56 protein-coding genes and 1 tRNA gene (1 of these 57 running past the window's edge) are annotated in these 56,198 nt (G+C 60.7%); 17 read left to right on the plus strand and 40 right to left on the minus strand.

The window, feature by feature from the left end:
* A partial coding sequence (locus ROG8370_RS11895; protein WP_306372372.1) for a hypothetical protein occupies positions 1-1,005 on the plus strand: 1,005 nt, incomplete at its 5' end.
* Between the two features lie 934 nt (positions 1,006-1,939).
* Here the strand turns inward: ROG8370_RS11895 and ROG8370_RS11900 are convergent.
* Complete coding sequence (locus ROG8370_RS11900) at positions 1,940-3,346, minus strand: hypothetical protein (RefSeq protein WP_085827364.1); 1,407 nt, start codon at positions 3,344-3,346, stop codon at positions 1,940-1,942.
* 578 nt (positions 3,347-3,924) lie between these two features.
* Between ROG8370_RS11900 and ROG8370_RS11905 the strand changes: the two genes are divergently transcribed.
* On the plus strand, positions 3,925-4,140 hold the full coding sequence (locus tag ROG8370_RS11905) for a hypothetical protein (protein WP_139838125.1): 216 nt from the start codon (positions 3,925-3,927) through the stop codon (positions 4,138-4,140).
* Positions 4,141-4,319: 179 nt separating this feature from the next.
* Here ROG8370_RS11905 and ROG8370_RS11910 read toward each other — a convergent pair whose 3' ends face one another.
* From ROG8370_RS11910 to ROG8370_RS11950, 10 genes are all read right to left on the minus strand, one after another.
* Positions 4,320-5,549 (minus strand): hypothetical protein, encoded by a 1,230-nt coding sequence (locus ROG8370_RS11910; RefSeq protein ID WP_085827368.1) that lies wholly within the window; start codon positions 5,547-5,549, stop codon positions 4,320-4,322.
* Between the two features lie 167 nt (positions 5,550-5,716).
* On the minus strand, positions 5,717-8,179 hold the full coding sequence (locus ROG8370_RS11915; RefSeq protein WP_085827370.1) for an outer membrane beta-barrel protein: 2,463 nt from the start codon (positions 8,177-8,179) through the stop codon (positions 5,717-5,719).
* A gap of 728 nt (positions 8,180-8,907) precedes the next feature.
* Positions 8,908-9,048, minus strand: coding sequence for a hypothetical protein (locus ROG8370_RS20575; protein WP_170925230.1), 141 nt, complete (start codon positions 9,046-9,048; stop codon positions 8,908-8,910).
* Positions 9,049-9,052: 4 nt separating this feature from the next.
* Positions 9,053-9,454: a helix-turn-helix domain-containing protein gene (locus tag ROG8370_RS11920; RefSeq protein WP_085827372.1), complete on the minus strand. Its 402-nt coding sequence runs from the start codon at positions 9,452-9,454 to the stop codon at positions 9,053-9,055.
* Positions 9,455-9,828: 374 nt separating this feature from the next.
* On the minus strand, positions 9,829-11,685 hold the full coding sequence (locus ROG8370_RS11925; RefSeq protein WP_139838126.1) for a DUF927 domain-containing protein: 1,857 nt from the start codon (positions 11,683-11,685) through the stop codon (positions 9,829-9,831).
* A gap of 59 nt (positions 11,686-11,744) precedes the next feature.
* Positions 11,745-11,981 carry a helix-turn-helix transcriptional regulator gene (locus tag ROG8370_RS11930; RefSeq protein ID WP_170925231.1) on the minus strand — a complete coding sequence of 79 codons (237 nt, stop codon included), beginning with the start codon at positions 11,979-11,981 and terminating at the stop codon, positions 11,745-11,747.
* A gap of 285 nt (positions 11,982-12,266) precedes the next feature.
* A tRNA-Ser gene (locus tag ROG8370_RS11935) sits at positions 12,267-12,356 on the minus strand.
* A gap of 88 nt (positions 12,357-12,444) precedes the next feature.
* Positions 12,445-13,950 (minus strand): hypothetical protein, encoded by a 1,506-nt coding sequence (locus ROG8370_RS11940; protein ID WP_085827375.1) that lies wholly within the window; start codon positions 13,948-13,950, stop codon positions 12,445-12,447.
* Between the two features lie 82 nt (positions 13,951-14,032).
* A complete protein-coding gene (ychF, locus tag ROG8370_RS11945; RefSeq protein WP_085827377.1) occupies positions 14,033-15,130 on the minus strand; it encodes a redox-regulated ATPase YchF in 1,098 nt (365 codons plus the stop codon).
* Positions 15,131-15,253: 123 nt separating this feature from the next.
* Positions 15,254-15,643, minus strand: coding sequence for a hypothetical protein (locus ROG8370_RS11950; protein ID WP_139838127.1), 390 nt, complete (start codon positions 15,641-15,643; stop codon positions 15,254-15,256).
* A 246-nt stretch (positions 15,644-15,889) separates the two neighbouring features.
* On the opposite strand from ROG8370_RS11950, the gene trpA reads away from it, so the two are divergent.
* From trpA to ROG8370_RS11965, 3 genes are all read left to right on the plus strand, one after another.
* Positions 15,890-16,681 (plus strand): tryptophan synthase subunit alpha, encoded by a 792-nt coding sequence (trpA, locus tag ROG8370_RS11955; RefSeq protein ID WP_085827381.1) that lies wholly within the window; start codon positions 15,890-15,892, stop codon positions 16,679-16,681.
* A gap of 89 nt (positions 16,682-16,770) precedes the next feature.
* Complete coding sequence (locus ROG8370_RS11960; RefSeq protein WP_085827382.1) at positions 16,771-17,934, plus strand: alpha-hydroxy acid oxidase; 1,164 nt, start codon at positions 16,771-16,773, stop codon at positions 17,932-17,934.
* A 129-nt stretch (positions 17,935-18,063) separates the two neighbouring features.
* Entirely contained in the window at positions 18,064-18,717 is a 654-nt protein-coding gene (locus ROG8370_RS11965) for a 50S ribosomal protein L25/general stress protein Ctc (RefSeq protein ID WP_085827384.1), read from the plus strand.
* A gap of 77 nt (positions 18,718-18,794) precedes the next feature.
* Here ROG8370_RS11965 and ROG8370_RS11970 read toward each other — a convergent pair whose 3' ends face one another.
* Positions 18,795-19,475 (minus strand): FkbM family methyltransferase, encoded by a 681-nt coding sequence (locus tag ROG8370_RS11970; RefSeq protein ID WP_085827386.1) that lies wholly within the window; start codon positions 19,473-19,475, stop codon positions 18,795-18,797.
* Between the two features lie 76 nt (positions 19,476-19,551).
* Here ROG8370_RS11970 and pth point away from each other — a divergent pair, with 76 nt between their 5' ends.
* From pth to ROG8370_RS11985, 3 genes are all read left to right on the plus strand, one after another.
* A complete protein-coding gene (gene pth, locus ROG8370_RS11975; protein ID WP_085827388.1) occupies positions 19,552-20,241 on the plus strand; it encodes an aminoacyl-tRNA hydrolase in 690 nt (229 codons plus the stop codon).
* 74 nt (positions 20,242-20,315) lie between these two features.
* Complete coding sequence (locus ROG8370_RS11980) at positions 20,316-21,479, plus strand: serine hydrolase domain-containing protein (protein ID WP_085827449.1); 1,164 nt, start codon at positions 20,316-20,318, stop codon at positions 21,477-21,479.
* A gap of 61 nt (positions 21,480-21,540) precedes the next feature.
* Positions 21,541-21,918: a DUF2237 family protein gene (locus ROG8370_RS11985; protein WP_085827390.1), complete on the plus strand. Its 378-nt coding sequence runs from the start codon at positions 21,541-21,543 to the stop codon at positions 21,916-21,918.
* 10 nt (positions 21,919-21,928) lie between these two features.
* Here the strand turns inward: ROG8370_RS11985 and ROG8370_RS11990 are convergent, their stop codons facing one another.
* The 9 genes from ROG8370_RS11990 to ihfB all read right to left on the minus strand — a co-directional run bounded on the left by ROG8370_RS11990 (position 21,929) and on the right by ihfB (position 27,493).
* Positions 21,929-22,447 carry a helix-turn-helix transcriptional regulator gene (locus ROG8370_RS11990; RefSeq protein ID WP_085827392.1) on the minus strand — a complete coding sequence of 173 codons (519 nt, stop codon included), beginning with the start codon at positions 22,445-22,447 and terminating at the stop codon, positions 21,929-21,931.
* A 30-nt stretch (positions 22,448-22,477) separates the two neighbouring features.
* A complete protein-coding gene (locus tag ROG8370_RS20580) occupies positions 22,478-22,942 on the minus strand; it encodes a hypothetical protein (RefSeq protein ID WP_170925232.1) in 465 nt (154 codons plus the stop codon).
* A gap of 100 nt (positions 22,943-23,042) precedes the next feature.
* On the minus strand, positions 23,043-23,465 hold the full coding sequence (locus ROG8370_RS20585) for a hypothetical protein (protein WP_170925233.1): 423 nt from the start codon (positions 23,463-23,465) through the stop codon (positions 23,043-23,045).
* Positions 23,466-23,722: 257 nt separating this feature from the next.
* Entirely contained in the window at positions 23,723-24,946 is a 1,224-nt protein-coding gene (gene trpB, locus ROG8370_RS12005; RefSeq protein WP_085827395.1) for a tryptophan synthase subunit beta, read from the minus strand.
* Between the two features lie 118 nt (positions 24,947-25,064).
* Positions 25,065-25,694, minus strand: a complete 630-nt coding sequence (locus tag ROG8370_RS12010; RefSeq protein ID WP_085827397.1) for a class I SAM-dependent DNA methyltransferase — start codon at positions 25,692-25,694, stop codon at positions 25,065-25,067.
* A 64-nt stretch (positions 25,695-25,758) separates the two neighbouring features.
* Entirely contained in the window at positions 25,759-26,211 is a 453-nt protein-coding gene (locus ROG8370_RS12015) for a GNAT family N-acetyltransferase (protein ID WP_085827399.1), read from the minus strand.
* Positions 26,202-26,849: a phosphoribosylanthranilate isomerase gene (locus ROG8370_RS12020; RefSeq protein WP_085827401.1), complete on the minus strand. Its 648-nt coding sequence runs from the start codon at positions 26,847-26,849 to the stop codon at positions 26,202-26,204. The genes ROG8370_RS12015 and ROG8370_RS12020 overlap by 10 nt, the downstream gene beginning before the upstream one ends.
* A gap of 8 nt (positions 26,850-26,857) precedes the next feature.
* Positions 26,858-27,208, minus strand: a complete 351-nt coding sequence (locus tag ROG8370_RS12025) for a lipopolysaccharide assembly protein LapA domain-containing protein (RefSeq protein ID WP_085827402.1) — start codon at positions 27,206-27,208, stop codon at positions 26,858-26,860.
* A 3-nt stretch (positions 27,209-27,211) separates the two neighbouring features.
* Positions 27,212-27,493 (minus strand): integration host factor subunit beta, encoded by a 282-nt coding sequence (gene ihfB / locus ROG8370_RS12030; protein WP_085827403.1) that lies wholly within the window; start codon positions 27,491-27,493, stop codon positions 27,212-27,214.
* 320 nt (positions 27,494-27,813) lie between these two features.
* On the opposite strand from ihfB, the gene ROG8370_RS12035 reads away from it, so the two are divergent.
* From ROG8370_RS12035 to ROG8370_RS12045, 3 genes are read left to right on the plus strand one after another with little or no spacing between them, the layout of a single operon-like run.
* The gene (locus ROG8370_RS12035) at positions 27,814-28,755 is read left to right on the plus strand and encodes a nucleoside hydrolase (RefSeq protein WP_085827451.1); all 942 of its coding nucleotides are present in this window, start codon (positions 27,814-27,816) and stop codon (positions 28,753-28,755) included.
* Positions 28,752-29,198 (plus strand): GNAT family N-acetyltransferase, encoded by a 447-nt coding sequence (locus ROG8370_RS12040; RefSeq protein ID WP_085827404.1) that lies wholly within the window; start codon positions 28,752-28,754, stop codon positions 29,196-29,198. The genes ROG8370_RS12035 and ROG8370_RS12040 overlap by 4 nt, the downstream gene beginning before the upstream one ends.
* Before the next feature lie 31 nt (positions 29,199-29,229).
* Positions 29,230-30,651, plus strand: a complete 1,422-nt coding sequence (locus ROG8370_RS12045; RefSeq protein WP_085827405.1) for a protein adenylyltransferase SelO — start codon at positions 29,230-29,232, stop codon at positions 30,649-30,651.
* Between the two features lie 49 nt (positions 30,652-30,700).
* Here the strand turns inward: ROG8370_RS12045 and ROG8370_RS12050 are convergent, their stop codons facing one another.
* The 5 genes from ROG8370_RS12050 to ROG8370_RS12070 form a co-directional block, all read right to left on the minus strand.
* A complete protein-coding gene (locus tag ROG8370_RS12050) occupies positions 30,701-32,020 on the minus strand; it encodes a DEAD/DEAH box helicase (RefSeq protein WP_170925234.1) in 1,320 nt (439 codons plus the stop codon).
* Between the two features lie 288 nt (positions 32,021-32,308).
* Positions 32,309-33,274, minus strand: a complete 966-nt coding sequence (locus ROG8370_RS12055) for a DUF3179 domain-containing protein (RefSeq protein WP_085827453.1) — start codon at positions 33,272-33,274, stop codon at positions 32,309-32,311.
* A gap of 84 nt (positions 33,275-33,358) precedes the next feature.
* Positions 33,359-34,162, minus strand: a complete 804-nt coding sequence (locus ROG8370_RS12060) for a DUF4336 domain-containing protein (protein ID WP_245827348.1) — start codon at positions 34,160-34,162, stop codon at positions 33,359-33,361.
* 4 nt (positions 34,163-34,166) lie between these two features.
* On the minus strand, positions 34,167-34,715 hold the full coding sequence (locus tag ROG8370_RS12065) for a peptidylprolyl isomerase (RefSeq protein WP_085827407.1): 549 nt from the start codon (positions 34,713-34,715) through the stop codon (positions 34,167-34,169).
* Entirely contained in the window at positions 34,708-35,214 is a 507-nt protein-coding gene (locus ROG8370_RS12070) for a peptidylprolyl isomerase (RefSeq protein WP_085827455.1), read from the minus strand. The genes ROG8370_RS12065 and ROG8370_RS12070 overlap by 8 nt, the downstream gene beginning before the upstream one ends.
* Before the next feature lie 128 nt (positions 35,215-35,342).
* On the opposite strand from ROG8370_RS12070, the gene ROG8370_RS12075 reads away from it, so the two are divergent.
* Positions 35,343-36,527: a phosphoglycerate kinase gene (locus tag ROG8370_RS12075; RefSeq protein WP_085827408.1), complete on the plus strand. Its 1,185-nt coding sequence runs from the start codon at positions 35,343-35,345 to the stop codon at positions 36,525-36,527.
* A 94-nt stretch (positions 36,528-36,621) separates the two neighbouring features.
* Entirely contained in the window at positions 36,622-37,515 is an 894-nt protein-coding gene (locus tag ROG8370_RS12080) for a fructose bisphosphate aldolase (RefSeq protein WP_085827410.1), read from the plus strand.
* Positions 37,516-37,692: 177 nt separating this feature from the next.
* On the opposite strand, the gene ROG8370_RS12085 is transcribed toward ROG8370_RS12080, so the two are convergent.
* The 13 genes from ROG8370_RS12085 to pyrH all read right to left on the minus strand — a co-directional run bounded on the left by ROG8370_RS12085 (position 37,693) and on the right by pyrH (position 51,192).
* Positions 37,693-38,532 carry an ATP-binding protein gene (locus tag ROG8370_RS12085; protein ID WP_085827411.1) on the minus strand — a complete coding sequence of 280 codons (840 nt, stop codon included), beginning with the start codon at positions 38,530-38,532 and terminating at the stop codon, positions 37,693-37,695.
* Positions 38,533-39,450 (minus strand): twin-arginine translocase subunit TatC, encoded by a 918-nt coding sequence (tatC, locus tag ROG8370_RS12090; RefSeq protein WP_085827413.1) that lies wholly within the window; start codon positions 39,448-39,450, stop codon positions 38,533-38,535.
* Complete coding sequence (gene tatB / locus ROG8370_RS12095) at positions 39,447-39,980, minus strand: Sec-independent protein translocase protein TatB (RefSeq protein WP_085827415.1); 534 nt, start codon at positions 39,978-39,980, stop codon at positions 39,447-39,449. The genes tatC and tatB overlap by 4 nt, the downstream gene beginning before the upstream one ends.
* A gap of 7 nt (positions 39,981-39,987) precedes the next feature.
* On the minus strand, positions 39,988-40,212 hold the full coding sequence (locus ROG8370_RS12100; RefSeq protein WP_085827417.1) for a twin-arginine translocase TatA/TatE family subunit: 225 nt from the start codon (positions 40,210-40,212) through the stop codon (positions 39,988-39,990).
* A 253-nt stretch (positions 40,213-40,465) separates the two neighbouring features.
* Positions 40,466-41,593: a peptide chain release factor 2 gene (gene prfB / locus ROG8370_RS12105; RefSeq protein ID WP_085827418.1), complete on the minus strand. Its 1,128-nt coding sequence runs from the start codon at positions 41,591-41,593 to the stop codon at positions 40,466-40,468.
* Between the two features lie 97 nt (positions 41,594-41,690).
* Positions 41,691-44,213: a penicillin-binding protein 1A gene (locus ROG8370_RS12110; RefSeq protein WP_085827459.1), complete on the minus strand. Its 2,523-nt coding sequence runs from the start codon at positions 44,211-44,213 to the stop codon at positions 41,691-41,693.
* 97 nt (positions 44,214-44,310) lie between these two features.
* Complete coding sequence (locus ROG8370_RS12115) at positions 44,311-45,534, minus strand: N-acetylmuramoyl-L-alanine amidase (RefSeq protein WP_245827350.1); 1,224 nt, start codon at positions 45,532-45,534, stop codon at positions 44,311-44,313.
* Positions 45,535-45,669: 135 nt separating this feature from the next.
* Positions 45,670-47,013, minus strand: a complete 1,344-nt coding sequence (rseP, locus tag ROG8370_RS12120) for an RIP metalloprotease RseP (RefSeq protein ID WP_085827419.1) — start codon at positions 47,011-47,013, stop codon at positions 45,670-45,672.
* A gap of 9 nt (positions 47,014-47,022) precedes the next feature.
* Positions 47,023-48,195 (minus strand): 1-deoxy-D-xylulose-5-phosphate reductoisomerase, encoded by a 1,173-nt coding sequence (dxr, locus tag ROG8370_RS12125; protein ID WP_085827420.1) that lies wholly within the window; start codon positions 48,193-48,195, stop codon positions 47,023-47,025.
* The gene (locus ROG8370_RS12130; RefSeq protein ID WP_085827421.1) at positions 48,192-48,971 is read right to left on the minus strand and encodes a phosphatidate cytidylyltransferase; all 780 of its coding nucleotides are present in this window, start codon (positions 48,969-48,971) and stop codon (positions 48,192-48,194) included. Before ROG8370_RS12130 ends, dxr begins: the two co-directional genes overlap by 4 nt.
* On the minus strand, positions 48,968-49,693 hold the full coding sequence (gene uppS, locus ROG8370_RS12135; protein WP_085827463.1) for an undecaprenyl pyrophosphate synthase: 726 nt from the start codon (positions 49,691-49,693) through the stop codon (positions 48,968-48,970). Before uppS ends, ROG8370_RS12130 begins: the two co-directional genes overlap by 4 nt.
* 18 nt (positions 49,694-49,711) lie before the next feature.
* Positions 49,712-50,275, minus strand: coding sequence for a ribosome recycling factor (gene frr / locus ROG8370_RS12140; RefSeq protein WP_085827423.1), 564 nt, complete (start codon positions 50,273-50,275; stop codon positions 49,712-49,714).
* 185 nt (positions 50,276-50,460) lie between these two features.
* Complete coding sequence (pyrH, locus tag ROG8370_RS12150; protein WP_073198190.1) at positions 50,461-51,192, minus strand: UMP kinase; 732 nt, start codon at positions 51,190-51,192, stop codon at positions 50,461-50,463.
* A 146-nt stretch (positions 51,193-51,338) separates the two neighbouring features.
* Between pyrH and miaA the strand changes: the two genes are divergently transcribed.
* The 3 genes from miaA (at position 51,339) to ROG8370_RS12165 (ending at position 54,912) form a co-directional block, all read left to right on the plus strand.
* Complete coding sequence (gene miaA / locus ROG8370_RS12155; RefSeq protein WP_370738337.1) at positions 51,339-52,214, plus strand: tRNA (adenosine(37)-N6)-dimethylallyltransferase MiaA; 876 nt, start codon at positions 51,339-51,341, stop codon at positions 52,212-52,214.
* 105 nt (positions 52,215-52,319) lie between these two features.
* Complete coding sequence (locus ROG8370_RS12160; RefSeq protein ID WP_085827429.1) at positions 52,320-53,126, plus strand: helix-turn-helix transcriptional regulator; 807 nt, start codon at positions 52,320-52,322, stop codon at positions 53,124-53,126.
* Positions 53,127-53,319: 193 nt separating this feature from the next.
* A complete protein-coding gene (locus ROG8370_RS12165; RefSeq protein ID WP_245827352.1) occupies positions 53,320-54,912 on the plus strand; it encodes an ABC transporter substrate-binding protein in 1,593 nt (530 codons plus the stop codon).
* A 10-nt stretch (positions 54,913-54,922) separates the two neighbouring features.
* Here ROG8370_RS12165 and ROG8370_RS12170 read toward each other — a convergent pair whose 3' ends face one another.
* On the minus strand, positions 54,923-55,522 hold the full coding sequence (locus ROG8370_RS12170) for a lytic transglycosylase domain-containing protein (RefSeq protein WP_085827432.1): 600 nt from the start codon (positions 55,520-55,522) through the stop codon (positions 54,923-54,925).
* A 189-nt stretch (positions 55,523-55,711) separates the two neighbouring features.
* On the opposite strand from ROG8370_RS12170, the gene ROG8370_RS12175 reads away from it, so the two are divergent.
* Positions 55,712-56,198, plus strand: partial view of a single-stranded DNA-binding protein gene (locus ROG8370_RS12175; RefSeq protein ID WP_085827434.1) — the 5' portion only. 41 nt of this gene lie beyond the right edge of the window; 487 of the gene's 528 nt are visible here — the first part of the coding sequence; the start codon lies at positions 55,712-55,714; its stop codon lies beyond the right edge, outside the window.

Below are 56,198 nucleotides of genomic sequence, written 5' to 3' on the forward strand. Positions count from 1 at the left end.
CCGAATAACCCTCAAAAATCCCATGTCTACCACTCCAATAGCCCCCAGCTGAATCAAGCAGGGGTAAGGTTGCACATGGGTCAATTCTCAATGACAATTTCTGCAGTTGCCGGGTCAGTTCTCAGTGACAATCAACAGCGGCCTGTTTGGTGGAGGACCACTCTGGAGCTTTCGGGGTTCACGTCTAATGTGGCATATGGCGGGCGCGCTCCCTGGAGGCTCTCAGCGGCTGTGGGGATAACGCGTCTGGCGTTTCGCGCGGTGGCGTGCCAACAAGTTCGTATGATTGAGTTCGCCCAGCTTCCCGATGACCATCCTGATCTGCCCTTTTCGCCGCTGCTGCGCGCGGCACGTCTGACTTTGACATATGCGGCTGACGAGGGGCCGATCGCGCTTACCAAGACAAAGGCGTTCAAGCGGTCTTTCGTCCACTGGGCAGCGGAGCATTTCGATTGGCCTGGCCGCAGCTATGAAGAGGTGTTCCGATACAATAAAGTCCTCAACGAGTATGACTTCCCGCCGCTTGAACTGCTTCATTTCCTTTTGGTCGCTCTAAAGCTCGGGCGCCATTACAAGGGCGAGTTCAGGCTGACCAAGAGGGGCAAGGAGTTCTCGCAGTCACCCGGTGCGCTCTTTCATGAACTGATCCCCTTCTACATTCTGAATGTTGACCACGCCTCCTATGGAAGATTCGATGATCGCCCGTTCGGCAATTGGGATGTCTGGCTCAACGTTATCAACGTCGAAGTCGAAAACGGTGCAAGCGAGCGCACCCTTTATGGTGTTTTTTATGGGGAAGGCGCTAACGGGGACAACGCCGGTTGGCGTGAAATCTCTGCATTCTCTCATTGCGTCCTGAAGCCTCTCGAATGGTCGGGCCTGATCTCCGTGCATGATGCGGATGAAGCGGGGCGGTCGGCAAGAATGTGCTTTAAGACACCCCTTTGGCGGTCGGCGCTAAAATTGGACACGGATGATATGCTGGCGCGCGCGACGCAACATTGAGTAGGTCTAAACCAATCGGCAGTGTGGTCGGCGCTATGATCATCTCTGGCAGCGACCACACACAAATTCGACACCATCCCGGCAGCGCACAACGCAAAGCGCTCGCCCCGGAGGCTCTCAGCGACTGTGGGGAACCTTGACGGCCAAGGGCCGCAAGGAGCCGACATTCGCTGCGATGGTCGCTTAGGTCAGCTCTGCAGGAATTTGCTGCCGCACGCGCAGTCTTGGGGACGGCTCCCAGCCAAAAGCGGACATGCGCTCGGATAGCAGCGGGCGGAAAGCGTGCTTTTCAAGGTCGCAGGATCGGCCGAACAAATAAGCAATAGGCCCGCCAGTCCTAGAACCGACGGGCCGAGAATGCTGAAATCGTCCACTCACGGACAATTCCTTAAAGCCAAGCAATGTGAAGCCAGCATGGCGGATTTGGGGTTATTTGGCGCTTGCTTGTCACACCACTGCTTCTACCAACACCGGACGTGTGCCGGAATCGGGGCTATGACCAAGATGCGGGACAAACTCGCCGTTACGGGAGGTTTGACTTCCCGGACAGCTGCGGCGCCAGAATGCATCCCCATCGCACCCCTGTAATTTCTCTAGGACTTCGTGCTGACTATGGAGATCTTCGTCGGTGGCTCCCGGGATGTTGAGCCATTCCTCACCCGGGATCAGAGCTTACCAACGTCCTGGTTGTTCCTGTATGGGATGCTAGCAGGTAGAACCTACAAGTTATCCCCGTGACATTGCCGAGATGGGGCTCGCACACACGGTGGGCGGCGACGTGGAGCGCGCGTATCGACGCAGTGACATGCTGGAGCGGCTGCGTGAGATGATGGACAGTTGGGCCGACTTCATGCTCGGTTGAGATGCTGAAAGCTGACGTAGGTCCATGTGGGAGGTTTCGAATGAAACGGTCGTGGCCCGCGTTCTCGGAATGTCACAAGGCGAAGGCGTAAATCACCACCCAGAGCGACAGCATGATCCCGCAGAGCATAGTGTAGACGCCGTTCCACGCCCAGCCGACACGCAGCGCGCTGATGCCTCCGAAGGACCCGATCAGCAGTGTAGTCGCCGTGAAGGGCGAACTGGCCCCGCTAAGCGCCCAGCCGGAGGTAAGTGCCACGACGATGGCGGTCGGCGTCACGCCAAGGCTCTCGGCACCGGGAATGAGCGGCGCGAGCAGCGTCACCGCGAGGATCGGGTTCATCCCGAGCTGCCCCGCCAGCGGAATGAGCCAGACGAAACTCACGAGGAGAAGCCAAGGCGGAAACACCGCCAGATCGAGCCCGGCGCGCTGCATCAGCGGCCCGAGCAGGGCCGAGCCGACGGTGCCGATATACCCGGCCATCATAAGCAGCGTGAGCTCTTCGCGGTAGCCCGGCAATTCCTTGGTCACGTAGTCGCCGAATCGCCGCGCGACAGACCGCACTGGCGCCTGTGTCCAATGCTGAATCAGCATCCACACCAGCGCAATCACCGGCACGATGACCACTACCAACCCGACGATCCGCACATCCGTGATAGCCGACAGGCTGATCACGCTGATCACCAACACCCCGAGCAGCGCCAGCAGCGGCAGCATGAGGGCCCAGGACCCTTCCGGCTCCTGGCGTCGAGGCGTCACGCTCAGCCGTGGTTTGAAGGCCGTGTCGAGCCCCCAGCCGATCCCGGCCAGCAGCGCCGAGGAGACCAGACCCGGCACCATCGCCTGTGCCCAGCTTGTCCCCGGTACGACACTGACCGAGATCGCCATGGCGAAGGACAGGGGCGACCATGGCAGCGTTGATACGAAGGCCCGCTGGATAGCCAGCAGCATCCGCCGGATACGGTGACCGCGCACCTCGGCGTCGGGCTCTGTCTCGGCATTGGCCAGCGCCAAGGCGCCCAGAAGCTGGATCGCCCCGTAATTGAGCAGCAGCGCAAAGCCCTGACCGCCTACCGTCAGCGCCGCATAGCGCCGACCGGGCCGCTGGCCCGAGAGAAACCCGCCCGCTGCCTGCACTGCCGCCGAGGTCTGCGCGACATTGCGCAGCGTCGAGAGCGCCGTGAAGAAGGCGGCGATGAAGGCCGCCGAGCGCAACCCGTCCAGGGTCACCACCCGCCAGCCCGGCGCGCTGCATGCAAGCGCCACTGTCAGGCCGAGCGCCACCGCGACAAAGGCCTTGCGCGAAACCCGGACCTGCGCCGCCAGAGTGGCCACGAGCAACAGCACGAGCACGGGTTTCGCCGGGGCCATCCACGCCGCAATGTGCCATTCGTGAAAAATGACAAGGCAGGTGATTGCGACCAGCAGCATGCCTGTCATGAGATCGACCCGATTGCGCATTTCGCTGAACAATTGCAAGCCCCCGCTGGTTGAAACGTTCTTATGCGTGCTGACGTGTCGGGCGGCAAGGGCTCACCCTGACGAAACTTCGAGGCGTGAATCGGCGGATCGGGGGCCGTTGCCGAAAGTGCAAATGCTTGTAGAATCTGCAGGGGAGGCGGCAGCTATTTAAGAGCCGCCTATATGGAGCCATACAAGTCATCTGCGTGATACGCCCCATGCGGTAGGCGTCATTGTAGCCTGCATAACGGCCGTTCGCTCCGTCCGCCGCAATACCCAACAGGGCCTACGTGCGGAAACCGGCGGACGGCAAAAGGGCAGGCTTGGAATTAAAAACTAGCTTTGAAGATTGAGATAATTTGATAGCTTATCTTTACTGATGCTTGGTGTGGGTTCGCTCTCACTCAAAAGGAGGGAGTTTTTAAGACCCTATCTTCCAGAGAGCGCCCGTGAGACACCCCAACACCCTCGCGTCCGCCGCGATATTTGGGCCCTTTCCCCTTGCCGCCGCTGGCATGATCGGAGTCGTCTCCATGGTCATCCCCACCGCTGGCGTGATCGGTGTCCCCCCCCTCGTGTGAGGTGTGGTCATCGCCATGATCATCCCCGTGGTTATCAGCATCACCGTCATCATCGTTGCGGCCACCTTTGTACTTGGGGCCTTTGCCTTTGCCGCCGCTGGCGTGATCATCACCATCACCATGATCATCAGCATCGCCGTGGTCATCACCATGATCATCTTCTCCGCCATGCGGATCCTCGGGCCGTCCATGCTGCGCCCCACCGACACCACGCCCCTTGCCCTTATTTGATCCGTGGGTGATGGTGTCCGCCCCATCAGTGTGCTGGGCAAAGCCCGCCGCGGCAAAAGCAATTGCACACAAGCTGGTCAGTACCAGGCGGCGGTTCATCCAGTTCGTATCCATCATCGTCATCCTTGCAAGTTAAAGCGTCAGGGGCAGCGGATACGCCGCCCCTGACTGACCCAGCATTAGAGCGCTTCAGGCACCGCATATTCGTGAATGAACTCGATGACAGCCCGGGAGTCATCCGCCGCCTGCGTGTAGGCGTCCAGAGATCCCGCCGCCGTGGCATCCACCGATCCAAAGACGGCATCGTAGATATCGACATCCACCTGATCAAAAGACCCATCGGCCTGTTCCACAAGAACCGTGGCCGTTACGCCCGAATAGGTATCGGACCGGTCGTATGAGAACGACGAATAGTCGACGAACGAATATGTCACATCACCCATGGTTGTCAGGTTGATCCCGAGAAACGCGTCGATATAGGCAATCTCGTCAGACGTGAATTCCCCGGTTTTGTCCGTAGCGGCGGCCAGGAACGCCGTCGATGCGTCCAGATCTGCCTGAGTATACTGACCATCGACAAGGAAGTCATAATCCGTACCAACCAAATCATCAGCCGTGAGACCAGGAATGCTGCCAGTCGTCAGAAGCGACACGTAAATCGCTAGATTCTCCAGCGGCGAGTCGATTGTTTTAGTTTCGTCATCCACCGTCAGCACAAGACGACCCGCTGCGTCGACCGACACAGCCGTGGCACTGGAAAGCATAGTGATCACTTCAGATGCCCGGTTATCAAGCACCGACGTCGGTGCGCGCCCGACATTCAAGCGGCCAAGCTCAACCTCAACTGTAAGTGTTTCATCTACCGGATGACCCTCTTCGTCGAGTTCAATCGGGTTGCCGTCCGCATCCAGAGGCTGCACGTAACCATCTGCGGTCAGGATGGGCACACCGTTGGCGTCTCGGTCAATGATCCACAAATCGCCGAAAAGATCACCTTTCTTTGAGCCCGAGGTTGCCGGTCGACCACCGCCAGCGCCGTCCTTGCCGCCGGGCTGTCCGGCCCATTCCGGACGATCAGACTCGTCGTCGCCCTCATCGGCCGCGTCTGCAGAGTCGCCCGAGCCTGCAGAACCGCCATGACCTTTCACCGGATCGTCCATACCGGTGATATCCCTGAAAATGCCGCCAAGACCTTTGCCTCCGCCGCCTTGCCCCATTTGGCCGCCTTGACCATGGCCACCACCGGCACCCTTGCCAGATCCTGCGCCCTGCCCCTGTTGACCTTTGCCCGAACCCTCCTGGGCAAAAGTCATGTCAGGTGCCACCGATGCGGCACCAAGGGCGATAACAGCGCAGCCTGCCGCGAGGATAAATTTCAGAGATTGTCTGCCTGACGTCAACTTAAGCATGATGCATCCTTCCTATTTGCATTTTCTTTTGTCAGTACCCTCAAGAGAGGATTTTGTGACAATGCACATAACAGTGCAGACCAAACGCATTCAGGAAGTGATATACATCAAGACAGCGGCAATTATTTTTGCGCCGCTGCCTTTATGACTTGAGGCACTCAGAGAGTTTAGAACTTACGCGTGAGACCGACCCGGAACAACCGTTCGGTTGTGTCGAATTGGTCCACGCCGAGATTATAGTTAATGGAGTTCGCGTCGTACTCAGTCTGCGTATAATCCAGCCGGGCATGCATCTTGTCACTAATCGCGAACTCGACACCGCCGCCAATCCGAACTCCATCAAAGGTCTTACTCTGATCGATAACATTTCCCGAGAAGGTGTAATCCAGGTCGAATTTCGAACGCACCAAACCCGCGCGCCCATATAGCAGAACGCTGTCGTTCAGCACATACCCGACCCGCAGGCCCGCGCCTATCGTTCCGACCTTTTCGATCGAGTAGACACGGCCTTCGGGGCTGCGCTCGATGTTCCAGTCGGCCGAGGACAGCTCGACTTCGGCTTCGCCGCCAATATAGAAATCGTTGGCCTGCACGCCGTAACCGGCAAAGAGACCCCCGGCAAACCCTTGTCCGGCGCGGGTTGCGTCAAGAGTGAAGGGCACCCCAGATCCTGACACACGCGGCCCGACATTGTCGCTCTGCAACGATCCGTGCCCAAGCTGCACGCCGCCATAGAAGCCCGAAAAGTCGGTCACGACCGCCGGTTCCGCCGAGCGGCTTTTCGACCCCAGGTCATAGACCAGGCCGAATTGTGCAAGGCTTTCGACATTGGCAAAATTGTCATCGGCGGCACCAAGAGGTGATCCGATCTGATAGTCCTCATAGGCGCGAAGCTGATATTCCATCCGCCCCGACAGGCCGTTGCCAAGCGGAATTTCGGCGCCCACCCCGAACAGCAGCCCCATTTCCCGTTTCGAAAGCTTCACCAGCGGATTGGTGCCGCGCTGATAGGTGCTGTCGAAGTCGGTCGAGACAAAGCCGAACCGTCCGTAAAGAAGATTGCCGCCCGGCGTGCGCAGGCCGGTGATCCCACTCAGAGAATAGGCATTGCCACGATCTACCGAGAAGGTGCGGTTGGCAAGGTGGTTCCAGGAGCTGTCATTCACCTCGGCCCCCGCCTCCAGACCCAGAACAAGCGCGCCGTATTCGCTGCGGTAGCCTGCAAAAATGCTGCCTATGGCACCATGATCGCCGAAATCCGCCGTCAGGTTGCCCCCGGCCCCGGGCGCCCCGCGCGGCCCGTCAACCTTGGTGTGCAGCGCGCTGTCGCCCGCTTGCAGGCCGACATAAAAACCGCCACCGCTTGCTCTGGCGAAATCGCTTTTATCCGCATCAAACCGCGGGTCCAGCGATGCACCCAAGCTTAGGGTAATCCTGTGCTCGTCAAAATCCGCACCTGCGACGTCGGACTGGCGCTGGCGGAAATCGTAATCCGCATCCAGATAAACGCGCGGATTGAACGCGTACCTCAGCGACATGCCGGTTTCTGCAAGCATGTCAGTGCGCGTCAAATTCTTATAGTCGTTCTGCGTCAGGAAGGCATAAGCCGCCAGCGACATGTCGGGCGCAACCCGGTGGCGCAGTCGCAAACCGCCGGTGGTCGAGACATAACCCGATGACCCGGCCAGTGTGGTTTCCTCAATGCTCCGTTCGACGATTGCATCAAGATCCGTGCGCTCTCCAAGGGGCATACTCAGATCTGCGCCAAAGTCGACTGCGGTTGTGGTTCCAAAGCGCGAGTCGTCGTAATCCTGGGTCATCACCCCCAGCAACACTTCACCGCTCATCGGACCGACCGAGCCGGTATAGCCGACGGCCCCCTGGAACCCATCAGAACTCCGCCGAAAGCCAAGGCCCGCGTTGTCGATGGGCTGGTCATAGTCGCGCTTGTCGTAGATGCCTTGCAGGAAGACTTCGCCATTTTCGGTGCGCGACAGACCAATGCGCCCGCCCAATTCGTACTGGGTGCGATCCCGGTCGTCATTGTCGATGGGCACGCCCACAGCCGTGGGGGTATCATCGTAATTCAGGTCCCTGATATTCACTCCAAGGCGAAAGGTGCGATCCGAAAGGCTGCCGCCAATACCGAAATACCCACTGATGTCGGTCGATTCGGTTGGGCGGAGACCGTTTACGTCATCGGGCGACTCGCGGCTTTCATGCCCAAGCTCGTAGTCCACACCGCCAAATGCAAAAACGCTATCGTTGATGCGGTATCTTGCTTCGGCCCCTAGGAAATAGTCTTCGTAATCCTCGCGCGAATTCCTCGAAAAGCGCGCCACTTCCGCACTCGCCTCAAGGTTCAGCCTGAAGTCCTCTGCACGGTAAGACAATCCGACCCAAGGCGCGAACAAGGTGACAAAATCAGACCCACGGTCATTGGCAGTCAGAAATACGTTGTCGGTGAAGTATTCCGAGACGGTTATTCCGGCGTCGAACTCGTAAGGAGTGTCACCCTGTGTGCCCACCGACAAAACCCCGTCATCCTGGGCTGCGGCCAGATGCGCGGACAACAGGGCAGAGCCGAAAATAGCCAGACCAAAACTCAGGTGGCTGCATTCATTTTTCATCTCCGACCCTTTCTGAGACTGTATTTATTAGCGAATAACTACTCTCTAACGGGAAATGCGAACACATTCAAAATGTCACATGCAGGGAAATTCCCAAACGTGTTGCAAAAAAAAAACTCAATTCACTTTGAAAATCATCGTGCTGTCGAGCAACTAGAGCGATCTACGCAACGAACGGTTGACGCAGTCCCCTGAATGAGAACGGGAGTGTTGGAACCCAGGCTCAAATGGCAAGGATCATAAAGTGGCGCGTCTGAATGCTCCTGCGGTGGATTGAAACGGGCAGCGCATCAGACCAAGTGGCGTGTTTCGTCCAGTCTGCTTCGACCTGTTCACTCTAGGCAAAGCAGCGCTCCCAACGCTCTAATTCAGAAAAACAGAGCTTCCCGCGCTGCCTTACACGCGATTTGAGCTTCCTTTTAACCTAGGCCTGACCCTCTGAACGTGCTGAATTGCCTTGTTTTACAGGGCAGCTTTGATCGCAGGTTTTACATACGCGCGACGAAAAACGCTTTTTGGGGCGAAATCTGTCAACATTAGGTAAACATTTGTCAACGCAGAAGGCCTGTTTTGGGGTCGTTTTGGCCGGTTTGGAGGGTGCGCATGTTACCTTTTGAGATGGGACCGACCGCAAAAGGTAACATTTGTCAACGCTATGCAACGTGTCCAGCCCTTGAACGGGATACGGGAAAGGTCGCGTCTGCAGCCATTCCCGCTCCGAAGGCTCATTACGCCCTTCTGGGCTCACAGAGCCGTCTCAACAGCTGCACACGGCGCAAGGTGATGCCGGGGTCAGTGTCGTTGCTGACGTCGCGCAGGAAGCGCAGCCAGGCGCGCTCGTTCGGTGTCAGACCGTTTGTGTCGTTCATGTGTCTACCTCCCGAAGATCGCCCTGATAGCCGTCTGTGACCTGCTGGTTATACGTGGATCACTATGTTCAGACGCTCCGCGAATTTCCTGAAGCCAGCCAAGTTCGTTCGCCGTGATGGGTGTGCCGAAAATCTCGATGATGGCCTGGGCAGCCGTGTCGCCAACCGCCTGCTCCAGGGCCAGGCCCATCAGGTATGCCGGATCGCACTCCAGAGAACGAGCCATGCTCGGCACCCGGTCCAGAGCAAGCTTGCTGGACCCGTTCTTGATCATCGTGATCATATTCGCGTTCGGGAAACCGGCCTCACTGGCAATCTGAAGCTGGGATTTTCTGGCTTTCAGTTCGAGCACCCTGCGCTCGATGTATTTTGCCAGCCGGGTCTCTTCATGTGGTTTCTTGCTCATCGCTAACCTCTCAGATGTGACGCAGCATTTGCTGCTTGTCTCTGATATAGCGACGGCGTGATTGGGGATGTGTGGCGGGAAGAGGCCGACACGCTTTTCTACATCGTTCTTTTTTGTAGAATATCGGCCTCACTGCTCGGAATTGATCTCGTCGTGCAGCAGCACGGTCGTGGTCTAATGCAGTGGTGTGGTCGTGCAGGTCGCTTTTTCGCAGCTCTCAGCCTTGTTGAATTTCAGTTGGACCGGCCGGACCGGTCGGACCACCTTGTAAATACAGCGTTTTCGCGGTCCCAGTGGTCCGGCCGGTCCAGGTGATCCGTTATGTGAAAGAGGCAGGCCGCCTCTCTCACATCGCTGTGCCGACGATGTGCTGATCAGGCCTCAGTAGATGCCAGGAGGGCAGACGCACGCACCGCATATACCCGCGGACGCTCTGGGATACCGCGTTCCATCCTGAACTGAAGACCCGTGCCCCTTTGGGTCTTGAGCAGGCCTCCCTCTCCGTGCAGGCGGGCCATTTCGATCGGATTGCCTTCATCATGGATGGCTTTCCAGCATTCGGGGCGAATGTAGAACCATGCCTGATCCCGCCAGCCGTCCAGAGGATTCCGGCCAATGGTTCCGAGTGTGAGGAACCGGTCGAGGTTCTTCGATACGTAATCCTGGGTGCGCTTCACCGCGATATTGATCTCCGTGCCCGTCGTGCCTTCGCGTGCTTCGAACCAATCCATAAAAAGCTCCATCGCCGCCGAGTGCGCGGCGCCAGGCTGCCAACCAGTGAGGTCGAACCTTGTTGCCATTTCTCCAGCGAGCGCCGCAATGCCAAACCGTGTAAGCACGCGATGCACCTGCCCATCGACCGAAAGATCCGCTTGCATGGTGCACAAACGGCAAAAGCGATCTATGAAGTTCTGGTAATTCTGCTTTTCATCCAAGTTTTTCATAAGCTTCTCAACGAAGAGCGGGCCGACATGGCCATAATTCTCAAGTGATGCCCTGTCGATGCGCTCGGCGAAGAGTTTTCCGTTAAGGTCTCCGTGCAAGTCATCAAACGCACCAAAGGTCCGGCCGTCTGCTTCGAGATTGATAAGCCGCACATCCTGCCCCTTGGTCATCTTCCGACCAGCGCTCGCCATGTGCTCTTCCAAAGAGATTTCACCGCTCGAAAGAACGGGCACGCGCCACCGCTGCGGCGTCTGAAGACCGCCATTCGACTTTGCCCTGAGCCGCCCCTCTCCATTGGCCAGCATGTAGATGTTCGCCCCGAGCGTCCGGGCGTCAGCCTTATGCAGCTCCTCAATGTTCAGGAAGGTGTCGTTGAAGGCTGCGGCAATTCCTTCGAAGCCACTCGGTGTGCCATCCCAGCTCTGCAACAGCGGACGGGCACCCCAGACAGAGGTTGCGACATACTGGATGGTCGACTTGCCGCGCGACGACAAACCGCGCAGATGGAATCCGCCACCGTTCATTCCAAGAACAGAAAGAAGCGGTCCAGTGAACGCGTGGGACACCGCCAGCATCATCAGAGAATTCCCGACGCAAGACATGCCTACCTCTTCCCGCCATGCCGCAAGCGTGCCTTTGCTGCTCATAGCCGCCATCAAATCTTCAGACACGCTGTCAGTCGCGACCAAGGCCTCGCCAAGCACGCGGCCTTCGCCGAGCACAAAGGCATCATGCGTCTTGCTGGTCCAGCCAAGCCGATCGAAGCGAAGATATGGAGTGTCCGGCTGCCACGAGCGCAGCAGGGTCATGACGCTGTCAGCTGCCTTGGTGACCGGGGCCAGTTCCAGGCCAAGGTCGAACAGAGGAGCCAAGACGGCATTTGATGATTTGGAGATCTCACGCGCATCGAGGATACACTCATGCCAGTTGCCATCGGGATCGCGCACGGCAACGACACGCCCCCACCCACGCCCAGACGCATTCCGGCAGCGGCGTTTCATGATCAGAGGGGAACAGATGCGCACGGGGACAAGATCACCGTCCTTATCAGCGCGTAATTCGTAGATCCCATCATCTTTGGATGCGTAGTCTGCGGGAATGTCATTAGAGCAGAACTCCTCATTCTGCGACATTGCTGCGGTAGCGGTAGATTTGGAGCCGTGAGGGAAAGCGAGCACGTTTTGGTTCGGAGAGTGGGATCCGGCGGGGGCTATGATATCAGTCATGGGGTGCTTTCGATTGAACATGAAAGGGGTGTTCGGCGCGATTGGGATCGCGTCGGGCAAGGTGTTCGTCCGCGTATGAGTGGGAACTTTGGTGGCGTGATGAAGGCTTGGCTGACGCGCTAATGCATGGTCAATCCATACGGCTCAAACCCGAGGCAGGTGATGAACCCACAGGCCAGCTGGTTCTCCCACTCTTCGATATCTGAAAGACGCCAACGGGTTGTCGTTCCACCCAGTTTAACCGGCGTCGGAAAGTCGCCATTCCGCTTCCAGCGCCAGATTGAATCTTTCGAGACGCTGAAGCGCTTTGCAACTTGATCGACTGACAGATAGAGGGTGTTCGAGGGTGTGGGCATTATGGGATCTCCTGTTTGAGCACACGACTTTTTACCCCGCATCCGGCGCTACTCTGAGCCAGGCGAGGTATTCTTATGTGGATGTTGACGTAAGAAGGAGTATAGCAGAATTTTTGTGGAACCGCATGAGAATTCGAGAGAATTCTGCACTTTCCATACTTGGCGATGCAGGAAATCCGATGCAGATCACTGCAATCAATAGAATTACCTTTGGTGGCAATATTGGTGGCATAAAAATCCAAACAAGCACTAATTACATTAAAATCAGTAGCTTGCTTGGATTTATGGCGGAGCCGAAGGGATTCGAACCCTCGAGACCCTTCCGGGCCTACTCCCTTAGCAGGGGAGCGCCTTCGACCACTCGGCCACAGCTCCGTCGACCCGTTTAATTGGACCTTGGGGCGGGAACAAGGGCAATTCTGAGATTTTTTCAATTGATCCGATGAATTTGCCACGCGCGGTTCTAGGGGGCCGCGTGCGGTGCATACCGCGAGATCAGCCGCGCCAGAAATGCGCCCATGGCCGGATCGAGGATATCGCCGTGATTGCTCACGAAGCCTGCGTTGACGAGCGTGACCTTGCCGCGCGGCAGAGTGTCGAGCGCCGCCATGCTCGCGGGATCATTGCGAATGCGATCCTTGAGCGCCGGACGCCCCGTGTTGCACGGCGCGGTCCCGCCCCAATCAAGCCGGTGAAAGATGTCGTCAAACGCCGCCCGCGCCGCCACCTTCCAGCCGCGCCGCCCGCCAAGATAGGGCGACCAGAGCGCGAAGGGATTGGCAAAATCACACAGCGAGGTGGTGACCACGACCTGCGTAGCGGCCAGGTCTTTATAGCTGTCATAGGGGTGCCCCTCGTTGCCGCGCGCGCCAGGGGTGTCGCCGCCATAGCGATAGGCGCTATGCGCAGGTTGCAGGAATACCGCGAGGTCGGCGGCGGGCCCCACCGGCCCCTGTTTCAAAAGCTCCCGCGAAAACAACGCCCGCCCGGCAAACCGCGCGCCCATACTATGGCCCAGAACCACGACCGGAAGGCCGCGGGCGTTCACCGCCGGAATGATCCGGTTCAGTATCAGGTTGCCATGCAGCACCCCGGCCTCGTCGCTGTCGGTGGCCTTGTTGAGCACGCTGCCGATATGGCCCGCCGCATGGCCGACCGCCGAGGTGCTGGCCGCATTCCACGACGACGACCAGGTCATGCCGATCACCAGCGGGCGGAACGCTTCGCCCCCGGCCTGCATGGCATGCCCTGTCACCTGCATGATCTGGCGATAGCGACAAACCGACACCCTTTGATCGTTGTTCCACCCCATCGAGGCAAAGACGATATGGGTGAAATTGCCCTCTTTGAGCCGCGCAGCGAGGTCGCGCTGAAACACCCCGAACATCGAGTCGATCCCGGACTTGAAGCTCCGGTTTTTTGGCGCCCTGCCGTTGTCGCAGGCAGGCATGGCACTTGCCGCCTGATAGCCGTTCATCAGCCCACAGGCGCGACGGTTCTCAAAGCGGGTGATATGGGTCACGACCTGCAACTTGGGGTCCGAAAACATCCCCGTCAGCCAGAAATCGCGCTGCGCCGCCACATCTTCGGGCGGGCCATCGGGCAAATCGGCGTAGCGATAGAGAATGTCTCTTTGATGCTGCGGCCCCGACAGGCGGTCACCGGCATAGAGCTTTTCCAGAGAGATCACATAGCCCTCTTCAAGCTGATCGCGCGGGCGATCCTGAAACACGCCATGCGCCAGCCAGTTGAAGATATGCGCGCCCTCGGGGGCCGCGTTCAACGCTTTGGTTTCAAAGGGTTTACCGGCATTTTCAACATCGGCCATGGTCGGGATGTGGCTTGCCTCGGGCACCACCGGCCCGTTCGAGCCGCAGATCGCATCGCCCTCGTCATGGGCCGCCTGCAACGGTGTAGAGGCCAAAAGGCTGGCGATAAGGGCAAAGCTGAAACGTCGGTTGCGCGACATGGGACATCCCCGCTAGCTGATCAAATCAAGATCAGCCTATGCGGGAAATGGCAAGCATGTCAAAACTTTGCCCCGACGGTCCTCAGGTGTTGAACAGGAAGTGCAGCACATCGCCATCCTTGACGATATATTGCTTGCCCTCGGCGCGCATCTTGCCGGCATCCTTGGCCTTTTGCTCGCCGCCAAGCGTGACGAAATCGTCATAGGCGATGGTTTCGGCGCGGATGAAGCCTTTTTCAAAGTCACCGTGAATGACCCCGGCCGCCTTGGGGGCGGGCGTGCCCGCCGGGATGGTCCAGGCGCGGGCCTCTTTCGGGCCGACGGTGAAATAGGTTTCAAGGTGCAAAAGCTCGTACCCGGCACGGATAAGGCGATCAAGACCGGCCTCGTCAAGCCCCATTTCGGTCAGGAACATCTCGGCCTCTTCGGCCTCAAGCTGGCTGATTTCCTCTTCGATCTGCGCCGAGATCACAACGCTGGCCGCGCCCTGTGCAGCCGCCATTTCGGCAACACGGGCCGAGAAGTCATTGCCCGAACCGGCGCTGCCCTCATCGACGTTACAAACGTAAAGGATCGGCTTGCTGGTCAGCAGTTGCAGCATCTTCCACGCCTTGAGGTCTTCGGCGTCCACCTCGACCGTGCGGGCGGGCTTGCCCTCTTCCAGAGCGGCCTGCGCTGCGGACAGAAGACGATCCTGCGTCACCGCCTCTTTGTCGCCGCCCTTGAGCTTGCGCACCAGACCGGCGCGGCGCTTTTCGATCGATTCCAGATCGGCCAGCATCAGCTCGGTTTCAATCGTGTCGGCATCGGCCACCGGATCGACGCGGTCTTCCACATGGGTCACGTCGTCGTCTTCAAAACAGCGTAGCACATGGGCGATGGCATCGACCTCGCGGATATTGGCCAGAAACTGGTTGCCCAGTCCCTCGCCCTTGCTCGCGCCCTTCACGAGGCCGGCGATATCGACGAATGTCATGCGCGTCGGGATGATCTGTTTCGAACCTGCGGTCGCGGCCAGCTTGTCGAGCCGCGCATCGGGCACGGCCACTTCGCCGACGTTCGGCTCAATGGTGCAGAACGGAAAATTCGCGGCCTGCGCGGCGGCCGTTTTGGTCAGCGCGTTAAAAAGCGTCGACTTCCCCACATTGGGCAGCCCCACGATCCCCATTTTAAAGCCCATGACGCCTCTCCTTATTCATGCAGCGCCGCTTCTATTTGCACTCAGGTCCAGACGCAAGCGCGCCTTTGGCAAAACGCGGGGGGTCTGGGGCTGGGCCTTTACGCCGGTCGATCGCCTCACAGGTCAGGCTTGCACCTCTTGCTGCGCCACTTGATGCCTTGGTCCAAAGAGAAAAACCATGAAACTTAGGGCTGCGGCGGCGCATACAACCGTCAGATACACTGGATTGAAGGTGCCGGGAAACAAGGCATAGGCCGTGCCAAGAATAAGCAACAGCGAAAGCGAGAGGGAAATTCCAGGACGAACAAAACACCCTAGTATAATGGTTGCGAAACCTTGTGAGCTGAGAAAAACCCACAAATAATAGAATAGAATTCCAAAGCTCACGCCGCGCGGTTTGCCCCAGGTATAGATGGAAACGTCGTTTATGACGGCGAGAATGAGGCTGTACAAAACCGCCAGTGCAATTCCCTTGAAGATACGCTTGCCCAAAATTTGATCCATCAAACCCAAAACCGAACCCTCGCTTTTGGCTGGGAATTTGTCAATTTAACCAGGCAAATAGTCGGAGAGGTGGCCGCCCGCCCCTCATTCGCCAAAAGTCATGCCCCGAGATTGGCGAAATAACCTCGCTCAAATTCTATCTTTTCGGCTCAATCCATTCCAAATCCCATGCCGGACATGCGAAAATCTTTCACTTGCCATTGATTTCCGCCGCGCGCTGCCGCAAACGGTATCCAACAATACGGGATAAAAAAAATGACTCGGATCGACGCCAAATTTGCTGACCTTCAAGCCGCAGGCAAGAAAGCCTTCGTGTCCTATATCATGGCGGGTGATCCCGACTATGACACCGCGCTTGAGATCATGCAGGGGCTGCCCGAGGCCGGCGTTGACATCATCGAGCTTGGCGTGCCCTTCACCGATCCGATGGCCGATGGCCCCACCATTCAGCTTGCCGGTCAGCGCGCCCTTGCGGCGGGCATGACCCTGAGCCGCACGCTTGAAATGGCAACCGAGTTCCGCAAGACCGACAACACCACGCCGATCGTTCTGATGGGCTATTACAACCCGATCTATAATCGCGGCGTTGATAAATTTCTGGATGATGCCAAGGCCGCCGGGATTGACGGTCTGATCGTGGTTGACCTGCCGCCCGAAGAAGACGACGAGCTTTGCATTCCCGCGCAAAAGGCCGGTCTCAACTTTATCCGCCTTGCCACGCCGACGACCGATGACAAGCGCCTGCCCAAGGTTCTTACGAACACCAGCGGCTTTGTTTATTATGTCTCGATCACCGGCATCACCGGCGCCGCCGCCGCCGAGGCGGTTGATGTCGCCCCCGAAGTTGCCCGCATCAAGGCGCAGACCGACCTGCCCGTGATCGTCGGCTTTGGCATCCGCACCCCCGAAACCGCAGAGAAAATCGCCAGCGTCGCCGATGGCGCGGTTGTCGGCTCGGCCATTGTCGGCAAGATCGCAGATGGCGACAGCGTGGCCGATGTGCTTGAGTTTGTGCGTGGCTTGGCCGCGGGCGCACATCGCGCTTAATGTACCCTGCCCTGCGACGACGGGAATGATTGCGCGATTGCCTTGGCGTTGGTAAAGGGTCTTTACCAATTTCCAAAAGGGAACGCCTGATGCCCGTGATCACCAATATCGACGACCTCAAAAAGATCTACGCGCGCCGCGCGCCGAAGATGTTTTATGATTACGCGGAATCCGGAAGCTGGAGCGAACAGACATTTCGCGAAAACACCAGCGATTTTGACCAGATTTACCTGCGCCAGCGGGTCGCCCTCGACATGACCGGGCGTACCACCGCCACCAAGATGATCGGCCAGGACGTGTCGATGCCGGTCGGCCTTGCGCCGGTGGGCCTTACCGGCATGCAATGCGCCGATGGCGAGATCAAGGCCGCCCGCGCCGCCGAGAAATTCGGCGTGCCCTTTACGCTCTCGACCATGTCGATCTGTAGCATCGAGGATGTCGCCGAAAACACCACCAAGCCATTCTGGATGCAGGTTTACACCCTGAAAGACGACGATTTCATGCAGCGCCTGTTTGATCGCGCCAAAGACGCCAAATGCTCGGCCGCGATGATCACGGTTGACCTACAACTGCTGGGGCAGCGCCACAAAGACCTGAAAAACGGCCTCTCGGCCCCGCCCAAGCTCACTGTGAAGTCGGTCGCCAACATGATGACCAAGGTGCAATGGGGCCTTGGCATGCTGGGTACCAGGCGCCGCTTCTTTGGCAATATCGTCGGCCATGCCAAGGGCGTGAGCGATCCGTCCTCGCTCAGCACCTGGACGTCCGAGGCGTTCGATCAGGCGCTCAACTGGGATCGCATCCGCGAGTTTCGCAAGATGTGGGATGGCCCGCTGATCATCAAGGGCATCATGGACCCGCGCGATGCGCGCGAGGCGCTGAACGTCGGGGCCGATGCGATTATCGTGTCGAACCACGGTGGGCGCCAACTTGACGGGGCGATTTCGGCCATTCGCGCCCTGCCCGCGATCATGGATGCGGTTGGCGACAAGATCGAGGTGCATCTCGACAGCGGCATCCGCTCGGGTCAGGACGTGCTCAAGGCGATGGCGATGGGCGCCAGCGGCACCTATATCGGGCGCGCCTTTGTCTATGGTCTTGGCGCCATGGGCGAAGAGGGCGTGACCCGCGCGCTTGAATGCATCCACAAGGAGCTTGATAGCAGCATGGGCCTGTGCGGGCGCACCGATGTGGGCAAGCTTGACCGTGATATCCTGATGATCCCCAACGGCTTTGCCGGCGACTGGGAATAACGCCCCTTCGCCGGGCCGAAATCGGCACAATTTGCCCTTTCCAAAGCGCGCCTCGTGGTCTATAGGCACAGGCCTTACCGCGGGGCTACAGCCTTGGAGGAGCCCCGCCCTTATTTATGGAGAATTATCATGGCTGGAGAAATTCCTGATCTTCAGGCCCAGGAACGTACGGGGACAGGCAAGGGCGCCGCTCGTCAGGCGCGTCGCGCCGGTATGGTTCCGGGTATCGTTTTTGGTGGCGACGTCGATCCGTTGCCGATCAACATCCCGTTCAACGTCCTGTTGAAGCGCCTCAAGAAAGGCCGTTTCAAGTCGACCCTGTTCAACCTTCAGGTTGAAGGTCAAGACGACGTTCGGGTGATCTGCCGCGACGTTCAGCGCGATGTGGTCAAAGACCTTCCGACGCATGTCGATTTCATGCGTCTGCGCCGCACCACCAAGATCAACCTGTTCATCCCGGTTGAATTCATCAACCTCGAAGACTGCCCGGCGATCCGCAAGGGTGGCTCGATGGCCGTCGTGCGTAACGAAGTCGAAATGATCGTGACCGCGGGCGAGATCCCCGATCACCTGACCGTCGACATGGGCAAGGTCGAGAATGTTGGCGACACTGTCACCATCTCTGACGTTGATATCCCCGAGGGCTGCAAGCTGGTCATCAGCGACCGCGACTTTGTGATCTGTAACGTTTCGGCGCCGTCGGCTCTGAAATCGAGCGGCGATGACGAAGACGAAGATGATGCTGTCGAAGCAACCGAAGTTGCCGAAGGCGAAGAGGCGTAAGACCGCCCTGCCCTCGCAGATTGAATGGTATGAAACGCGGCCCCCTGAACGGGGTCGCGTTTTTTAATGGCCTGCTGTTATCTGTCGCGGACCCGGCGAAACCCGAGGATACGCCCGCGCGACGATAACGGATCGTAGGTCAGCCCCGAGACCGACATGCAATCGACAATCCGCTTGATCACCACGTCGGAATAGCGCCTGGGGTGCAATTCCAGCATCACCGCACGCACGAAAGCAGGCCATGGCACGTCAAACAGGTGTTCTTCGGCGCCTTCGATATCCATGATCACAACATGCGGGCGATAGGTCTTGAGCAGATCGCCAAGCCCAAGATGCGGCACGCTCACCACCGAGTCAGGGGCGGTATCCATATCCGCGATCCGTGCCGCCCAAAATGTCTTTTTATTATCAAATTCAATCGGCTCTGCGGCACCCTTCATGCCACCAACCGCGCCGTGCAGCACGGTCGCCGCGCCAAAACCGTTGCGCTCGAGGTTGCCACGGATCACCGGCAGCATGTTGGGGTTGCCCTCGACCGTGGTCACATTCGCGGCGCCGGTGATGCTCGCGCAGACCGAGGCGATATAGCCGATCCCCGAGCCAAGCTCGAGCACCCGCTGCCCCTCGCGCAGGCGCATCCTTGCGGCATGCGCCTCATGCGCCTCGTAACCGCCAGTTGACAATTTGTCCGACAGCTTGGGGTTCAGCATCTCATCGGGCACCACAAGCTGAATACCGTCAATCTCGAACTCTGCCATCCTGCGCGCCCTCTGCCCGTTGATTCCCCGCGCATCGCGGCGTAGACCAGCATCACCAAATATGAGGGCATGGGCAATGCAGCTGTTTGTGGGTCTGGGCAATCCCGGCGCAAAATACGAAAAAAACCGCCATAATATCGGTTTCATGGCGCTCGACCGGATCGCCGAGGATCATGGCTTTGGCCCCTGGCGCGCCAAGTTCCAAGGGCATGTGTCCGAGGGCGTGCTTGGCGGCACCAAGGTAATCCTGCTCAAACCCGGCACCTTCATGAACCTGAGCGGGCAAGCGGTGGGCGAAGCGATCCGGTTTTACAAGCTGACACCTGGCGATGTGACCGTCTTTCACGACGAGCTTGATCTTGCCCCCGGCAAATTGCGGGTGAAACAGGGCGGTGGGCATGCGGGCCATAACGGGCTGCGCTCGATCCACCAGCACATCGGCGAGGCCTATCAGCGGGTGCGCCTTGGCATTGGCCATCCCGGCCACAAGGACCGCGTGGCGCAATTCGTGCTTCAGGATTTTGCAAAGGCCGACGCCGATTGGCTTGATGACCTGCTGCGCGGCATTTCGGATGGTGCGCCCTGGCTGGCCGGGGGTAAGCCGGATCGCTTTTTGAATGCCGTTGCGCAACGTCTCTCGCCACCGCGCCCGTCAAAGCCCAAGCCCGCAGCGCAAAGCCAAGCGAATCCGCCTGAAAAGGTCGAAGAGCCGCCCGCGTCAGACGACCGAAGCGCGATGCAAAAGCTGATGGATAAATTCCGCTAAACTGCGTCGCCGTCGCGTCAGCCTTGCAATCCCGCCACCTGACTGATTTCCTGCCGGTGAAATCGGGGGGTGATATGCGAGTATTCTTCAAATGGACAGCGCGGGTTTTGCTTTTACTAGCGCTTGCCGCCCTTGCTGTCGGCATCTGGAAACGGGAACAGATCACCCGGCTTATGGCGGTCAACAGCCTGTTTTCCGAAGATAAAATCGTTCACAACTTCTCTAACATGAACAGCGCCTTTCTCCATCGCCCCGTGTCGCGGGGCGATGGACCGGTCGCGCCCCTGCCCGTGGGTCCAACGGCCAGCTTGTCCGCAGAGGTCGCCGAGTGGGTCGGCGCGCGTGACGTCACTTCGCTTTTGGTGATCAAAGGCGGCAAAGTCGTCTATGAAGACTATTTTCTCGGCACCACCGCCGATGATCGCCGGATAAGCTGGTCAATGGCCAAAAGCTTTCTCTCGGCCCTGTTCGGTGTGATCGTGTCAGAGGGCAAGATCGCCTCGCTCGACGATCAGGTGACCACCTACGCCCCCCTTCTGAAAGGCAGCGCCTATGACGGCGCCACGATCCGTAATATCTTGCAAATGACCAGCGGCATCACCTTTGACGAGGAATATCTCGACTATAATTCCGATATCAACCGGATGGGCCGGGTGCTTGCGCTTGGGGGCACGATGGACGGCTTTGCCGCCGGGCTTAGCGCGCGCGACGCCGACCCGGGCAAGCGCTGGAAATATGTCTCGATCGACACCCATGTGCTTGCCATGGTGCTGCGCGGGGCGACCGGGCGCGGCCTAGCCGACCTTTTGTCGGAAAAGATCATCGCCCCGCTCGGGCTTGAGGCAGAGCCCTATTACCTGACCGATGGCATGGAGGTGGCCTTTGCGCTTGGTGGGCTGAACCTGACCACCCGTGATTACGCCCGCTTCGGCCTTATGATCGAACAGATGGGCCAGTGGCAGGGCCAACAGGTGGTGCCTGCGGATTGGCTGCGCGCCTCGACCGCGCCAAGCGCCCCAACCCTGCCCGGCAAGATCGGCTATGGCTATCAATGGTGGATTCCCAAGGGCGCCCCCGACGGCCAATTCATCGCGCGCGGGATCTATGGCCAGTATATTTTCATCGACCAGAACACCGATGTGGTGATCGTGGTCACCGCCGCTGACCGCAAGTTTCGCGAGCCCGGCGTGCATGACGCCAATATCGCCATGCTGCGCGCCATCAACGACGCCCTATGAACGGACCATTGACGGGGCCGCATTCCACGCTAGGCTCAGTCTCAAAGGAAAGGCCCGCGCGATGATCGAAAAAGACCCCGCCATCAATGTCATGGGCACGGATCTTGAGCCCTGTTCAAACGAGCCTGTCACCGGGTTCTTCCGGGATGGCCATTGCAACACCTGCGCGCAGGATCAGGGCAGCCACACGGTCTGTGCGCTGATGACCGCAGAGTTTCTGGCCTATTCGAAATATGTCGGCAATGACCTGAGCACGCCCAACCCCGAATTCGGTTTTGCCGGGCTCAAGCCGGGGGATCAATGGTGCCTCTGCGCCGCGCGCTTTCTTCAGGCCCATGACGAGGGCTGTGCGCCCAAGGTGCGCCTCGCGGCCACCCACATGCGCGCGCTTGATATCGTCCCGCTTGCGGTGCTCGAAGAGAACGCAAAAGCCCAGTAGGCCCAGTGGCTTAGCTTGCCTTTGTCAGGTCACCAACCACGCCGGGCAAGGCATCGCCGAGCAGGTCGTCGATAAACAGGCTCAGCAGTTGCGGCCGCCCGCTGACCCCGGCCTTGCGATAGATCGCATTGGTCTGGGCCTTGACGGTGCCTTCCGACGTGTTGCGTATGGCGGCAATGTCGGGCACCGACAGCCCCTTGATGGAAAACAGTGCCACATCGCGTTCGGCTGGCGTCAGGCCCCAGGCCTCGAAGTGATCGTGCATCAACTCCATGAAGGCCCCCGACGCGACCCGAAGCTTTTGTTGGGCCTGATGATATTGGCGTTGCGTGCGCCGATAGGCCAACCAGCCAAGGATCATCCCGAGCAAAAGCCCCAAAGCGGCGCCAACTTCCAGAAATTCGCGGATTTGCCAGCTTATTGGCTGGGCGCGCAGCCCGAAAACCGTCAACAGGATATCTGAGACGAAAAACACGGTGCAGGCGCCCTGAACGATCGCAATCAAAAGGATTGAGACGCGCCAGATCATGCGGCAGACCTAAATATGATGGCCAAGGCCTTAATCCCCGTCACCTCCACCGTCGCCACCACCATCGCCGCCGCCGTCACCTCCACCGTCGCCACCACCATCGCCGCCGTCATCACCACCGCCGTCGTCACCACCATCGCCGCCGTCGTCACCACCGCCGTCGTCACCCCCGCCGTCACCGGCACCGCCGCCGCCGTCTGCGTCACTGGGAGACGCGCCAAGACCAAATCCCAATAGTTGACCGGGGGCTTTGCCAACGCGCGAGAAATCCCGAAGGATTTCGCCAGTGCGCGGGTTAAAGATAATCTCGCGGCTCGCGTTCCTGCCCGTGGCAACAATCCGGGTGCGGCCTAAAAAGGTACGCGAGACCGTGACCTTGGAATACCCCTGAGCATGCAATTGTCGCTTGATCGAGTCCGTTTGATCCGCAGCCATGATCGGACCGGCGGCCATCAAGGCCACGGCGATAAGTCCAAGCAATGCTTGTCGTCTCATCTGGTCATTCCCAAATCATAAAGGTGCCGCACCGGTGACTCCGGCACGGCACCTGTAACTTTGAATGTCACGTCAGGCCATGCAAGGCCTTTTTAAAGGTTTAGTCGCCTTCTCCGCCGCCACCTTCTCCGCCTTCTCCGCCGCCGCCTTCGCCGCCGCCGCTGTCGTCGCCGCCGCCTTCACCGCCGCCGCTGTCATCGCCACCGCCGTGGTCACCGCCACCGTTATCATCGCCGCCGCTGTCATCGCCGCCACCGTTATCATCGCTGCCACCGTTGTCATCGCTGCCGTCGTCATCGCCACCGTTATCGTCACTTCCGCTGTCATCGCCGCCATTGCTGCCGCTGTTCCCACCAGAACCAGCCCCCGCGCCGGAGCTTGCGCCACCTGAATTGCTGCTGTCAGAAGATGAACTTACGTCGGCATCATCGTTTTGACCGGTTTCAGCAAGTGCTACGCCGACGTTGAAAAGCATTGTGGTGCCCAACAAGAGCGCCAGAGCTGTGTTTTTGGTATTAAGCATTTCAGACTCCTCGTGAAAATCAGCCGGGAGTGTCCCCCGGTCCCTTGACCAAACACCCATCTCACACCGGGGCGCTATCCACCTGAGGTTTAGTTGCACGCCCTTAGGCACAGGGTTTACGGGCATCAACCAAAGTTTATGGCCTGAACCAAAGGTGCAGATCAGGCCACAAAGGTAAAAAGGACTGCCTTAACAATCTGTTAGGGCAGTCCCATTTCAATAGGTCCGAGAAAAGATGTGTCAGGCGGAAACGCGCCTTACACCTTCATGTCAAAGCCAAGGTGCTTTGCGACCGTGAAGATATCCTTGTCGCCACGCCCACACATGTTCATGACCAGCAGGTGATCCTTGGGCAGATCGGGCGCGATCTTCATCACATGGGCAAGCGCATGGCTTGGTTCCAGCGCGGGAATGATGCCTTCCATTGCACAGCTCAGCTGAAACGCCTCAAGCGCCTCGGTGTCGGTGATCGAGACATATTGCGCGCGCTTGGTTTCATGCAGCCAGCTATGCTCGGGGCCGATGCCGGGGTAATCGAGGCCCGCCGAAATCGAGTGCCCCTCAAGGATCTGGCCATCGTCATCCTGCAAAAGATAGGTCCGGTTGCCGTGCAGCACGCCGGGCCGTCCGCCGGTCAGCGAGGCGCAATGCTCCATCTTTTCGTTAACGCCTTTGCCGCCGGCCTCAACGCCGATGATATTGACCTCTTTGTCGTCAAGGAACGGATAGAACAGCCCCATGGCGTTTGATCCGCCACCGATCGCCGCGATGAGCGTGTCGGGAAGACGGCCCTCGGCGGCCTGCATCTGTTCGCGCACTTCCTTGCCGATAATCGACTGGAAGTCGCGTACCATCGCCGGGTAAGGATGCGGGCCGGCAACCGTGCCGATGCAGTAAAAGGTGTCGCGCACATTGGTCACCCAATCGCGCAGCGCGTCGTTCATGGCATCCTTGAGCGTGCCGCGCCCGGAGGTGACCGGAACCACCTCGGCGCCCAAAAGCCGCATGCGGAACACGTTCGGCGCCTGACGCTCGACATCATGCGCGCCCATGTAGACCACGCATTGAAGCCCGAACTTGGCACAGACGGTGGCGGTGGCCACGCCGTGCTGCCCGGCGCCGGTCTCGGCGATGATGCGTTTCTTGCCCATGCGCCGCGCCAGAATGATCTGCCCCAGCACGTTGTTGATCTTATGCGCGCCGGTATGGTTCAACTCGTCGCGCTTGAGATAAATCTTGGCCCCGCCAAAATGCTGGGTCAGGCGGTCGGCATAATAAAGCGGGCTGGGGCGACCGACGTAGTGCGTCCAGAGATCATGCATCTCGGCCCAAAAGCTATCATCGGTCTTGGCGCGCTCGTATTGTTCTTCCAACTCCAGAATAAGCGGCATCAGCGTTTCAGACACGAACCGCCCGCCAAAATCGCCAAAGCGGCCCTTTTCGTCGGGGCCGGTCATGAAGCTGTTGAAAAGATCGTTCATTGCAAGGGCCTTCTCATCCTGGATGCGTTTAGGATGAATATGGGACGCGCTCAGGATTTTCCAGCGAAAAGCGGTGCTGCGACAGTCGAGATTTTTCGACGAAAAATCTAACTCGCGCCTAGCTGCGGCGGATCACGTAGAGCCGCGACCACAGATCAGGCTCGGCCAGCAGAAACGGCAGGAAAGGTTGCGAGCGCTGGATGATCTGAACCTGACCGCTATCAACCAGTGATTCCAGCACCGATTGAAACCCCTGCTCTTTCCAGGTGGCATCCAGAAGATTGAAAACCCCAATCCCGCCAGACCGCGTGACCCGGCTCAGGTGAATAAGGCTCTCGGGCGGGGCGTGACCGGGCCCGAACGCCCCGAGGCAGGTAAAGCCCGCGAAGGTCTCATCCTCGAACGGCAACCCCTCGCCCATGTCGGCCTCGACCAGATCGCCATAAGCACCGGTTTGGCGCGCCGCCGCCAGCATGCCGGGCGACAGATCACAGCCCAAGATCGCCCCATAGCCCATGATCGCAAGGCTTTCCCCAACAAGGCCGGTGCCACAGGCCGCATCAAGCACGGGCCCGTCTACAAGCCCCATGTGGCGCGCGAACATCCCCGCGCCAAGCGATGGCAGGCGAAAGCCGCGCCGGAGGTTGTCGGCATCATAGCTTTGCGCCCAATCGTTATAGAGCGCGCGCGACTGATCCGGCGTTTTGGCGCCATACACATCGCTCAAGTCTTCGGGATTGCGGATCATTCTGGCCTCCGATCGCTTTTGGCCAAAGCATCCTGCCTGTCTGCAGCGCTGTCAACCAAAGGTCCTAATCAAGCGCGCGCTTAAAGCCGAAATGTGAGGCCGTGAAGCCAAGGCTTTCGTAGAACCGGCGGCTATCGGTGCGGGTCTGGTTCATGGTGAGCTGGATGAGCGAGCACCCGGCGACGCGCGCGCGGGCCTCGACATCCGCGAACATCTGATGGCCAAGCCCTTGCCCCCGCAGAGCGCTTGCGATGCGCACGCTTTCCACCTGGGCGCGGCGCGACGCCGCAAGCGACAGCCCGCTGATAAAGGTCAGCTGATAGGTCGCCAGCACAGTCTCGGCCGCGTCGACCCCGACGATCAGATGGTTGTTGCCCTCGGCCTGCATCGCGTCAAAACCCGCGAGATAGATCGCAAGATCGCCCTTCTCACGCCCCTGCCCCAACTGGTCATCGGCGAGCAAGGCCACCACCGCCGCCACATCCTCGCGGCGCGCATGGCGAAACCTCAGCTGCATGTCGCCGCCTCGATAAAGGCGCGGATCAGGGCCGGATCCTTGACGCCCGGCGCGCTCTCGACCCCCGACGACACGTCAAGCTGTCGCGCGCCGGTCAGTTTGATCGCCTCTGCCACGTTCTCCGGGACAAGCCCGCCCGCCAAAAGCCAGGGCAGCGTCCAGCGACGCCCCGCAATCAGCGTCCAGTCAAAGGCAAGCGCATTGCCACCCGGACGCGTGGCGCCCTTGGGCGGCTTGGCGTCGATCAAAAGCTGATCTGCGACACGGGCATAAATAGCGATCTGGGCCAGGTCATCGGCCTCGGCCACGCCAATCGCCTTGATCACCGGCAGACCATAGCGTGCCTTGATCTCGCGCACGCGCTCGGGGGTCTCGTGGCCATGAAGCTGAAGAAAATCGAGCGGCACCGCAGCGGTCAGCGCATCAAGCGCGGCATCATCCGCATCGACCGTCAGCGCCACCTTGGCCACGCCGGGGGGCACAGGAAGCGCGAGCGCCGCGGCCTGCTCAAGCCCGAGATTGCGCGGCGATTTCTCAAAGAACACAAAGCCGACGTAAGACGCCCCCGCCGCAACAGCGGCAGAGACATCGCGGGCGGCCGTCAGACCGCAGATTTTGACACGGATATCTTTCGCCATGCGGCCTTTTAGCTGGCCTGTTCCAGAAGCGCCAGAACCTCATCCTTGCCCTGATGCTTTTCACCCTTGAGGCGCTTGACCTCGGCGCGCAGGCTTGCAAGTTCGCGCGCTTGGCGGGCGGCGGCGGCGCGTTCGCCTGCCTCGCGAATCCATTCCCAGATAAAGCCGACGATCAAACCGGCCAGAATGCCAAGGAAGATCACCAGAAACAGTGGCATTTCATAGGTCGGATTAAGCGCCGCCAATCCCGCCATTTCATCCGGCAGCACCCGCAAGGTCACGGGTGCGCGGTTGGCAAGGGCTATCAGAACAAGCGCAACGGCGAAAATCGCAATCGAGGCATAGCGGATATAACGCATGGATTATTTCCCGTTCAGCCGGTCACGCAAGAGCTTGCCGGTCTTGAAGAACGGCACATGCTTTTCCTCGACATGCACGCTTTCGCCGGTGCGCGGGTTGCGCCCGGTGCGGGCATCTCGCTGTTTCACCGAAAAGGCCCCAAAGCCGCGAAGCTCGACCCGGTTACCGCTGGCCATGGCATCGGTAATCTCGCTGAAAATGGTGTTAACAATTCGCTCGACGTCACGCTGATAGAGATGCGGGTTTTCATCGGCAATTTTCTGAATCAGTTCCGATCGGATCATCGGTGGTTTCTCCCCCGGCCATTATGCTTTTTTAGGTTGTGGCAGTTGGCATGACTATACGCACAATGGCGCGAAACCCAAACAGAAAGCCGGGCCCAAGAGGCGGAAATATATGAAATATTTGCCTCTTCGGTGTTGATTTGGCGGGCATTGCCCATCTCATGCAAGGGATCGGGCGCATGATGCGGGCCTTTCTGCGGCGCGGCATCAATTTTGATTCGCGCGGACGGGCATCGGCGGGCGCACGCGCAGGCAGGTGCCAGACCGGTGGACATTTGCCCGCGCCCGCCGCATGGTCTGCGCAATCAAAAGAGGGCATAATGACCGCACGCCAGATCATCATCGACACAGACCCCGGCCAGGATGACGCCGTGGCGATCTTGCTTGCCCTGGCCTGCCCCGATGCGCTTGAGGTGCTGGGCATTACCTGTGTCGCGGGCAATGTTCCGTTGGAAATGACCACAAGAAATGCGCGTATTATCTGTGAGTTGGCTGGTAAAGTTAATGTGCCCATCCATGCCGGATGCGACCGCCCCCTTGGCCGGGACCTTGTGACGGCCGAGCATGTGCATGGCCGCTCGGGGCTTGACGGGCCGAACCTTCCCGCACCGGTTATGCCGCTTCAGGACAAACACGGCGTCGATTTCATCATCGACACCCTGCGCGAACGCCCGGCCAAAAGCGTGACACTTGTGCCAATCGGGCCGCTTACCAATATTGCGAGTGCATTTAAGAACGCCCCGGATATCATTGAAAAGGTAGAGGAAATCATCCTCATGGGTGGCGCTCATTTTTCCCAGGGCAATGTCACCCCGGTGGCAGAGTTCAACATTCACGTCGATCCGCAAGCCGCCGAGATCGTCTTTGGCGCAGGGGTGCCGCTTGTGATGATGCCGCTTGATGTGACCCACAAGGCGCTTGTGACCCGCGCGCGCAATGCCGCCCTGCGCGCCATCGGCACGCCGGTTGGGCGCGCCGTGGCCGATCTGACCGGGTTCTTCGAGCGCTATAATCCCGAACGCTATGGCGAAGACGGCGCGCCACTGCATGATCCCTGCACCATCGGCTGGCTGCTCAAGCCTGAGCTGTTCAAGGGCCGCCGGGTCAATGTGATGATCGAAACCCAATCAGAGCTGACCATGGGCATGACCGTCACCGACTGGTGGGGCGCAACGGACCGCCCACCCAATGCAACCTTCATCCATAACATTGATGCAGAAGGTTTTTTTGACCTTCTGACAGAAAGGCTGGCCCGGTTATGACGGCGCTCAATCTTGCAAAACCCGAGGATTTTGACCGCCTCGCCCCCCTTGTGCGCGCTTTTCACGAAGAAGCTGGCATTGCACAGGATGAGACCAGACGCCACGCCGCGCTGATGCCGCTTCTGGAAGGCAGCCCGCATGGCGCGATCTATCTGATCGGGCCGGGGCGCGCGCCAATCGGCTATATCGTGATCAGCTTTGGCTGGTCAGTGGAATTTGCCGGCCTCGACGGCTTTGTCGACGAGCTTTATATCCGCCCCGGCGTGCGCGGGCGCGGGATCGGCACCGAAGTGATGGGTGCCCTGCCCAAGGCGCTTGCCGGGGCCGGATTGAAGGCGCTGCACCTGGAAGTGCGCCGTGACAACCCCCGAGCGCGCAAACTTTACGAAAAACTGCGGTTCTTACCGCGTGATGAGTACAGTTTATTGACCCGCGAGATGTAGCAATTTCCATCGAATGCCTTACTTTAGGTCAATGTCTATGAATATCCCCTTTCAAAACAGCTATGCGCGCTTGCCTGCGCGGTTCTTCACACGTCAAACCGCCGTGCCGGTGAAGGCCCCGAAAATGATCCGGTTCAACGACGCTTTGGCGCGCGCACTGGGCATCGTTCCGGGCGACGCCGACGAGATAGCCAAGGTGCTGGCGGGCAATCTTGTCGCCCCCGGTTCCGAGCCGCTGGCGCAGGTCTATGCCGGGCATCAGTTCGGCGGCTTTTCCCCGCAGCTTGGCGATGGTCGCGCGCTCTTGCTTGGCGAGGTGATTGATACCGCCGGGCAGCGCCGCGATATTCAGCTCAAGGGCTCGGGCCCCACGCCCTATAGCCGGATGGGCGACGGGCGCGCCTGGCTTGGGCCGGTCCTGCGCGAATACGTGGTCTCCGAGGCGATGCACGCCTTTGGCCTGCCGACGACACGCGCGCTTGCCGCCGTGGCCACGGGCGAAACCGTTTACCGCGAGGCGGGCGGTCTGCCCGGTGCGATCCTGACGCGGGTCGCGAGCAGTCACCTGCGCGTCGGCACCTTTCAATATTTCGCGGCGCGGCGTGACAAGGACGGCCTGAAAGCGCTCTATGATTATACGGTTTCGCGCCATTATCCGCATGTCGAAGGCCCGGCGCATTTGCTGGCCGAAGTGATCCGCCGTCAGGCAAAACTTGTCGCGGGCTGGATGGCGGTGGGCTTTATTCACGGCGTTATGAACACCGACAATACCGCGATCTCGGGCGAAACCATCGATTACGGCCCCTGTGCCTTTATGGATGTCTATCACCCTCAGACGTTGTTTAGCTCGATCGACGTGCAAGGGCGCTATGCCTATGACAATCAGGCGCATGTCATCGTCTGGAACATGGCGCAGTTTGCCACGGCGCTTGTGCCGCTCATGCCGGATCAGGATGAGGCGATTGACGAATTTACCGCACTGATCCACGCCATGCCCGATCAGATCGAAACCGAATGGCGCCGCGCCTTTGGACGCAAGATCGGGATCGCCAAGGCAGGTGTGGATGACGCCCCGCTGATCGGTGACCTTCTGGCGCGGATGGCCGAGAACCGCGCCGATTTCACCAATACCTTCCGCGCCCTGCTGACCGGCAAGGCCCGCGATCAGTTTCTTGACCCGAAAGCCTTTGACGATTGGGAAACGCAGTGGCGCGACCGGATCAAGGCCGAGGATGACCCAGAGGGCGTGATGGCCACGGCCAACCCCGCGTTTATCCCGCGAAATCATCGGGTTGAACAGATGATCGAGGCCGCAGTGTCAGGCGATTTCGCCCCGTTCGAGCGGCTTTTGAAGGCGCTTGCGCATCCCTATCTGGATCAGCAGGAGGCAAGCGACCTTGCCCGCCCGCCAGAGCCCGACGAAGTGGTGCAGAACACCTTTTGCGGCACCTGACCCCCAATTAAAAACGGCGCCGAGGATGTCCCCGGCGCCGTTTCAAATCTTAGGCCGCGTTGGCGCGCGGGCCACCGCCGGGCTTGCCCCGACGACGATTGCCGCCCGCCGGTTTGCCCTGTGCAAATCCGGGCTTGCCACCACCGGCACCGGCACCGGCACCACCGCCGCCGCCACTGCGACGACGCGGGCCACCCCGGCCAGAGGGTTGTTTCTTGGCCTTCGGATCGGGCAAAACCTCCCACGGGCGACCAGAGGCGACGGGGATCGAAATCCCCATAACCTTTTGAATATCCTTCAATTCACCCATTTCATCGGGGGCACAAAAGGCAATCGCACAGCCATCACGGCCCGCGCGTGCGGTACGCCCGATGCGGTGAATATAGTTGTCGGGAACATTCGGCAGCTCGAAGTTATAGACGTGCTTGACGTCCGGAATATCAAGCCCGCGCGCCGCCACATCGGTGGCGACAAGCACTTTGACCTGCCCGTCACGGAACGCTTTCAACGCGCGATCGCGCTGACCCTGGCTTTTGTTGCCATGGATCGCGGCCACCTTGAAACCGGCCTGCTCAAGCTTGCGCGCAAGCTTGTCCGAGCCGTGCTTGGTACGCCCGAACACAAGCGCCAGCTCGTCTTTGTGCTTGCCCAGCATTTCGACCAGAAGGTCGGGCTTGGCGGCCTTGGCGACAAAATGAAGCTCTTGCGTGACCTTGTCAGCAGCCTTGCCCGGCGGGCTGACCTGTACCCGCTTGGGGTGCTTGAGGTAGGTGCTTGCGATTTCTTCCATCTGCTTGGGCATGGTGGCCGAAAACAGCATCGTCTGACGCTCTGCCGGGATCAGGCTGGCGATCCGGCGCAGGGCGTGGATAAAGCCGAGGTCGAGCATCTGATCGGCCTCGTCGAGCACCAGAAAGCGGGTTTCGTCAAGACGAAGCGCGCGGCGATCCAGGAGGTCAAGCAAGCGACCGGGCGTCGCCACAAGAATGTCGGTGCCGCGATCAAGCCGCTTGATCTGGGCGCTGATCGAGGTGCCGCCAACCACGACACCGATCTTGATCGGCGTGTCCTTGACCAGCGGGAAAAGCGCGTCGCGGATCTGGCCGGCCAATTCACGGGTCGGCGCAAGGATCAGGCTGCGCACGGATTTCGGCGACGGCTTGCCGGGCATTTCAATAAGTTGCGCCAGAAGCGGCAGACCAAAGGCGGCCGTTTTGCCGGTGCCTGTCTGCGCAAGCCCCATCACGTCAAAGCCGTTGAGGGCATGCGGGATGGCATGTGTCTGGATCGGTGTCGGCTCGGTGATGCCCATGGCGCCAAGTTTGCGCACAAGCTCGGTCGGCAGACCCATTTCCTGAAAAAGGTTCAATTCATATCCTTTCGGGCCCGGGCAAATGCCACAGACCGTGACGGACAGGCCCCATGGCCGCCCGCTATCGTGGTTGCGTCTGCGCCAAAGCCCAAGGCCGATTGCCCCGCTGCCCAGCAGACGTTTGACCCCACGCGTGATTTTGGGATTAATCCGCGACATTTCATTACTAGGCGGCCAATTTTTGGCGGCACTGCTCACGCGGCAGGAAATGTCGGTTGACTGGCATATGAGGGCACGGCACCTCAAAGTCAAGCTTGGCGTTGAAAACCGGCGTGAAATAGCCGCTTAGCGGATCATCCAGCGGCCCTTGGGCCAAAAGGCGCGAAAGGCAAAGGCGAACATCACGTCATGGGCCACATCGCGCCCCTGCCCGTCGCGCACCCGCACCGTGCCCACGTCGCGCCCCTTGGCGATGGTCGCGTGATCAAGCGCCGAGGCCTGCCCCTTTTCCCAACTGATCGCGACTCCCGCCTCGCGCACGCCGCCCATCTCGCGAATGCGCGTGAGGGGCCAGGCGCGATCGCCAACCCGGACCACCCGTTCAAGCGGCGATATCCCATGCGGCGGGTTTTCCCCGCTATAGAGAAACGGACGTGATGAACTGTCGTAGTCGGCATAGGGATTGCGCCCATAGCTGCGGTCGTAATCGGGTTGCTCCATCACAAGGCCGCTTGGGTTGCGCGCCTTGAATTGCGCGAAACTTTCCATCCAGCTTGGCAGCGCCCTGAGTTTGGTGCCGGTCAGATCGCCGACAATCGCCTCGCCAATCGCCTGTTGCCACCAACTCTCGGTTTCGCGGTCAAACATCACCATGTCCGAATTGCGCAGCTTGCCCGTGACCCCGAAGCGCAGCGTGCCCCGCTTGATCCGCCGGTCAAAGGTGATGCCCGAATTGCACAGCGGACAGAAGGTCACCGCAATAGGAATGCCGCCAATGCTGTCGTTGACGATCTCGTGCCAGGTCAGATAGCGCAGCGGATAGGCGCGCGGCGTGGCACCACCGATCTCGACCGTGATCACCGGCTCTGTGCCGGAAATCCGCCGCTCGGAGCCTACCTTGCGAAACGTCGGATCGTCCAGCGCCGGAATGCCATCCCTGGGCGGCCCGCCCGACATGATTTCGGCCCAGTTCTTGACACTGGTCTTGTTGAAATTCGTATCGGGCCATTCATGGCGCCAAAAGGCGGGGTCGGCGTGGGCAAGCCCGGCCATCACGATAAGCGCGCTCAGGAACGACAGGAAACGGGTCATCGGCATCCTCCCTTGGATGCGCGAATGATGCCGGGGATCGGCCTGCATGCCTAGCCCCACCCACGCGATTGTGACGCCTGGCGATCAGCGCTTGGCGGCGTCGCGGGCCTTGCGCTCTTTGGCATCGCCCAGGATACGATCCCATTTGCGCACCCTGAGCAGCTTGCGAAAGGCGCGCTCAAGCTCGCCCACGCCGTCGCGCAGATAACAGCGCCCATGCGCCAGCACGATCCGCTCGGGCGCCCAGCCGATCACCGTCTCGACGCTATCGGCCATCGCCTCTTTGTTGCGAAAGGTCCACCGCAGGAGAGGCGGCGTCTTGCCATCGGTGTCGTCGATCCCGTTGAGCCAGACAAACGGGCGAAACCGCGCCGCAAGCTTTGCGGTCTCGATATTCTCGATCAGGTCGGTGAGGATAAGCGTCCGGCTCGCCTTGTGAAAAAACACCGCCTCGCGGTGGATCTTGCTGCCTGCCACGATCAATTGCTCAAGCTGGCCCTTCCACGGCGCCTCGGCGCGATCCGGCTTTAGGGTGCGGTCCACCGAAAGCGTGACGCCCTTCTTCGCGGCGCGTTCCATCACGCCGGGCGCGGCCCAGGCCCTAGCGCGCGGATAGGCCGCCTGCCAGTGCTTGAGGTGCGTGTAATGCGCCCAGTTCGGGGCAATCAGATGCGCCACCCGGCCAAGCGCATCCAATTCGGCGCGCAAGCCCTCGGTCATCTCGGTTGGGGAATGCACCCACAAATCCCCGTTTTCCAGCCGCACAACCGTGGCGCGGGTGGAAAACGGAAACCCGTAGGATTTGACCGCAGGCCCATCAACAATCCAAATTCCCTCGGCCCAGGGCTTGAGGGTATTGAGCGGCTCGTATCCGGTCACCTGCGTCACGCGATCATTCGATCACGGTTACCTTCTTCATCACGTCAGGACGCCCGATCACCGATCCGTTCGGGCCATTGCCGCGCTTGATCGCGTCAACCACATCCATCCCCTCGGTGACCCGACCCACGACGGTATACTGACCGTTCAGGAACGCGCCCGCGTCGAACATGATGAAGAACTGGCTGTTGGCGCTGTCGGGGTCTTGCGCCCGCGCCATGCCAACGACACCGCGCAGAAACGGCTCTTTCGAGAACTCCGCCTTGAGGTCGGGGCGATCGCTTGCGCCCGATCCCGCACGGGACATATTGCCGCCGTCGATCTTGCCGAACTGCACGTCGCCGGTCTGCGCCATGAAGCCCTCGATCACGCGGTGAAACACCACGCCGTCATAGGCCCCCTCAGACGCCAAAGCAGTGATCTGTTCCACATGGCCGGGGGCGACATCTTCCAGAAGGTCGATGGTGATGGTGCCGTTGGCCTCGCCTTCGACTTCGATCTGCAAACCGGACGCAAACGCAGGCCCGGCCAGCAGCGACAAGACAAACGCCAGCTTACGCATCAGAGGCCACCTTGACGCTGATCATGCGATCAGGGTTCGCAGGCGGCTCGCCACGCGCGATCTTGTCCACATGCTCCATCCCGGAAATCACCCGGCCATAGACCGTGTACTGACCATTCAGAAAGCTGTTGTCCTTGAAATTGATGAAGAATTGCGAATTCGCGCTATCGGGGTTCTGGCTGCGCGCCGCGCCGATGGTGCCGCGATCATGCGGGATGCGGCCGAACTCTGCCTTCAGGTTGGGCAGCTCGCTGGCGCCCGTGCCGGCCATGCGCGGGTTATAGTCTTTTTCTATATTGGCATGCTGCACGTCGCCGGTCTGGGCCATGAAGCCGTCGATCACCCGGTGAAAGGCGACGTTGTCGTAATGCCCGCCGCGCGCCAGCTCTTTCATCCGCTCGCAATGACCGGGGGCGATATCGACCAAAAGCTCGATCGCGACGGTGCCATCCTTGAGTTCGATCAGAATGGTGTTTTCGGGGTCTTTAATCTCGGCCATCGGGCCCTCCTTGCACATAACTTTCCGTGAATATCTAGGCGGTTCCGGCGCGATTGCCAAGCGCAGAGGTTGACGCCTGCGGGTGTGCGCGCCAATAGAGGCCGAAAGAAACGAAGGAGCGTGCTGCGATGAGCTGGAAAACCCTTGATGACATGGACCTTGGCGGCAAACGCGTGCTGGTGCGGGTCGATATCAACGTGCCGGTGGAAAACGGCCATGTGACCGACGCCACCCGGATCGAGCGCATCGTACCCACCGTCAAGGACATCCTCGCCAAGGGCGGCAAACCGATCCTTATCGCGCATTTCGGCCGCCCCAAGGGCAAGGTGGTGCTCGATATGTCGCTGCGCGTCACCGTGCCGGCACTTGAGGCCGCATTGGGGCGCAAGGTGCGCCTGATCGAAACCCTTGAAGGCGCCGAGAACCTCACCGACGAGGCGCTCGCCTCCGAAGTCCTCCTGCTGGAAAACATCCGCTTTCATCCCGGCGAAGAGGCCAACGACCCCGAATTCGCTGCCCGCCTGGCAAATCTGGGCGATGTTTTCTGCAACGATGCCTTTTCCGCCGCGCACCGCGCGCACGCCTCGACCACCGGCCTCGCCCAACAGATGCCCTCTTGCGCCGGCCGCCTGATGCAGGCCGAATTGCAGGCGCTCGAAGCGGCCCTCGGCACCCCCAAACGCCCGGTCATGGCCGTAGTCGGCGGCGCCAAGGTCTCGACCAAGCTTGACCTTTTGGGCAATCTGGTCGGCAAGGTCGACTGCCTTGTCATCGGCGGCGGCATGGCCAACACATTCCTTGCCGCCATGGGCCTCAACGTGGGCAAATCGCTCTGCGAACACGATATGGCCGCCACCGCCCGCGAGATCATGATCAAGGTCGGCGCGGCGGGCTGTGAAATCCTGCTGCCGGCCGATGTGGTCGTGGCGCGCGAATTCGCCGCCGGTGCCGCGCATGAGGTGCTCGGCGCCCATGCCTGCCCGCCCGACGCGATGATCCTTGATGCCGGCCCACAGGCCGTGGCGCGCATCATCACCGCGCTCGACGCGGCCAAAACCCTGATCTGGAACGGCCCGCTCGGCGCCTTCGAGATCGAGCCGTTTGACACCGCCACCAACGCCGCCGCACGCCACGCCGCAACGCTGAGCCGCGAGGGTAAACTGATCTCGGTCGCGGGTGGTGGCGATACGGTCGCGGCCCTCAACAAGGCCGGCGCGGCGGATGATTTCACCTACATCTCGACCGCCGGCGGCGCCTTCCTTGAGTGGATGGAAGGCAAGGACCTGCCCGGCGTCGCCGCCCTCAAGGCCTAGCCCGCGCCTCTGTTAGCGCGACCATCATTGCACCCTGCGCGCCGCTCGCCTAGAAGCGGCTCCAATTGTGACATCATCAAGCGGGACCCCGGACATGACGAAAACCAGCCAGACAGACAAGATTCGCAGCGGCCAGGGCTTTATCGCGGCCCTTGACCAATCGGGCGGCTCGACCCCCAAGGCGCTTGCCCTCTACGGGATCGAGGAAAGCGAATACAGCTCCGAGGCGGAAATGTTCGATCTGGTCCACGCCATGCGCTCGCGCATCGCCCAGGCCCCGGCGTTCAACGGCGACAAGGTGCTCGGCGCGATCCTTTTCGAGATGACCATGGACCGCGACATCGCAGGCATGCCCACCGCTCAATACCTCTGGCAAGAGCGCGGCGTCGTGCCCTTCCTCAAGGTCGACAAGGGCCTCGCCGAGGCCGCCGATGGCGTCAAACTGATGAAACCGATGCCCGACCTCGACGCCCTGCTCACGCGCGCCGCCGCCGCCGACATCTTCGGCACCAAAATGCGCTCGGTGATTGATGCCGCCTCGCCCTCGGGGATCGAAGCGGTCGTCGCCCAGCAATTCGAGATCGGTAAACAGATTCTCGGCCACGGCCTCATGCCGATCATCGAGCCCGAGGTGACCATCTCGATTGCCGACAAGGCCGAAGCCGAAGCGCTTCTGATGCGCTCGCTGCTGACCCACCTCGACGCGCTGCCCGAGAGCCAGCAGGTCATGCTGAAGCTCACTCTGCCCGAGATCGCCAATTTCTACGCGCCGCTGGTCAACCATCCCCGCGTGCTAAGCGTCGTGGCCCTCTCGGGTGGCTATAGCCGCGACGTGGCAAACGCCCGCCTCGCCCAAAACACCGGTATCATCGCAAGCTTCAGCCGCGCCCTCACAGAGGGCCTCTCGGCCAAACAAAGCGACGCTGAGTTCAACGCCGCCCTCGCTGCCGCCATTGACGACATCCATAAAGCCTCGATCAGCGGCTGATCCCTGATCAAACAAAAAGGGGCGCCCCAACCGGCGCCCTTTTTTCATGCCAACCGACATACACCTTCTTCTTGGTGGAAATACTCTGGGGGTTTGGGGGCAAAGCCCCCAAGGCCTGCGTGGCCCGAACGCATACTGCCCGGCGCGACCCTCGGGCCGCACCGCCCTTAAAAACGCCTAGACTGAAACCCCGCGCCGCCCGGCCAGATCGGTAAAATACTGCCAGGCCACACGACCGGAGCGCGACCCGCGTGTCGCCTGCCACTCGATGGCCTCGGCGCGCAGGGTACCATCGTCAATCTCAACACCATGCGCATCGCAATACCCCCGGATCATCGCCAGGTACTGATCCTGATCACAGGCATGAAACCCAAGCCACAACCCGAAGCGATCCGACAGCGATACCTTTTCCTCAACCGCCTCGGAGGGGTTGATGCCCGACGAGCGTTCGTTCTCGATCATGTCGCGCGGCATCAGGTGGCGCCGGTTCGATGTGGCGTAAAACACCACATTTTCCGGCCGCCCCTCGATCCCGCCATCCAGCACCGCCTTGAGGGATTTGTAATGCTGATCGTCATGGCTGAACGACAGATCATCGCAAAACAGCACAAACCGCTCGCCACTCCCGCGCAGTAGCGTCAGAAGCCGACTCACCGTTGGCAGGTCCTCGCGCTGAAGCTCGACGATCTTGAGCGGCAAACCCTCGCCCAACACGGCGGCATGCACCGCCTTCACTAGGCTTGATTTGCCCATCCCGCGCGCGCCCCACAACAGCGCGTTATTGGCCGACAGGCCACGTGCAAACTGAAGCGTGTTCTCAAGCAGGGTGTCGCGGGCGCGGTTGATCCCGAGCAAAAGCGCCATATCGACCCGGTTGACCTCTGGCACCGGCACAAGACGATCCGGGCTGACATGCCAGACAAAGGCGTCAGCATCGGCAAAGTCGGGGGCTTCGATCGGCGCCGGGCTGATCCGTTCCAGCGCGGCGGCGATCCGTTCCATCGGGTCGGTGGTCATTTAGCTTTTACCCTTGTCGTCCTCATCCTCGGCGATGGTATCGGCGAGCGGATCATCAAAGTCGAAATCCTCGTCTTCGTCCTCCTCGTCCTCCACCCAGAGCCCCTGCGCGCGCAACTCGGCTTCGCGCTTGCGCTCAACCCGAGCAACAAGCTGGATCGAAATTTCGTAGAGACCATAAACGACAACGAAGAGGATCACCTGGGTGATCACATCCGGCGGCGTCACCAGGGCGGCAAGGATCAGGATCGCGACCACGGCGTATTTGCGCACGCTGCGCAGGCCAATCGCACTGACAAGTCCGGCCTTGCCCATCAGGGTCAAGAGCACCGGAAGCTGAAAGCACATGCCGAAGGCGACGATGAATTTGATCGTCAGGTTAAGATATTCCTGGGCCGAGCCCTGAAAGACAACCGAAAGCGGTGCCGCGCCCTTGGCGCCCTCGACCGCTTCGCCTTCGCCGCCAAATTGCTGGAACCCAAGGAAAAAGTCATAGGCCAGCGGCGTCACGACATAAAATGCAAACGACGCGCCGAGGATGAACATGAAGGGCGAGGCCACCAGAAACGGCAGGAACGCGCCTTTTTCGGATTTATAAAGCCCCGGCGCCACAAACCGCCACATCTGGTTGGCGATATAGGGAAAGGCCAGGATAAATCCGCCCAGAAGCGAAACCTTGATGGCAACGAAAAAACCCTCTTGCGGGCTAATGAAGATCAGGTCGCAATCCTGGCCGCGCTCGGCCAGCACCGTACAAAGCGGCTCGGTGAGGAAATTGAAGATCGGCGTTGCCATGGTGAAACAGATCACCATGCCGATGATGAAGGCCACGACCGAATGAATAAGCCGCGTGCGCAGTTCCGCCAGATGTTCAATCAGCGGCGCGCTGCTGTCTTCCATATCGTTGCTGGCAGTCATGCCTTATCCCCGGCCTTTGATTTTGGGCTCGCCTTTGCTTTCGCCGCTGCCTTGGGCTTGGCTGCCGCTTTGGGCTTGGGCGCGGCCTTGGGCTTTGGTGCGGCCTTGGCTTTGGGCTTGGCCGTGGCGACATCCGCCTTGGCGGCCTCTGCCTCAGCTTCGGCGGCCTTTCGGCTGCTGGCCATTTCGGCGGCCTTCTCGCGGATTTTGTCGGCCTGTGACTGGCGCTCTTCGCTCAGCGGCGTAACGCTTTCCTTAAGATCGCGAGACATGCCGTCTGTGGTCTTCTTGACCTCATCCATGGCGCTTTTCATCGGATGGGCTGCCTTGCGCAGCGTCTCCTTGATGTCGTCCACGCCAGAGCCTTCGGCGGCATCGTTCATCGCGTGGCTGAATTCGCGGGCCATGCCCTTGGCCTTGCCGATGAATTTACCAACCGCGCGAAACATCCCCGGCAGGTCTTTTGGGCCCACGACGATCAACGCCACGATGCCAATCAGCAGCAGCTCGGTCCAGCCCAGGTCGAACATGGTGGGTTCAGACCTTGTCTTTTTCGTCGGCCGGCGTCACGTCGCGCGCGGTTTCGACCGAATCTTTGGCTTCGTCTTCAAGCTCTTTGGTGCCTTCAGAGACGCCTTTCTTGAAAGAGGTGATCCCCTTGCCAACTTCGCCCATCAGCGACGAAATCTTGCCGCGCCCGAAAAGCACAAGCACCACAACGGCGATCAGAAGAAGGCCGGGAAGGCCAATGTTGTTCAGCATGTCTGTCTCTCCCTGTCTCGGGGGCAGGTTAACGCCCCCGGCAATTTCACTGGTTTTATCTAGTCGTTCAAAGCGTCGGTTGGAAGCACCAAAGCGCCAAAACGCATGGAATTTTAAAATCTATCGCCTAGGCAAAGCATAGCCATGCCCCTCGTGCAACCGACTGAATTCCCAAAAGGCCAAAAGAATGCGCCCCCGCTCGGGGCACAAGCAGACAGGGCCACAACCCTTGCGGGAATTCGCGCGACCCGCCTTAGCCCTCTCCCTGGGCCTCGGCGCGCGATTTACCGCTGACATTCATCGCAAGGGTCGCGGCCATGAACTGATCCAGATCGCCATCCAGCACGCCCTTGGTGTCAGAGGTTTCAACGTTGGTGCGCAGATCCTTGACCATCTGGTAGGGCTGCAACACGTATGACCGGATCTGGCTGCCCCAGCCGGCATCGCCCTTGGCGTCATGCGCGGCGTTGATGGCGGCGTTGCGGCGATCAAGCTCCATCTGGTAGAGCCGCGATTTCAGCGCCTTCATGGCGATATCGCGGTTCTGGTGCTGGGATTTCTCTGAACTCGTCACCACGATGCCGGTGGGATGGTGGGTGATGCGCACCGCCGAGTCGGTGGTGTTCACGTGCTGACCGCCGGCGCCCGAACTGCGATAGGTATCAATCCGGATATCGGCGGGGTTCACCTCGATCTCGATATTGTCGTCAACCACCGGATAAACCCAGACCGAGCAGAACGAGGTATGCCGCTTGGCCGCCGAATCAAACGGTGAAATCCGCACGAGGCGATGCACGCCGGATTCCGATTTCAGCCAGCCATAGGCGTTATGCCCGCTGATCTTGTAGGCGGCCGATTTGATACCGGCCTCGTCGCCCGCACTTTCGGATTGAAGCTCGACCGTATAGCCGCGCTTTTCCGCCCACCGCACATACATCCGCGCCAGCATCGAGGCCCAGTCACAGGATTCTGTGCCCCCGGCCCCGGCATTGATTTCAAGGAAGGTGTCATTGGCATCCGCCTCGCCGTCCAGCAACGCCTCAAGCTCTTTCGCGGCGGCCCGCTTGGCCAGCACCTTGAGCGCCGATTCGGCCTCGCTGATGACTTCGGCGTCATCTTCCATTTCGCCAAGCTCGATCAGGCCGGTGTTATCGGCCAGCTCTTGCTTGATCTCGTCATGGGTCGCCAGGGCATCGACAAGCGCCTGACGCTCGCGCATCAGCTTTTGCGCCTTGGCCGGATCATCCCAAAGCGTCGGGTCCTCGACCCGCGCGTTGAATTCTTCAAGCCGATGCTGGACGGTTTCCCAGCCCATCCGCTGGCGCAACAGCTCCAGCGACTTTTCGATCTCGGCGACGATGTTCTGGGTTTCTGCGCGCATTTGGGCTTCCTTGGCTGCTCAGGTGCGGGTGATAGCGCAGCGCGCCGGGCCGGGCAAGATCAGCCAACCCTTTGCGCACAGCAATCGCGCGAGCGCGTCAATAAAGCCCGCCCGAACTCATCGAACCAAAGCTTGCCTTGCCGCCCACCTTGGCCTTTTCCCCGGTCGAGGTGATCACCTCTTGCACGGCTTCGCGCGAGCCCGAGTTGAACAGGTCAAGGTCATTACCCATGGCAAAGCCGCCATCGAACATGATGCCAAAGACCGGCTCTTCGCCATCGCGGAAATACTCCGCCACAACGTAATCGCCCGAGGCATCATCCGACAGGCGCGCGCCGGTAAAGCGGTCGATCTTGAGGAAATGCCCGCCCGGCGGCACCTGAAATGGCCCGCCGCCATATTTTTTGACCGCTTCGGTCATGAATTCCTGAAACACCGGTCCACATAGCGACGAACCATAGGCCGACCGCCCAAGGCCGCGCGGCTGATCGTGACCGATATAACAACCCGCTGCGATATTGCTGGTAAAGCCCACGAACCAGACGTCGCGCGCATCATTGGTGGTTCCGGTCTTGCCGGCCACCGGCACCGGCAGGTTGATCGCCCCAGAGGCGGTGCCGCGATCCACCACGCCTTTCATCATAGAGGTCAGCTGATAGGCGGTGATCGCATCCATCACCCGCTCGCGATCCGACACGATGCGCGGCCCGCGATTATCGGGTAGCGTCGGATCATTGCAATCGACACAGTCACGCTCATCATGGCGATAGATCGTCTTGCCATAGCGATCCTGAACCCGGTCGACCAAGGTCGGGCGCACCCGCTCGCCGCCATTGGCGAACATCGCATAGGCCGCCACCATGTTGTAAAGCGTGGTTTCTTCCGAGCCCAGAGAGTTGGCCAGAAACTGCCCCATGTTGTCATAGACCCCAAAGCGTTCGGCGTAATCCGCGACCACATCCATGCCCACCTCTTGCGCCAGGCGGATGGTCATCAGGTTGCGCGATTGTTCGATCCCGGTGCGCATCGGGGTCGGGCCGTAAAACTTGTTCGAGGAATTGCGCGGCCGCCACAGGCCCTGAGGCGTGTCAATCTCGATCGGGGCGTCGATCACGATGGTGGCGGGTGTGTAACCGCTGTCCAGAGCGGCGGCATAAACGAAGGGCTTGAAGCTTGATCCCGGCTGGCGCATCGCCTGCGTGGCGCGGTTGAACACCGAGGCCTGATAGGAAAACCCGCCCTGCATCGCAAGCACGCGACCGGTGTTGACGTCCATCGCCATAAAGCCGCCCTGCACCTCGGCCACCTGCCGCAGCGTCCAGCGGACAAACGCGCCGCTGTCGTCGTCCACCATCCGGCGCACATGCACCACATCGCCGCGCTTGAAGGTCTTCTTGAAATCCCCCGGCAGCCAGGCAACATCCTTGCGCGGCACGACCTGAGGTTCGGCCTCGGTCTCGGGCACACCTTCGATGCCGATCCGCATCTCCTGATCGCCGGTTTCAAGAACAACCGCCGGATACCATTGCCCGCCCTGATCAATGTCGCGCGCCACGGCGAGCGCGCCAAGCGCCTTGCGCCAGCTCTCTTCGCTCGCAAGCGCCTCCTCCGGCAGGCTAAGGCCGGTGCCGCGCCATTTGCCCTGACTGCGGTCATAGCTTTCAAGCTGACGGCGCAGCGCCTGCGCCGCGCGCAGCTGCATTTCGGGGTCGATGGTCGCGCGCACGCTCAGACCGCCGGTGAAAAATTCGCCCTCGCCGAAATCCTGGCTCAGCTGGCGGCGGATTTCATCGGTAAAGTAATCGCGCGGCGGCAGCTCGCCCGAGAAGGCATCGAAATCGCCGTTCTGCACACTGCGCAGCGGCGCGGCCTTCTCGACCTTGTAAACCTCATCCGAAATATAGCCGTTCTCGGCCATCTCGCGCAAAACGAAATTGCGCCGCTGCAGCAGCCGCTCTTTCTCGCGCACCGGGTGGTAATCGCTCGGGGCCTTGGGCATCGAGGCAATCGTCGCCGCCTCATGCGGGGCCAATTCACCAAGCGTCTTGTTGAAATAGGTCTGCGCCGCAGCCGCCACGCCATAGCTGTTTTGCCCAAGGAAAATCTCGTTGAGATAAAGCTCCAGGATCTTTTCCTTGCTCAGCGTCTCTTCGATCCGGGTGGCAAGGATGATCTCCTTGATCTTGCGCGCCAACTGGCGGTCGCCCGACAACAGGAAATTCTTCATCACCTGCTGCGTGATGGTCGATGCACCGCGCACCGTGCGCCCGCGGGTGCGCACCGCCTCGACCACCGCCGCCGCGATACCGCGCGCGTCATAGCCGCCGTGGGTGTAGAAATTCTTGTCTTCGGCGCTGATGAAGGCCTGTTTGACAAGGTCGGGAATATCCTCGGCCGGGGTAAAGAGGCGACGCTCGCGGGCGAATTCGTCGATGATGCGCCCCTGGCCCGAATAAATCCGGCTGATCGTCGGCGGGGTGTAATTGGCAAGCGATTCATGGCTCGGCAAATCCTTGCCGTAGATGTGGAAAATCGCGCCGATGCTGAGCGCTATGACCATGATGGCAAGCGTCAGAAGGCTGAAAACCGTCCCGAAAAGGCTTAGAATCGCACGCAGCACCGTGGCCCCCGCATATTGGTTGCGCCCCATATAGGCACGCGGCGCGCGCGGGTCAAAAGGGAATACCCCTGCCCTTGCGCCATTTTTCGCTTGAGCCTCACTGCCGCACCAGCCCGGCGCGCGCCCCGTCTTCGCGCCGCCAGACCAGCATTGCATCGCGCAGCGCCCCCGCCATCCGCGCCCGCCAGGCCGGATCGCGCAGGTTTTCAAGGTCGCGCGCACTCGACAAAAACCCAAGCTCAAGCAGGACCGAGGGAATATCCGGCGCCTTCAGCACCGAGAAACCCGCATGTCGCTGCGGGCGCGACAAAAGCGGCAGGTCCTGCGCCTTGAGCGTGGCCAGCACCGTCTTGGCAAGACGCTCGGCGCGCGGCTGGGTTTCCTGGCGCGCAAGGTCAATCAGGATATCGGCCACCACGTCATCCTTGCCGCTCAAATCGACACCGGCAAGAATATCGGCGCGGTTATGACGCTCGGCCAAGGCCGCACTCGCCTCATCCGACGCGCTGTCCGAGAGGGTGTAAACCGACGCTCCGCGCGCCCTTGCGCCTGACAAGGCATCGGCATGCAGCGACAAGAACACATCGGCCCGGCCCTGATGGGCAAGCGCGACGCGCCGCTCAAGCGGCACGAATTCATCCGCATCCCGCGTCAGAACCACCTCAAACCGCCCGTCCCGCAACAGCACCTCTTTCAGTTCCAGCGCGAATTGAAGCATCAGATCCTTTTCGGTGACCTCGCCCACCTGCGCACCGGGATCAATCCCGCCGTGCCCCGGATCGAGCACCACGAACAAAGGTCCCTCGCCGGGCGCGCGCCGCTCTGGCGCCACAAGTGCGCCCTCGGGGGTCGGCAAATCCCAGCCCGGCAAATCCGGCGTTCCGGCCCTTGCGGCAAAGGCCTCGGCGTCAGCCGCGCCAAGAACCACCCGCAAGTCGGCGGCACCTGTCACCCGATCGACCACAAGCCCGGCGGTTTCAAGAACATGCGGCCCCGCAAGATCAACCACCATGCGCGACCAGCCCGGCCTGATCTGACCAAGCCGCACACCGGTGGCGCGCTCGGCCTCGCCAAACTCCGCGCCGCTCAGCCCCTGCCAGTCGATTTCGCGAAAATCCATCACAAGCCGCGTCGGCTCATCCAGCGTGAACACCCGGTAGGGCACGCCCTGGCTCAGCGCCAGACGCACCTCCATCCCCCGGCGCGTATCGGCAAACCTGCTCGCCTCGGGATCAATCCGCGCAAGCGCGCTAAAGCCCTGCTCCTGCGCGCGCAGCCCCGGTGCGAGGCACAGCATCGCCACGATCATAAGCCATTTCATCACTGCTCTGCTCACCCGCCGGTCCCCGGTCTTTCATTGGCCGCGATCATACCAGAGCCGGGGCCGCAAAACAGCCCCGCTCTTTCATCGTTCCATAAATACTCACCTGCGCGCCCCCTGCCCCAAGCGCGCCGCTCAGGGACAGAATATATCGTTGAACAGCGCAAACAGCATCAGCGACAGAACGATCGTAAGACCGGCGGTCATCATGATCCGCAACGCCTTGTCACTGGGCGGGCGCCCCGACACGGCCTCATAGGCGTAAAACACAAGGTGCCCACCGTCGAGCACCGGCACCGGGAACAGGTTCAAAAGACCCACCGCCGTCGACAGAACCGCGATGAACCAGATAAAGCTCTCTGGTCCCTGGCTTGCCATCGCGCCAGAGACCTGCGCAATCCCGATCGGGCCGGACATGTTACAGCTGCTGATCGCGCCGGTGACCATGTGATAGAGCCCCGAGACCGATGAGCGGATGATCTCGCCGGTCTGCACCACCGCATTGCCCACGGCCTCGACCGGGCCAAGGGTTTCCGTGGCCGGCTCAAAGGCCAGCCCGCCGGCGATGCCGATCCGCCATTCGGTCTTGAAGCCGCCATCGGCTTGGGGTTCGTCCACCCGGCGCGGGGTGATCGCCACATCAAACGCCGCGCCGTCCGGGCGCCAGAGTTGCAGATCAAGCTCCGCCCCGTCCGAGCTTTCGACAACGTCTTTCAGCTCGCCAAAGGCCACCACGGGCACGCCGTTGATCGCGGTGATCACATCACCGGGCAACATCGCCGAGGCATAGGCCGAGGATTGCGGCGCCAGCCCGCTGATCAGCGGTGGCATCAGGTGCGGGCCCTGCGCGGTCATGCGCCGACCGTCACGCTCGACCTCATACTCAAGCAACGCGCGCGTCGGAAGCGCGTCAAGCAGATCGTCAAAGCCCTCGCCGAACTCGGGCATTTCGATACCTTCGATCGCCAGGATCCGATCGCCCGGTTCAAGCGTCACCCCGACCACCGGAAGCGGCTTGAGCGCGCCCACGGCGAACGGCTCGGCGGTTTTGCCTTGGGTCATCATGATCGCCGCGAAGACGACGATCGACAGGATGAAATTGAAGATCGGCCCCGCCGCCACGGTCGCCGTGCGCGCCCAGAGCGGCGCGCCGTGCATGGTCTGGCGCAGGCGTTCGGGGGGCACGTTGGCCATCGCCTCGGCGTCCTTGCCGCTGGCGGCATCGGCGTCGCCAAGGAATTTGACGTAGCCGCCAAACGGCAGGGCCGCCAACTGCCAGCGGGTGCCATGCTTGTCCATCCGCGAAAAAAGCACCGGGCCAAACCCGAGCGAGAATACCTCGGCCTTGATCCCGGACCACCGCCCGACGATGTAATGGCCATATTCATGCACCGCCACGATCACCGAAAGACAGACGACAAAGGCAAACAAGGTCATGAAAACATTGCCGAACTGTGGCAGGAGGGTCAGAATATCCACGCGTAATCCTTAACTGTTTCGCTCCGTGACAACCTGATCGGCGCACTGTCTTGCCAGATGGTCCATCCGGGACACGCAATCAAGGGTCAGGGTCGCATTCATTTCTTCGGGGTCGCGCGTCAGCCGTGTCAGAACCTCTTCGACGACCACGTTCATATCCGTAAATCCGATATGCCCGGCGATAAAATGATCAAGCGCGCGTTCCTTGGCGGCGTTGAAGACCGCGCCGCTCAAGCCGCGCATCTCCATGACCTCGCGGGCAAGCCGCAACGCCGGATAGCGGGCCACATCGGGCGCCCGGAAATTCAGCGTTCCGATGGCCGCCAGATCAAGCGCCTCAACCGGCAGGGCCTGCCGCTGGGGCCAATGCAGGGCATAGCCGATGGCGTGGCGCATATCGGGCGGGCCGACATGGGCCATAAGCCCGCCGTCGCAAAATCCGACAAGCGCATGCACCACCGATTCAGGATGAATCAGCACTTCGATCTGATCCGGGGTAAAGCAGAAGAACTCGCGCGCTTCGATCATTTCAAGCGCCTTGTTGAACATCGAGGCGCTGTCGATGGTGATCCGCTGGCCCATCGCCCAATTGGGGTGACTTGAGGCCTCGGCCACGGTTGCGCGTTCAAGATCGGCCAGCGGCCAGTCGCGGAATGCGCCGCCGCTGGCGGTGATGATCACCCGCGACACGGCGGCGGAATCTTCGCCAACCATGGCCTGAAAGATCGCCGAATGCTCGCTGTCCACCGGTAGGATACGGGCGTGATTTTCGCGCGCCGTTCGGATCATCAAAGGCCCCGCCGTCACCAGCGATTCCTTGTTGGCAAGCGCCAGGGTCGCGCCTTGTTCAAGCGCCGCCAGACCGGGCGCCAGACCCGCCGCGCCGACGATCGCTGACATCACCCAATGCGCAGGGCGCCCCGCAGCCTCGACCAAAGCGGCACCGTCGGCGGCGGCCTCGACCTCGCTGCCCGCAAGGGCGGCGCGCAGATCAGGCAAAAGATCGTCATAAGCGGTGACCGCCACCTCGGCGCCAAGTTCAACGGCATCCGCCGCAAGCTGTGCGATATTGCGCCCGCCGGTCAGCGCCACGACGTCAAAATGCGTCGGCGCGCGACGGATCAGGTCAATCGTGTTCTGTCCGATAGAGCCGGTTGCACCCAGAATGGAAACCCGCTTCATGCAAGCCCCGGCATCAGGTCGAGCGCCCAGAGAATGACCACGAGAACCGCCGCGCCAAGCATCGCGTCGAACCGGTCAAGCACGCCGCCATGGCCGGGAATAAGGCCGGAACTGTCCTTGATCCCACGCAGCCGCTTGACCGCGCTTTCGGCGATATCACCCATCTGCCCGGCAAAACCCACCAGCATCGAGACCGGCACAAGCGCCAGCCCTGCCCCGGTCGGCGCCATGAACAAAAGCCCGATCACCGCCGCGCCAAGCCAGCCGGCAATCGTGCCCGACCAGGTTTTCTTGGGGCTGAAGCGCGGCCAGAACTTTGGCCCCCCCAGCGTGCGCCCGGCGAAATAGCCCGCCACATCAGAGACCACCACCACGGCGACAAGCCAGACCACCCAGATCAGCCCGGCATGATCGCGCACAAGCGCCATGGCGAAACACCCAAGCAGGCTCCAGAATGCCAATGCGAAAAACGGGCCCTTTTCGCGCTCGACCGATCCGGCGGCCACGACGACGGCGGCCAACAGCAAGGGCAGCACCAAAAGCCCTTGGAGCCAGAGCGCAAGGCCAACGGCAAGAGCCGCCAGCACGCCGGAGCGCCGCGCATCGGGCGCGCCGAACATGCGCGCGGCCTCCCACATCATAAGACCGGCAAGCCCCGAGATCAGCGCATCGAACACAATGCCGCCAACGCCGATCACCACGGCCCCGATGCCCGCCATCACCACGCCCGAGATCACCCGCGGCGCAAGATCGGACCACTGCGCGCTGCCGCTCATGCGGGCACCGCCCCAAAGCGGCGGTCGCGCGTGCCGTATTGCGCCAATAGCTTGGCAAAGACATCCGCGGTAAAATCAGGCCAGAGCGTGTCGATGAACTCATATTCCGCATAGGCCGACTGCCAGAGCAGGAAATTCGAAATCCGCGCCTCGCCGCTCGTGCGGATGACAAGGTCAGGATCGGGCAGAACGCAGGTATCAAGGTATTTCGGCAAGGTTTCCTCGTCCACATCCGCCGGATCAAGACGGCCCTCGGCCACATCCATCGCCAGCCGCTTGGTGGCGCGTGACACCTCATCGCGGCCCCCGTAGTTCAGAGCAATCGTAAGGTTTGTGCCGGTGCAACCGGCGGTCATCGCCTCGGCCTCATCCATCAGGTTGCGCAATTTGCGATCCAGACGCGGGCGATCCCCGATAAAGCGCACACGCACATTATCGGCAACGAATTCCTGCATTTCCTTCATGATATAGCGGCGAAACAGGCTCATCAGGCCGGCAACTTCGGTCTGGGTCCGCTTCCAGTTTTCGGTCGAAAAGGCGAATATCGTCAGGTACTTGACCCCAAGAAACGGACAGGCCTTGACGATCTCGCGTACCCGGCGCGCGCCCGCATGATGGCCAAACAGGCGCGGGCGCCCACGCGCCTGTGCCCACCGGCCATTGCCATCCATGATGATGGCCACATGGCGCGGACCGTCGCCTGCTACAAATGTATCTGGCATACGCGCGCCCTTTGTCATTCAGACCTGCATGATTTCCGCTTGTTTGGTTTCCAGTGCCTCATCGACATTCTTGATATAAAGGTCGGTAAGCTCCTGCACCTCGGCTTCCCAGAATTTCTGGTCATCCTCAGAGAGACCGTCGGCCTTGGCCTTCTTGATCTGATCCATACCATCGCGGCGGATGTTGCGCACGGCGACGCGGGCGTGTTCACTATATTGCGAGGCAACCTTGGTAAGTTCCTTGCGACGCTCTTCGTTCAACTCGGGGATCGGCAGCATGATGATGGTGCCGTTGAGTTGCGGGTTGATGCCAAGCCCGCTTTCGCGGATCGCCTTTTCAACCTTGCCGACAAGGCCCTTGTCCCAGACGTTGATCGTGACCATCCGTGGCTCGGGCACATTGACGGTGCCGACCTGGTTGATCGGGGTTTTCTGACCGTAGGCATCCACCATCACCGGTTCCAGCATCGAGGCCGACGCGCGCCCGGTGCGCAGCGATGCGAATTCGGTTTTCAGTGCCGCAATTGCGCCGTCCATGCGCCGCTTTATATCATCGGTATCAAGAAGAAAATCATCTGCCATCTGTTATGCCCACAACGTTTGTTTTGTTTGTGCCGGGTATATCGGCCTTTGCCCCGGCAATCCAGCCATTTGCGCAGACCCGGTCCAAGGCCCCTCCTCTCAAATCAGCGCCGACCGCCTTGGTCAGCTCGATTTTGAGAGTTTTCTTCGCCTTAATTGATATGAATCCCGGTCCTGACGTCTGATCAGCCGTGCACGGTCGTATAGGTGCCCTCGCCCGCCAGAATGCCCTTGAAGCCGCCCGGCTCGTCAAGGCTGAAGACGATGATCGGCAGGTTGTTGTCGCGCGCAAGCGCGATCGCACTGGCATCCATCACCCCGAGATGCTGGGCCAGAACCTCGTCATAGCTGACCCGGTCATAGCGCTTTGCATCGGCGTGTTTCACCGGGTCCTTGTCATAGACCCCATCGACCTTGGTGCCCTTCAGGATCGCCTCACAGGCCATTTCATTGGCCCGGAGCGTGGCGGCGGTATCGGTGGTGAAATAGGGGTTGCCGGTGCCAGCGGCGAAAATGCAGATCCGCTTTTTCTCAAGGTGGCGCACGGCGCGGCGGCGGATATAGGGCTCTGCCACCTCATCCATGCGAATGGCCGAAATCACCCGGCAATGGGCGCCAAGCCCTTCAAGCGCGCTTTGCATCGCAAGGGCGTTCATGACGGTGGCAAGCATGCCCATGTAATCGGCGGTGGTGCGTTCCATCCCCTGCGCCGAGCCTTGAAGCCCGCGAAAGATATTGCCGCCACCGATGACCATGCAAATCTCGACCCCGAGATCATGCACGATCTTGACCTCACGCGCGATCCGCTCGACCGTTGGCGGATGAAGCCCATAGCCAAGGTCGCCCATCAGCGCCTCGCCAGAGATCTTGAGCATGACGCGGCTGAACTTGGCATTGGGGTCTTGGGGGGCGGACATCGGCAGTACTCCACTACGTCTATGAGATCGCGCGCAAAATGTCGCAAATGTCTGGAAGGTTCAATCGCAGAAACCCGCGTGGGCGGCGAAAAGACACAAAACCGCCTCGTCAAGGCACGCGATCTTGGGTAACGGGGGGCATGGGCATGCCATTTGATATTGATCCGGACCAGCCGGTGCTGATCGCCGGGCCAACCGCCAGCGGCAAATCCGCACTGGCGCTTGCCATCGCGCGCGATCAGGGCGGCGTGATTGTCAATGCCGATGCGCTGCAGGTCTATGACAACTGGCGCATCCTTTCGGCGCGCCCGAGTGCCGAGGATGAATCCGCCACGCGCCACGCGCTTTATGGGCATGTGCCGGGCGGGGCCGAGTATTCGACCGGGCATTGGCTGCGCGATGTGGCGCCGTTTCTCGATGGCGGTGAGCGCGCGATCATCGTCGGCGGCACCGGGCTTTACTTTGCGGCCCTGACCGAAGGGCTTGCCGATATCCCCGCCACCCCGCCCGATCTGCGCCAACGGGGTGATGCGATCCGCGCCACCCAAGGCCTTGCGCCGCTGGTCGCTGCCCTTGACCCCGAAACCCGCGCCCGTATCGACACCCAAAACCCGATGCGCGTGCAACGCGCCTGGGAGGTGTTGCAGGCCACCGGGCGCGGGCTGGCCGATTGGCAGGACGACACCCCGCCGCCGCTCTTGCCGCTCGATGCCTGTCAGCCGCTTTTGGTCGAGGCCGAAAAGGACTGGCTTAACGCCCGCATCGCGCGGCGTTTCGATGCCATGCTCGAGATGGGCGCCCTTGACGAGGTGCGCGCCAACCTGCCTGGCTGGGATGCGGCGCGCCCCTCCTCCAAGGCCATCGGCGCGCCCGAACTGGTGGCCTATCTGCGCGGTGAGCTGACCCTTGATCAGGCCCGCGAGGCCGCCACCATCGCGACCCGGCAATTTGCCAAGCGGCAACGCACCTGGTTTCGCGCGAGAATGCGCCGATGGCGGCGGATTGCCGCCGAAACGATTTAGAATTTTCGCTATTTTTCCCTGACATTGCGCCGATCCTATGCCAATGATTAGTCTTATTACGACTATTATCGGGGACTCACCCGATCACCCCGGAGACAGCGGATCATGCGGCATCCCGAAATCAAGACCCTGGTGCAATGGGCCCGCGGCAGCGATTGGCGCAGCAGCCTGCAACACAGCAGCGAGGCGCACGCGCTGATCTGGATCACCCGTGGCCAGGGCATCGCCGTGGTTGACGGGGTGCGGCGCGGCATCGGGGTCCACAACGCTCTGGCGATCCCCGCGCACACGATGTTTTCGCTCGACCTTGGCAAGACCGGCTTTGGCCTTGTCTGCCTTGTGCCTGCGGGCGGGCCTATCCTGATGCCGGACATCAGCCAGCACCTTCGGATTCGCGATGTCACCAGCCAGAACGAGCTGGCCGCGATCCTTGAGGCGATGCAGCGCGAACAAAGTGCCGCGCGCCCGTTCATGGATGAGGCGCTGAATGCACAGGCCAGCATTCTCACTGTCTGGCTTCGCCGGGCGATGATTGACCATGGCACGCCCGACAAGCCAAGCGCCACAGAGCGCCTGATGCGCGGGTATTCGGCGCTGATCGAGCGCGATTACAAAAGCGGGCGCGCCATGGCGGTCTATGCCCGCGCGCTTGGCGTGACCCCGACTCATCTCACCCGCGTCAGCCGCCAGGCCTCGGGACTGACAGCAGCGGACATCCTGACCGAACGCAGCCTGCACGCCGCCCGCGACCTGCTTGAAGACAGCGACATGCCCATCGGTCAGGTCGCCGCCACGCTTGGCTTTGGCAGCGCCGCCTATTTCTCGCGCTTCGTTCTGCAACACACCGGGCTAAGCCCCTCTGCCCTGCGATCAAGGAGCACCGAACGCGCGCCACGTGCGAATATCGCCTGAGCCGCGGGAATGACGGGCCAAACGGCGCGCGGCGGGTTGCCATTAATGGCCGCTCGTTATCTAATGCTGGCAATGACTTGACCGATGCACGGGATTCTGTCCCCCTCATTGAAAGCGTTCCATGTCGCGACATTCTTGCCCCCCCTCCCATCCTGCCGCCCACCGCTACGCCGGTGATCTCAGGGCCGGGCGCATGGGCAGGCGAGAGTTTCTGAGCCGCGCCACATCGCTTGGCCTGACGGCGGGTGCGGCCTATGCACTCGGCGGGCTGCCCGGCCCGGCCGAGGCCCAGACACCGGCCATTGCCAAGGGCGGCACCCTGCGCATTCAGCAAAACGTCAAGCCGCTCAAGGATCCGCGCAGCTATGACTGGAGCGAACTTGGCAATCAGACCCGCGGCTTTCTGGAATATCTGGTGGAATATGTCGGCGACGGAAGCTTTCGCGGCATGCTGCTTGAAAGCTGGAGCATCAACGAGGATGCCACCCGCTATCTCTTGAATGTCCGCAAGGGCGTGACCTGGAACAATGGCGATGCCTTTGACGCGAATGACGTGGCGCACAATATTGCCCGCTGGTGCGACACCACCGCGCCGGGCAATTCCATGGCCGGGCGCTTTGTCGGGATGATTGACGCCGAGACCGGACAGGCCCGCAGCGGCGCGATCACCGTGCTTGATGACAGCACCGTCGCGCTTGCCCTTACGACGCCCGATATCTCGGTGATCGCCAATTTCGCGGATTACCCGGCGGCGATCACGCACGAAAGCTATGACGGCGGCGATCCCTTTGCCCATGGCATCGGCACCGGCCCGTTTCGCCCGCTGTCGATGACGCCGGGCGAGAGCTGTATTCTGGAGCGCCACCACGATCACGCCTGGTGGGGCACGGCGGTCTTTGGCGGCCCCTATCTCGACCGGGTGGAATTCATTGATTTCGGCACCAATCCCTCAAGCTGGCTTGCCGCCGCAGAGGCGGATGAGGTTGACTTGCTCTATGAAACCGTTGGCGATTTCGTTGAGGCGATGGATAGCATCGGCTGGACCAAAACCCGCACGGAAACCGCCGCGACCACGGTGATCCGCGCCTCGCAGAGCGCCACAATGGTAGGCACCAACCCCTATATCAAACGCCAGGTCCGCCGCGCCCTTGCGCTTGCCGTCGACAATGCGATTTGCCTTGAGCTTGGCTATGCCGGGCGCGGCACCGTGGCCGCCAATCACCACGTCAGCCCGATCCACCCCGCCTATGCCAATATCGGCCCCGCGCCCTATGACCCGGCGCAGGCGCGCGAGGATATCGAGGCGGCCGGCCTTTTGGGCTATGTTCACGAGCTGGTCACCGTTGACGATGAGTGGCAGCGCAACACCGGCGATGCGGTGGCGGTGCAATTGCGCGATGCCGGCCTTCGCGTGCGGCGCAGGATTTTGCCGGGCGATCAATTCTGGCCCAATTGGCGCGATTTCCCGTTTTCCTCGACCCAATGGAACCACCGCCCGCTGGATGTACAGGTGTTGTCGCTGGCCTATCGCTCGGGTGCGGCGTGGAATGAGACCGGCTTTGCCAATGCCGAATTCGACGGCCTTCTGGATCGCGCCAATACGCTTGCCGATGCCGAAACGCGCCGCGCGGTGATGGCACAGCTTCAAACCCTGCTGCGCGACGAAGGCGTCATCATTCAGCCCTATTGGCGCGCGCTGTTCAATCACCACAACGGCAAGCTGGTGAATGCGCAAAAGCATCCCGCAAACGAAATTCACCTCTATAAGATCGGTTTTGCCGCCTAAGCGCTTTGGCCTAGCCGCCCCAGATCACGCGCACATAATTGCGGGTCTCTTTATAGGGCGGCACGCCGCCGTATTTCTTGACCGCGCCGGGACCGGCATTATAGGCCGCAAGCGCAAGCCGCCAAGAGCCGAAAGTCTTGTATTGCGTGGCAAGATAACGCGCGCCACCTTCAAGGTTCTGACGCGGATCATGCGGGTCAACGCCAAGACGGCGCGCGGTTTGCGGCATAAGCTGGGCCAAACCGATCGCGCCCTTGTGCGAGCGCGCCCTGACCTTCCAGCCGGATTCCTGCTGGACGAGGCGCAGGAACAGATCCTCTGGCACGCCGTGGCGCCGGGCCGCCTGTTTCGCCACGTCGATATAGGGCCCGCGATAGGCGCCCTTGAAACGCGGCACCGCCTCATCGCCCCACATCGTGGGCGTATTCACGCGCTGCGGCTGAAGGCGAACGGAATTGTTGTATTGCTGACGGGCGCGATTGTCCAAGACGCTGGTTTGCGATTTGAACAGCGTTCCCCGGCTCTTGCTTGATAGAACCTCGGCCTCAACACCGACCGGCTGGATCAGGCCAAAGGCCAGAACCGCCCCTGTGATTGTTCGAATCCCCATTCCGCCCCCAGAATTAACCTTTGGCGTAACATAAGGAATTTACCCCGAATTTTCGAGACTTCTTTTAAAGTTTCCGCCGTGTTGCGCCAATTTGAGAGGATTTGAAGACAATTTTTACCTTTCCTTCACCCCCATCCAGTGGTGTAACCACCAGAACGCCAACCCGCAGCATGATTCAAGGAGGGCACGATGGCCGGCTCTGTTAACAAGGTAATTCTCATCGGCAATCTGGGCCGCGACCCAGAGGTCCGCACGTTTCAGAACGGCGGCAAGGTCTGTAACCTGCGCATCGCAACCTCTGAAACCTGGAAAGACCGGAGCACCGGCGAACGTCGGGAAAAGACCGAATGGCACTCTGTCGCGATCTTTTCCGAGGGCCTTGTCCGGGTGGCAGAGCAATATCTGCGCAAAGGGTCAAAGGTCTATCTTGAAGGCAAGCTTCAGACCCGCAAATGGCAGGATCAGTCCGGTCAGGACAAATACAGCACCGAAATCGTGCTTCAGGGCTTTGATGCAACCCTCGTGATGCTCGATGGTCGTGGCGAAGGCGGCGGCAGCGGCGGTGGTGGTGGCGGCTATGGCGGCGGTCAGGACAGCGGCGGTTACGGAGGTGATTACGGTGGCGATTATGGCGGCAGCAGCGGTGGCGGCGGTGGCAGCAGCAGCCCGGCCCCAA

Source organism: Roseovarius gaetbuli, from assembly GCF_900172365.1.
Lineage (GTDB): Bacteria > Pseudomonadota > Alphaproteobacteria > Rhodobacterales > Rhodobacteraceae > Roseovarius > Roseovarius gaetbuli.

What these genes read in the sequence shown, in the direction of transcription:
- ROG8370_RS12025 (WP_085827402.1), bottom strand. Translation starts at nt 27,208, where the DNA reads ATGCGTTATATCCGCTATGCCTCGATTGCGATTTTCGCCGTTGCGCTT.
- ROG8370_RS12075 (WP_085827408.1), top strand. Translation starts at nt 35,343, where the DNA reads ATGAGCTGGAAAACCCTTGATGACATGGACCTTGGCGGCAAACGCGTG.
- prfB (WP_085827418.1), bottom strand. Translation starts at nt 41,593, where the DNA reads ATGCGCGCAGAAACCCAGAACATCGTCGCCGAGATCGAAAAGTCGCTG.
- ROG8370_RS12130 (WP_085827421.1), bottom strand. Translation starts at nt 48,971, where the DNA reads ATGAGCGGCAGCGCGCAGTGGTCCGATCTTGCGCCGCGGGTGATCTCG.
- tatC (WP_085827413.1), bottom strand. Translation starts at nt 39,450, where the DNA reads ATGACTGCCAGCAACGATATGGAAGACAGCAGCGCGCCGCTGATTGAA.
- ROG8370_RS11915 (WP_085827370.1), bottom strand. Translation starts at nt 8,179, where the DNA reads ATGAAAAATGAATGCAGCCACCTGAGTTTTGGTCTGGCTATTTTCGGC.
- ROG8370_RS12020 (WP_085827401.1), bottom strand. Translation starts at nt 26,849, where the DNA reads ATGGCGAAAGATATCCGTGTCAAAATCTGCGGTCTGACGGCCGCCCGC.
- ROG8370_RS12080 (WP_085827410.1), top strand. Translation starts at nt 36,622, where the DNA reads ATGACGAAAACCAGCCAGACAGACAAGATTCGCAGCGGCCAGGGCTTT.
- ROG8370_RS12085 (WP_085827411.1), bottom strand. Translation starts at nt 38,532, where the DNA reads ATGACCACCGACCCGATGGAACGGATCGCCGCCGCGCTGGAACGGATC.
- ROG8370_RS12010 (WP_085827397.1), bottom strand. Translation starts at nt 25,694, where the DNA reads ATGATCCGCAATCCCGAAGACTTGAGCGATGTGTATGGCGCCAAAACG.
- ROG8370_RS12100 (WP_085827417.1), bottom strand. Translation starts at nt 40,212, where the DNA reads ATGCTGAACAACATTGGCCTTCCCGGCCTTCTTCTGATCGCCGTTGTG.
- frr (WP_085827423.1), bottom strand. Translation starts at nt 50,275, where the DNA reads ATGGCAGATGATTTTCTTCTTGATACCGATGATATAAAGCGGCGCATG.
- ROG8370_RS20585 (WP_170925233.1), bottom strand. Translation starts at nt 23,465, where the DNA reads ATGCTTAATACCAAAAACACAGCTCTGGCGCTCTTGTTGGGCACCACA.
- ROG8370_RS12160 (WP_085827429.1), top strand. Translation starts at nt 52,320, where the DNA reads ATGCGGCATCCCGAAATCAAGACCCTGGTGCAATGGGCCCGCGGCAGC.
- ROG8370_RS12115 (WP_245827350.1), bottom strand. Translation starts at nt 45,534, where the DNA reads ATGAAATGGCTTATGATCGTGGCGATGCTGTGCCTCGCACCGGGGCTG.
- ROG8370_RS12070 (WP_085827455.1), bottom strand. Translation starts at nt 35,214, where the DNA reads ATGGCCGAGATTAAAGACCCCGAAAACACCATTCTGATCGAACTCAAG.
- miaA (WP_370738337.1), top strand. Translation starts at nt 51,339, where the DNA reads ATGCCATTTGATATTGATCCGGACCAGCCGGTGCTGATCGCCGGGCCA.
- dxr (WP_085827420.1), bottom strand. Translation starts at nt 48,195, where the DNA reads ATGAAGCGGGTTTCCATTCTGGGTGCAACCGGCTCTATCGGACAGAAC.
- ROG8370_RS11990 (WP_085827392.1), bottom strand. Translation starts at nt 22,447, where the DNA reads ATGATCTGGCGCGTCTCAATCCTTTTGATTGCGATCGTTCAGGGCGCC.
- ROG8370_RS11910 (WP_085827368.1), bottom strand. Translation starts at nt 5,549, where the DNA reads ATGCTTAAGTTGACGTCAGGCAGACAATCTCTGAAATTTATCCTCGCG.
- ROG8370_RS12045 (WP_085827405.1), top strand. Translation starts at nt 29,230, where the DNA reads ATGTCTATGAATATCCCCTTTCAAAACAGCTATGCGCGCTTGCCTGCG.
- ROG8370_RS12170 (WP_085827432.1), bottom strand. Translation starts at nt 55,522, where the DNA reads ATGGGGATTCGAACAATCACAGGGGCGGTTCTGGCCTTTGGCCTGATC.
- ROG8370_RS11980 (WP_085827449.1), top strand. Translation starts at nt 20,316, where the DNA reads ATGCGAGTATTCTTCAAATGGACAGCGCGGGTTTTGCTTTTACTAGCG.
- ROG8370_RS12015 (WP_085827399.1), bottom strand. Translation starts at nt 26,211, where the DNA reads ATGCAGCTGAGGTTTCGCCATGCGCGCCGCGAGGATGTGGCGGCGGTG.
- ROG8370_RS20575 (WP_170925230.1), bottom strand. Translation starts at nt 9,048, where the DNA reads ATGAACGACACAAACGGTCTGACACCGAACGAGCGCGCCTGGCTGCGC.
- ROG8370_RS12065 (WP_085827407.1), bottom strand. Translation starts at nt 34,715, where the DNA reads ATGCGTAAGCTGGCGTTTGTCTTGTCGCTGCTGGCCGGGCCTGCGTTT.
- pth (WP_085827388.1), top strand. Translation starts at nt 19,552, where the DNA reads ATGCAGCTGTTTGTGGGTCTGGGCAATCCCGGCGCAAAATACGAAAAA.
- ROG8370_RS11960 (WP_085827382.1), top strand. Translation starts at nt 16,771, where the DNA reads ATGCCCGTGATCACCAATATCGACGACCTCAAAAAGATCTACGCGCGC.
- ROG8370_RS20580 (WP_170925232.1), bottom strand. Translation starts at nt 22,942, where the DNA reads ATGAGACGACAAGCATTGCTTGGACTTATCGCCGTGGCCTTGATGGCC.
- ychF (WP_085827377.1), bottom strand. Translation starts at nt 15,130, where the DNA reads ATGGGCTTTAAAATGGGGATCGTGGGGCTGCCCAATGTGGGGAAGTCG.
- tatB (WP_085827415.1), bottom strand. Translation starts at nt 39,980, where the DNA reads ATGTTCGACCTGGGCTGGACCGAGCTGCTGCTGATTGGCATCGTGGCG.
- ROG8370_RS11965 (WP_085827384.1), top strand. Translation starts at nt 18,064, where the DNA reads ATGGCTGGAGAAATTCCTGATCTTCAGGCCCAGGAACGTACGGGGACA.
- trpB (WP_085827395.1), bottom strand. Translation starts at nt 24,946, where the DNA reads ATGAACGATCTTTTCAACAGCTTCATGACCGGCCCCGACGAAAAGGGC.
- trpA (WP_085827381.1), top strand. Translation starts at nt 15,890, where the DNA reads ATGACTCGGATCGACGCCAAATTTGCTGACCTTCAAGCCGCAGGCAAG.
- ROG8370_RS11985 (WP_085827390.1), top strand. Translation starts at nt 21,541, where the DNA reads ATGATCGAAAAAGACCCCGCCATCAATGTCATGGGCACGGATCTTGAG.
- ROG8370_RS12165 (WP_245827352.1), top strand. Translation starts at nt 53,320, where the DNA reads ATGGGCAGGCGAGAGTTTCTGAGCCGCGCCACATCGCTTGGCCTGACG.
- ROG8370_RS12055 (WP_085827453.1), bottom strand. Translation starts at nt 33,274, where the DNA reads ATGACCCGTTTCCTGTCGTTCCTGAGCGCGCTTATCGTGATGGCCGGG.
- ROG8370_RS11920 (WP_085827372.1), bottom strand. Translation starts at nt 9,454, where the DNA reads ATGAGCAAGAAACCACATGAAGAGACCCGGCTGGCAAAATACATCGAG.
- ROG8370_RS11930 (WP_170925231.1), bottom strand. Translation starts at nt 11,981, where the DNA reads ATGCCCACACCCTCGAACACCCTCTATCTGTCAGTCGATCAAGTTGCA.
- ROG8370_RS12040 (WP_085827404.1), top strand. Translation starts at nt 28,752, where the DNA reads ATGACGGCGCTCAATCTTGCAAAACCCGAGGATTTTGACCGCCTCGCC.
- ROG8370_RS11970 (WP_085827386.1), bottom strand. Translation starts at nt 19,475, where the DNA reads ATGGCAGAGTTCGAGATTGACGGTATTCAGCTTGTGGTGCCCGATGAG.
- uppS (WP_085827463.1), bottom strand. Translation starts at nt 49,693, where the DNA reads ATGCCAGATACATTTGTAGCAGGCGACGGTCCGCGCCATGTGGCCATC.
- ROG8370_RS11905 (WP_139838125.1), top strand. Translation starts at nt 3,925, where the DNA reads ATGATCATCCCCGTGGTTATCAGCATCACCGTCATCATCGTTGCGGCC.
- pyrH (WP_073198190.1), bottom strand. Translation starts at nt 51,192, where the DNA reads ATGTCCGCCCCCCAAGACCCCAATGCCAAGTTCAGCCGCGTCATGCTC.
- ROG8370_RS12035 (WP_085827451.1), top strand. Translation starts at nt 27,814, where the DNA reads ATGACCGCACGCCAGATCATCATCGACACAGACCCCGGCCAGGATGAC.
- ROG8370_RS11940 (WP_085827375.1), bottom strand. Translation starts at nt 13,950, where the DNA reads ATGTCGCGCAACCGACGTTTCAGCTTTGCCCTTATCGCCAGCCTTTTG.
- ihfB (WP_085827403.1), bottom strand. Translation starts at nt 27,493, where the DNA reads ATGATCCGATCGGAACTGATTCAGAAAATTGCCGATGAAAACCCGCAT.